This is a genomic window from Paractinoplanes rhizophilus (assembly GCF_042664765.1).
Classification (GTDB): domain Bacteria; phylum Actinomycetota; class Actinomycetes; order Mycobacteriales; family Micromonosporaceae; genus Actinoplanes; species Actinoplanes rhizophilus.
Genome location: NZ_JBHTBJ010000049.1, coordinates 1 through 50,479, shown reverse-complemented (window position 1 = coordinate 50,479; position 50,479 = coordinate 1). Strand labels below are relative to the sequence as shown.

46 protein-coding genes and 1 pseudogene are annotated in these 50,479 nt (G+C 73.1%); 20 read left to right on the top strand and 27 right to left on the bottom strand.

Translation table 11 applies throughout. The features are described 5' to 3' along the window. The coding region (locus ACFQS1_RS35945; RefSeq protein ID WP_378976661.1) for an HNH endonuclease signature motif containing protein at nucleotides 1-591 on the top strand (591 nt) is incomplete at its 5' end. 463 nt (nucleotides 592-1,054) lie between these two features. Here ACFQS1_RS35945 and ACFQS1_RS35940 read toward each other — a convergent pair. After that, a complete protein-coding gene (locus ACFQS1_RS35940; protein ID WP_378976659.1) occupies nucleotides 1,055-2,419 on the bottom strand; it encodes an FAD-binding oxidoreductase in 1,365 nt (454 codons plus the stop codon). Between the two features lie 87 nt (nucleotides 2,420-2,506). Next, nucleotides 2,507-5,596, bottom strand: a complete 3,090-nt coding sequence (locus ACFQS1_RS35935; RefSeq protein WP_378976657.1) for a BTAD domain-containing putative transcriptional regulator — start codon at nucleotides 5,594-5,596, stop codon at nucleotides 2,507-2,509. Nucleotides 5,597-5,716: 120 nt separating this feature from the next. Here ACFQS1_RS35935 and ACFQS1_RS35930 point away from each other — a divergent pair, with 120 nt between their 5' ends. Genes ACFQS1_RS35930 through ACFQS1_RS35920 form a run of 3 tightly spaced genes read left to right on the top strand, consistent with a single transcriptional unit; the run spans nucleotide 5,717 to nucleotide 7,978 of the window. Beyond that, nucleotides 5,717-6,319, top strand: a complete 603-nt coding sequence (locus tag ACFQS1_RS35930; protein WP_378976655.1) for a hypothetical protein — start codon at nucleotides 5,717-5,719, stop codon at nucleotides 6,317-6,319. Nucleotides 6,320-6,356: 37 nt separating this feature from the next. Further along, nucleotides 6,357-7,484, top strand: coding sequence for a hypothetical protein (locus ACFQS1_RS35925; RefSeq protein WP_378976653.1), 1,128 nt, complete (start codon nucleotides 6,357-6,359; stop codon nucleotides 7,482-7,484). Continuing rightward, the gene (locus ACFQS1_RS35920; RefSeq protein ID WP_378976651.1) at nucleotides 7,457-7,978 is read left to right on the top strand and encodes a DinB family protein; all 522 of its coding nucleotides are present in this window, start codon (nucleotides 7,457-7,459) and stop codon (nucleotides 7,976-7,978) included. Before ACFQS1_RS35925 ends, ACFQS1_RS35920 begins: the two co-directional genes overlap by 28 nt. 48 nt (nucleotides 7,979-8,026) lie before the next feature. Here ACFQS1_RS35920 and ACFQS1_RS35915 read toward each other — a convergent pair whose 3' ends face one another. The 3 genes from ACFQS1_RS35915 to ACFQS1_RS35905 all read right to left on the bottom strand — a co-directional run bounded on the left by ACFQS1_RS35915 (nucleotide 8,027) and on the right by ACFQS1_RS35905 (nucleotide 10,112). After that, nucleotides 8,027-8,407, bottom strand: a complete 381-nt coding sequence (locus ACFQS1_RS35915) for a PPOX class F420-dependent oxidoreductase (RefSeq protein ID WP_378976649.1) — start codon at nucleotides 8,405-8,407, stop codon at nucleotides 8,027-8,029. A 71-nt stretch (nucleotides 8,408-8,478) separates the two neighbouring features. Next, nucleotides 8,479-9,417 (bottom strand): phosphoglycerate dehydrogenase, encoded by a 939-nt coding sequence (locus ACFQS1_RS35910; protein ID WP_378976647.1) that lies wholly within the window; start codon nucleotides 9,415-9,417, stop codon nucleotides 8,479-8,481. Next, on the bottom strand, nucleotides 9,414-10,112 hold the full coding sequence (locus ACFQS1_RS35905; RefSeq protein WP_378976645.1) for an RraA family protein: 699 nt from the start codon (nucleotides 10,110-10,112) through the stop codon (nucleotides 9,414-9,416). The genes ACFQS1_RS35910 and ACFQS1_RS35905 overlap by 4 nt, the downstream gene beginning before the upstream one ends. A 92-nt stretch (nucleotides 10,113-10,204) precedes the next feature. On the opposite strand from ACFQS1_RS35905, the gene ACFQS1_RS35900 reads away from it, so the two are divergent. Both ACFQS1_RS35900 and ACFQS1_RS35895 read left to right on the top strand, forming a co-directional pair. After that, nucleotides 10,205-11,518: a diacylglycerol/lipid kinase family protein gene (locus ACFQS1_RS35900; RefSeq protein WP_378976643.1), complete on the top strand. Its 1,314-nt coding sequence runs from the start codon at nucleotides 10,205-10,207 to the stop codon at nucleotides 11,516-11,518. Further along, nucleotides 11,515-12,273: a metallophosphoesterase family protein gene (locus ACFQS1_RS35895; protein ID WP_378976641.1), complete on the top strand. Its 759-nt coding sequence runs from the start codon at nucleotides 11,515-11,517 to the stop codon at nucleotides 12,271-12,273. The genes ACFQS1_RS35900 and ACFQS1_RS35895 overlap by 4 nt, the downstream gene beginning before the upstream one ends. A gap of 107 nt (nucleotides 12,274-12,380) precedes the next feature. On the opposite strand, the gene ACFQS1_RS35890 is transcribed toward ACFQS1_RS35895, so the two are convergent. Together ACFQS1_RS35890 and ACFQS1_RS35885 are read right to left on the bottom strand one after the other, a co-directional pair. Continuing rightward, nucleotides 12,381-13,715, bottom strand: a complete 1,335-nt coding sequence (locus ACFQS1_RS35890) for a PASTA domain-containing protein (protein WP_378976639.1) — start codon at nucleotides 13,713-13,715, stop codon at nucleotides 12,381-12,383. Between the two features lie 82 nt (nucleotides 13,716-13,797). After that, nucleotides 13,798-14,184 carry a nuclear transport factor 2-like protein gene (locus tag ACFQS1_RS35885; RefSeq protein WP_378976637.1) on the bottom strand — a complete coding sequence of 129 codons (387 nt, stop codon included), beginning with the start codon at nucleotides 14,182-14,184 and terminating at the stop codon, nucleotides 13,798-13,800. A gap of 146 nt (nucleotides 14,185-14,330) precedes the next feature. Between ACFQS1_RS35885 and ACFQS1_RS35880 the strand changes: the two genes are divergently transcribed. Together ACFQS1_RS35880 and ACFQS1_RS35875 are read left to right on the top strand one after the other, a co-directional pair. Beyond that, entirely contained in the window at nucleotides 14,331-17,177 is a 2,847-nt protein-coding gene (locus tag ACFQS1_RS35880) for a BTAD domain-containing putative transcriptional regulator (protein ID WP_378976635.1), read from the top strand. 29 nt (nucleotides 17,178-17,206) lie between these two features. Continuing rightward, a complete protein-coding gene (locus tag ACFQS1_RS35875) occupies nucleotides 17,207-17,449 on the top strand; it encodes a hypothetical protein (RefSeq protein WP_378976633.1) in 243 nt (80 codons plus the stop codon). On the opposite strand, the gene ACFQS1_RS35870 is transcribed toward ACFQS1_RS35875, so the two are convergent. Genes ACFQS1_RS35870 through ACFQS1_RS35855 form a run of 4 tightly spaced genes read right to left on the bottom strand, consistent with a single transcriptional unit; the run spans nucleotide 17,444 to nucleotide 24,426 of the window. Beyond that, nucleotides 17,444-17,653, bottom strand: coding sequence for a DUF7489 domain-containing protein (locus ACFQS1_RS35870; protein WP_378976631.1), 210 nt, complete (start codon nucleotides 17,651-17,653; stop codon nucleotides 17,444-17,446). The two genes, ACFQS1_RS35875 and ACFQS1_RS35870, sit on opposite strands and share 6 nt — an antisense overlap. Next, entirely contained in the window at nucleotides 17,650-19,041 is a 1,392-nt protein-coding gene (locus ACFQS1_RS35865; protein WP_378976629.1) for an FAD-dependent oxidoreductase, read from the bottom strand. Before ACFQS1_RS35865 ends, ACFQS1_RS35870 begins: the two co-directional genes overlap by 4 nt. Nucleotides 19,042-19,079: 38 nt before the next feature. Beyond that, the gene (locus ACFQS1_RS35860) at nucleotides 19,080-21,005 is read right to left on the bottom strand and encodes an ATP-binding protein (protein ID WP_378976627.1); all 1,926 of its coding nucleotides are present in this window, start codon (nucleotides 21,003-21,005) and stop codon (nucleotides 19,080-19,082) included. A gap of 34 nt (nucleotides 21,006-21,039) precedes the next feature. Next, nucleotides 21,040-24,426, bottom strand: coding sequence for a bifunctional proline dehydrogenase/L-glutamate gamma-semialdehyde dehydrogenase (locus tag ACFQS1_RS35855; RefSeq protein WP_378976625.1), 3,387 nt, complete (start codon nucleotides 24,424-24,426; stop codon nucleotides 21,040-21,042). A 95-nt stretch (nucleotides 24,427-24,521) separates the two neighbouring features. Between ACFQS1_RS35855 and ACFQS1_RS35850 the strand changes: the two genes are divergently transcribed. Continuing rightward, on the top strand, nucleotides 24,522-25,421 hold the full coding sequence (locus tag ACFQS1_RS35850) for a LysR family transcriptional regulator (protein WP_378976623.1): 900 nt from the start codon (nucleotides 24,522-24,524) through the stop codon (nucleotides 25,419-25,421). Nucleotides 25,422-25,554: 133 nt separating this feature from the next. After that, nucleotides 25,555-26,319 (top strand): hypothetical protein, encoded by a 765-nt coding sequence (locus tag ACFQS1_RS35845; protein WP_378976621.1) that lies wholly within the window; start codon nucleotides 25,555-25,557, stop codon nucleotides 26,317-26,319. Here ACFQS1_RS35845 and ACFQS1_RS35840 read toward each other — a convergent pair. Next, on the bottom strand, nucleotides 26,309-26,659 hold the full coding sequence (locus ACFQS1_RS35840; RefSeq protein ID WP_378976619.1) for a helix-turn-helix domain-containing protein: 351 nt from the start codon (nucleotides 26,657-26,659) through the stop codon (nucleotides 26,309-26,311). The genes ACFQS1_RS35845 and ACFQS1_RS35840 overlap by 11 nt on opposite strands. A gap of 409 nt (nucleotides 26,660-27,068) precedes the next feature. Between ACFQS1_RS35840 and ACFQS1_RS35835 the strand changes: the two genes are divergently transcribed. From ACFQS1_RS35835 to ACFQS1_RS35820, 4 genes are read left to right on the top strand one after another with little or no spacing between them, the layout of a single operon-like run. Continuing rightward, the gene (locus ACFQS1_RS35835) at nucleotides 27,069-28,196 is read left to right on the top strand and encodes an ABC transporter substrate-binding protein (protein ID WP_378976617.1); all 1,128 of its coding nucleotides are present in this window, start codon (nucleotides 27,069-27,071) and stop codon (nucleotides 28,194-28,196) included. Nucleotides 28,197-28,198: 2 nt separating this feature from the next. Continuing rightward, complete coding sequence (locus ACFQS1_RS35830; RefSeq protein WP_378976615.1) at nucleotides 28,199-29,101, top strand: ABC transporter permease; 903 nt, start codon at nucleotides 28,199-28,201, stop codon at nucleotides 29,099-29,101. Then, nucleotides 29,089-29,919 (top strand): ABC transporter permease, encoded by an 831-nt coding sequence (locus ACFQS1_RS35825; protein WP_378976613.1) that lies wholly within the window; start codon nucleotides 29,089-29,091, stop codon nucleotides 29,917-29,919. Before ACFQS1_RS35830 ends, ACFQS1_RS35825 begins: the two co-directional genes overlap by 13 nt. After that, nucleotides 29,916-30,953 carry an ABC transporter ATP-binding protein gene (locus tag ACFQS1_RS35820; protein ID WP_378976611.1) on the top strand — a complete coding sequence of 346 codons (1,038 nt, stop codon included), beginning with the start codon at nucleotides 29,916-29,918 and terminating at the stop codon, nucleotides 30,951-30,953. The genes ACFQS1_RS35825 and ACFQS1_RS35820 overlap by 4 nt, the downstream gene beginning before the upstream one ends. Here ACFQS1_RS35820 and ACFQS1_RS35815 read toward each other — a convergent pair. Both ACFQS1_RS35815 and ACFQS1_RS35810 read right to left on the bottom strand, forming a co-directional pair. Then, a complete protein-coding gene (locus ACFQS1_RS35815) occupies nucleotides 30,950-31,690 on the bottom strand; it encodes a class I SAM-dependent methyltransferase (RefSeq protein WP_378976609.1) in 741 nt (246 codons plus the stop codon). The two genes, ACFQS1_RS35820 and ACFQS1_RS35815, sit on opposite strands and share 4 nt — an antisense overlap. Nucleotides 31,691-31,719: 29 nt before the next feature. After that, complete coding sequence (locus ACFQS1_RS35810; protein ID WP_378976607.1) at nucleotides 31,720-32,040, bottom strand: hypothetical protein; 321 nt, start codon at nucleotides 32,038-32,040, stop codon at nucleotides 31,720-31,722. Between the two features lie 182 nt (nucleotides 32,041-32,222). Between ACFQS1_RS35810 and betA the strand changes: the two are divergent. The 3 genes and pseudogenes from betA to ACFQS1_RS35795 form a co-directional block, all read left to right on the top strand. Further along, nucleotides 32,223-33,863, top strand: a pseudogene (gene betA / locus ACFQS1_RS35805) (choline dehydrogenase); the annotation flags it as partial. Between the two features lie 215 nt (nucleotides 33,864-34,078). Further along, complete coding sequence (locus ACFQS1_RS35800) at nucleotides 34,079-34,459, top strand: hypothetical protein (RefSeq protein WP_378976603.1); 381 nt, start codon at nucleotides 34,079-34,081, stop codon at nucleotides 34,457-34,459. Nucleotides 34,460-34,507: 48 nt separating this feature from the next. Beyond that, nucleotides 34,508-34,801 carry a YiaA/YiaB family inner membrane protein gene (locus tag ACFQS1_RS35795; RefSeq protein WP_378976601.1) on the top strand — a complete coding sequence of 98 codons (294 nt, stop codon included), beginning with the start codon at nucleotides 34,508-34,510 and terminating at the stop codon, nucleotides 34,799-34,801. A 70-nt stretch (nucleotides 34,802-34,871) separates the two neighbouring features. On the opposite strand, the gene ACFQS1_RS35790 is transcribed toward ACFQS1_RS35795, so the two are convergent. Beyond that, nucleotides 34,872-35,981 (bottom strand): citrate synthase 2, encoded by a 1,110-nt coding sequence (locus tag ACFQS1_RS35790; protein WP_378976599.1) that lies wholly within the window; start codon nucleotides 35,979-35,981, stop codon nucleotides 34,872-34,874. A gap of 51 nt (nucleotides 35,982-36,032) precedes the next feature. Between ACFQS1_RS35790 and ACFQS1_RS35785 the strand changes: the two genes are divergently transcribed. Both ACFQS1_RS35785 and ACFQS1_RS35780 read left to right on the top strand, forming a co-directional pair. After that, the gene (locus ACFQS1_RS35785; protein WP_378976597.1) at nucleotides 36,033-37,274 is read left to right on the top strand and encodes a citrate synthase; all 1,242 of its coding nucleotides are present in this window, start codon (nucleotides 36,033-36,035) and stop codon (nucleotides 37,272-37,274) included. A gap of 149 nt (nucleotides 37,275-37,423) precedes the next feature. After that, nucleotides 37,424-38,071, top strand: a complete 648-nt coding sequence (locus ACFQS1_RS35780) for a class I SAM-dependent methyltransferase (protein WP_378976595.1) — start codon at nucleotides 37,424-37,426, stop codon at nucleotides 38,069-38,071. Here ACFQS1_RS35780 and ACFQS1_RS35775 read toward each other — a convergent pair. The 11 genes from ACFQS1_RS35775 to ACFQS1_RS35725 all read right to left on the bottom strand — a co-directional run bounded on the left by ACFQS1_RS35775 (nucleotide 38,068) and on the right by ACFQS1_RS35725 (nucleotide 47,765). Then, entirely contained in the window at nucleotides 38,068-38,613 is a 546-nt protein-coding gene (locus ACFQS1_RS35775; RefSeq protein ID WP_378976593.1) for a MerR family transcriptional regulator, read from the bottom strand. The genes ACFQS1_RS35780 and ACFQS1_RS35775 overlap by 4 nt on opposite strands. A 116-nt stretch (nucleotides 38,614-38,729) precedes the next feature. Then, nucleotides 38,730-39,194, bottom strand: coding sequence for a bifunctional nuclease family protein (locus ACFQS1_RS35770; protein WP_378976591.1), 465 nt, complete (start codon nucleotides 39,192-39,194; stop codon nucleotides 38,730-38,732). A 97-nt stretch (nucleotides 39,195-39,291) separates the two neighbouring features. Beyond that, on the bottom strand, nucleotides 39,292-39,969 hold the full coding sequence (gene ftsR, locus ACFQS1_RS35765) for a transcriptional regulator FtsR (RefSeq protein WP_378976589.1): 678 nt from the start codon (nucleotides 39,967-39,969) through the stop codon (nucleotides 39,292-39,294). Nucleotides 39,970-40,040: 71 nt separating this feature from the next. Further along, nucleotides 40,041-40,484, bottom strand: coding sequence for an oxoglutarate dehydrogenase inhibitor Odhl (gene odhI / locus ACFQS1_RS35760; protein WP_378976587.1), 444 nt, complete (start codon nucleotides 40,482-40,484; stop codon nucleotides 40,041-40,043). A gap of 194 nt (nucleotides 40,485-40,678) precedes the next feature. Next, nucleotides 40,679-41,059, bottom strand: a complete 381-nt coding sequence (gene gcvH, locus ACFQS1_RS35755) for a glycine cleavage system protein GcvH (RefSeq protein WP_378976585.1) — start codon at nucleotides 41,057-41,059, stop codon at nucleotides 40,679-40,681. A 33-nt stretch (nucleotides 41,060-41,092) separates the two neighbouring features. Then, on the bottom strand, nucleotides 41,093-42,223 hold the full coding sequence (locus tag ACFQS1_RS35750; protein WP_378976583.1) for a DUF881 domain-containing protein: 1,131 nt from the start codon (nucleotides 42,221-42,223) through the stop codon (nucleotides 41,093-41,095). A 5-nt stretch (nucleotides 42,224-42,228) separates the two neighbouring features. After that, nucleotides 42,229-42,561 carry a small basic family protein gene (locus ACFQS1_RS35745; protein WP_020514446.1) on the bottom strand — a complete coding sequence of 111 codons (333 nt, stop codon included), beginning with the start codon at nucleotides 42,559-42,561 and terminating at the stop codon, nucleotides 42,229-42,231. Beyond that, complete coding sequence (locus ACFQS1_RS35740) at nucleotides 42,558-43,457, bottom strand: DUF881 domain-containing protein (protein WP_378976579.1); 900 nt, start codon at nucleotides 43,455-43,457, stop codon at nucleotides 42,558-42,560. Before ACFQS1_RS35740 ends, ACFQS1_RS35745 begins: the two co-directional genes overlap by 4 nt. After that, on the bottom strand, nucleotides 43,454-44,065 hold the full coding sequence (locus ACFQS1_RS35735; protein WP_378976577.1) for a CDP-alcohol phosphatidyltransferase family protein: 612 nt from the start codon (nucleotides 44,063-44,065) through the stop codon (nucleotides 43,454-43,456). Before ACFQS1_RS35735 ends, ACFQS1_RS35740 begins: the two co-directional genes overlap by 4 nt. A gap of 239 nt (nucleotides 44,066-44,304) precedes the next feature. After that, nucleotides 44,305-46,338 (bottom strand): vWA domain-containing protein, encoded by a 2,034-nt coding sequence (locus ACFQS1_RS35730; RefSeq protein WP_378976575.1) that lies wholly within the window; start codon nucleotides 46,336-46,338, stop codon nucleotides 44,305-44,307. Between the two features lie 2 nt (nucleotides 46,339-46,340). Beyond that, complete coding sequence (locus tag ACFQS1_RS35725) at nucleotides 46,341-47,765, bottom strand: sigma 54-interacting transcriptional regulator (protein ID WP_378976573.1); 1,425 nt, start codon at nucleotides 47,763-47,765, stop codon at nucleotides 46,341-46,343. 83 nt (nucleotides 47,766-47,848) lie between these two features. Between ACFQS1_RS35725 and ACFQS1_RS35720 the strand changes: the two genes are divergently transcribed. After that, entirely contained in the window at nucleotides 47,849-48,667 is an 819-nt protein-coding gene (locus tag ACFQS1_RS35720) for a PhzF family phenazine biosynthesis protein (RefSeq protein ID WP_378976571.1), read from the top strand. Here ACFQS1_RS35720 and ACFQS1_RS35715 read toward each other — a convergent pair whose 3' ends face one another. Continuing rightward, nucleotides 48,668-50,299, bottom strand: coding sequence for an ABC-F family ATP-binding cassette domain-containing protein (locus ACFQS1_RS35715; RefSeq protein ID WP_378976569.1), 1,632 nt, complete (start codon nucleotides 50,297-50,299; stop codon nucleotides 48,668-48,670). It abuts the gene before it with no gap. Nucleotides 50,300-50,479: the final 180 nt, after the last annotated feature.

Here is a 50,479-nt window from a genome sequence, read left to right as displayed (position 1 = left end):
CCCACCCCCACCGACGACCGCACCCCCGCCCAACGCCGCGCCGACGCCCTCATCGACATCTGCCGACTCGCCCTACGCACCCGACAACTACCCGACGACGGCGGCGAACCACCCCAACTCGCCATCACCATCGCCTACCAGCCCCTCACCCACGCCCTCAGCACCGCCACCACCGACACCGGACAACGACTCTCCGCCAGCACCGCCCGGCGACTCGCCTGCGACGCCCGCATCCTGCCCGCCGTGCTCGGCAGCGCCGGTCAAGTCCTCGACACCGGCCGCACCCAACGCCTCGCCACCGGATCGCTGCGCCGGGCTTTGCACATCCGCGACGGCGGCTGTGCCTTCCCCGACTGCGACTATCCGCCCCGCTGGACCGACGCCCACCACATCGTCCCGTGGACCCACGGCGGGCCCACCAACCTCGACAACCTCGTCCTGCTCTGCCGCCACCACCACCGACTCATCCACCAAACCGACACCGCCTGGCACATCCGCCTCGGCACCGACCAACGACCGGAGTTCATTCCGCCGGCCCACCTCGACCCCCAGCAACGACCCCGCCGCAACCTCTACCACCAACGCCAATAACCCAACCCCCACACCAGTCACCAACCGGCCAACCGGCCAACCCAGCCCATCGGACGATGAAGCCTGCGCCAGAGCGCGCGATGAAGCCTGCGCCAGAGCGGGCCATGAAGCCCGCGCCAGACCGCGCGACAGAGCCTGCGCCAGACCGCGCGACAGAGCCTGCGCCAGAGACCGGTAGGCGACATCTGCGCCAGACCCCCCGGAAGCCGCAGGCCGAGCCGCCGCGGTCGCCGACGTAGCGACGCTTCTTGACGTCCTGTTGCGGCGACCGGAGGACGACGCGAACGCTTCGCAGATCATGCGCAGCAGCGCGGCCCGGGCCATGCCCCACCGGTCCGCCACTGGCATCGAGACCACACGCACTCGAAGGCCGCGCCGGGTGCGCAGCCGACGGCGACGACCGGCACGTCCCACGACGACCGCAACCGGCACACCCCGACGACGACCCCGACCGGCGCGCCGGTCAGGCCGCGGCCCGCACCGGCACCTGGCCGGCCCGCAGCACGTTCGCCGGGTCGTAGCGCCCGGCCAGCGCGATCAGCCGGGCGAGCGTCTCCGGGTCGTAGGAGCGGGCGATCCGCGCCTCACCCACGCCGGCGGCCAGGTTGGGCAGCAAGCCGCCGGTGGTCCACGGGGCCATCGCCTCGGCGACCCGGGCGGCGTGCGACACGACCGCGGCGGCGATCGGCGGGGCGAGCACGCCGATGGTGCTGAGGCTGTACGCTGCGTCGCGGTGGCACAACGCGCTCGGGTGCCGGGGTGGCTCGGCCAGGGCGCCGCCGAGCTGACGGATCTCCACGATCACCTGCGGCGATCCGGCGCCGGGGCCGGCCACGTCGAGCAGCGCGCCGACGGCCTCGGCGGGGAGGTCGTGGAGCAGTTCCCCGCTCTCGTGCACGGGCATCGGGTCGGTGGGGTCGTTGTGGATCATGCCGATCGCTGCGTACGGGATCGTCTGCACGGCGTCGATGACCGGCTTGGCCACGTCGCGCATCGGGGCGAGCGCCGCCTCGCCGTCCGCCGCGGCGCCCGTCCAGCCGAAGCGGACCGCGACCGAGAACCTGCCCGCCAGAGGCTCGGGGATGCCGGGCAGGGCCGGCAGTTGCAGCAGCGCGATCGAAGTGGTGGCCTCGCGCGGGAGCTTGGCGCACCAGTCGCGCCAGGCGTGCGTGACCGTGGCCGCGTCGGCGCCGTCGAAGTAGAGCGCTCCGGCGTACAGGGTGGGCTGCCGGATCAGGTCGAACTCGAGCGCCGTGACGATGCCGAGGGCGCCCTTCCCGCCGCGGACGGCCCAGAACAGGTCCGGCTCGTCGTGGGCGGTCACCCGCCGGAGGACGCCGTCGCCGGTGACCAGCTCGATCGCCCGTACGCGATCGGATGCCCACCCGAAGGTGCGGCTCACCGGGCCCAAGCCACCACCGGTCGTGTAACCCACCACCCCGACGCCCGGCGCCGATCCGCTGAGCGGGGCCCATCCGTGCGGCGCGGCCGCGTCCAGCACCTGCTGCCAGCGCACCCCCGCACCGACCCGGGCCCAGCCCTCCTCCGGGTGAACCACGCACTCGTCGAGCCGGCCGGTGTGGACGAGCAGCGCGCCGTCCAGTGGGTCGGCGAGCCCGTGCCCGGTGGCCTGCACGGCCACCGGCAATCCCGCGGCCTCCGCGAAACGGACAGCCTCGGCGACGTCCTGCGCGTCCCGGGCCTCGACGATCACCGCCGGCGTCGCGGTGACGGCCACGTTGAAGGCGGCGGTCAGGCCGGCGTACGCGTCATCGCCCTTGATCGTGATCCGGCCACTCAGCCGGCGGCGCAGCGATTCGATCTCCATGATGTTTCCTTCCGCGTCTCGGTTGTCCACACCGTGCCCCGCGCCGGTTGCGACCGGCTGGAGACCCGCCTTGCGAAACGCTTGAGTTCACCCCGTCCGCGCTACAAGCTCCTCGAGCTCATCCGCCCTGGCCTGGTGTTTCGCGGCTTTCTCCGGCTTGCCCGCCGCCTCGGCGAGGTCCGCGAGCAGCCGGTCGTAGGGGCCCCACCAGGCCGTCGCGGTGCCCACCACGATCTGTCGACCTTCGAAGACCAGGAGATTTTCGTACGCCGTCGCGAGGTCCCCGCCGAGCGCGAGAGCCGCCCAGGCCAGCACCACCGGGTAGGTGTCGCCGGTCCAGTCGGACACGTGGCGCGACGGCAGCCGGCGCAGCATCCTCCGGCCCTCCGCGGGATCGCCGGCCTCGGCCGCCGCAACCGCCGCCAGCCCGTGCAGCATCGGCACGTTCAGCTCGTTTGCCGCGTCCGCGATGGTCGCCACCGCCTCGCCGATCCGGGCGTCGCGGCGGCGGAAGGTGAACGCGTGCAGCGCCCGGCACATCTGCGCGCCCCACAGGTTGGTGCCCCGGTAACGCTCGTCGGCCTGCGCCGCCAGCCGCTCGGCCTCTTCCCAGCGCCCGGCCAGCATGTGCGCCGCCGCCTGCTGGTAGAACACCTGCGGCTGCACATCCGGGCCGGTCAGCCGGGCCGCGAGCCGGGTCGCGGCGGCCAGGTCCGCGCGGAAGCCGGCCGGGTCGCCCAGGTGCAGCCGCAGCGGCCCGCGGTGCATCCGGGCGAAGAACTCGTGCCGCACCGGCAGCCCTCGCCCGGCGAGCGACAGCGACTCGGCCAGCGATGCCAGCCAGCGCTCCGCCTTGTCCGGCAGGCCCCAGGTGGCCGCCTGGTAGTTGTTGAGCGTGCGGCCCAGCAGCGCCGGGTCCCCGATCTCGCGGGCCAGCGCGACGGCCCGCTCGGCGTAGGCGACCCGGTCGGCGTGGCGGTCGCTGTAGGCCAGCTCGGCGCCGAGCGTGCCCAGCAGCTTCGCCTGCAGCGCCGGGTCGCCGCCCTCGGCCAGTTCCTCGAGCAGCGCCACCATCGCCTCGTCGACCTCGCCGTAGCTGCGCCAGTTCCACAGCGACACCCCGCCCCAGACGCTGGCCGCCTCGGCCAGCCTTTCCCGGTCGCCCAGCCGCCGGGCCACCGCGATCGCCTCGGCCACCACCTCGCGGGTCTCGTCGAGCCGGCCGGTGCGCAGCAGGTCGTCGCCGAGCGCGACCAGCAGCCGGTGCCGCTCCCCCGCGTCCGCCGCGCCGGTCAGCGCCAGCGCGCGGCGGGTGTGCGCGGCCGCCTCCGCGTGCGCGTGCTGCTCGCGGGCCGCCGCGGCGGCCTCTTTGGCGTAACGCACGGCCGGTTCGGCGCCGGTGATCGGCACCGCGTGGAAGTAGTGGTGGGCCAGGCGGTCGACGTCGTCATCGCTCAGCGCCTTCGCTATCCGCGCGTGCAGGCGGGCCGCGTCCAGCCGGCCCAGCCCGGCCAGCAGCGTCTCCTGCATAAGGGCGTGGCTGAACCGCCAGCTCCACGCGGTCTCGTCGAAGCGCAGGACCTTCGCGGCGACGGCGGGCTCGAGGTCGGTGATGATCTGCTCGGCCGTGTCCCCGGTCGCGGCCTGCAGCAGCGGAAGGCCCGTGTCCCGGCCGTTGACCGCGGCGGTGTCGAGGAGCGCTCGCGTCGCCGCCGGCAATCTCGCGAGCCGCCGGTCCAGGACGTCACGCACGCTCGGCGGCAGCGCGTCGTCGCCCGCCCGCATCAGCTCGATCAGCTCGCCCGCGAAGAACGGGTTGCCGTCGGTGCGCTCGTGCACCACCCGGGCCACCTCGTCGTCGCCGACCAGTTCCCGCAGGTCGGCCTCGGTGAGCCCGGCCAGGGTGAGGCGCTGGGCCCGGGGCTCGCGGGCCAGGGCGGCCAGGCAGTCGACGACCTCGGGCGCGAGCTGCTCGCCGCGCGTGCGGACGGTGATGACCAGCAGCAGGCGCAGGCCGTCGAGGTGGCGGGTCAGCAGCGTGAGCAGGCTCAACGAGGTGGCGTCGGCGGCCTGGACGTCGTCCAGGACGATCAGCAGCGGGACCGCGCTGGCGGACAGGCGGCGGCGCAGCTCCTGGAACAGGGCGAACGTGGTGAGCTCAGGGTCGTCGCCCTCGGCCGAGCGCAGGCCGCCGCCGTCGAGGCGCTCGAGCACCTGGAGCCAGGGCCAGAGCGGTGGGACGCCGGGGTCGTCGGCGCAGCGGCTCCACAGCGGACGCCAGCCTTGCGCTCCGGCCATCGTCGCGGCCGCCTCGGCCAGCGTGGTCTTGCCGATGCCGGCCTCACCCTCGAGGACGATCGCCGCTCCGTTCCCCCGCGTCACCTCCTTGAGGGCCGCCCTGATCCGGTCGACTTCGGGTTGCCGCCCGACCAGCGTCCGGTCCTCATTTTTCCGGCTATCCTGACGCAAAATGGCCGTTTCCAGCCGGCGCAGCTCCGGCCCGGGGTCGATGCCCAGCTCGTCCGCGAGGATCTCCCGGCATCGCCGGAACGCCGCCAGCGCGTCACCCTGCCGGCCGGCCGCAAAGAGGGCCTCGATCAGGGTGGCCCACAGCTCCTCGCGCAGCGGGTGCTCGGTGACCAGCCGTTCCAGCTCGGCCACCGCCTCGCCGGTGCGGCCCATCCGGGTCCAGGCGGTGGCGCGGCGCTGGCGGGCCAGCAGGTGCAGCTCGGTCAGGCGGATGCGCTCGGCCGTGACGCGGGCGTCGTCCTCGGGCAGGTCCGGCAGCGGGTCGCCGCGCCACAACTCCACCGCCTCGGTGAGCAGGCGAGCGGCGGCGGGCGGCTCGGCCTCCGCGGCCTCGTCCACGAGCGCGGGCAGGCGGGTCAGATCCACGTCGGCCGCGTCGGCCACGGCCAGATAGCCGGGCGAGCGGGTGACGATCAGTTCCGCGCCCAGCGCCCGGCGCAGCTGGGAGATGTACGACTGGATGGTCGCCGTGGCCGCCGGCGGCGGCGCGTCGCCCCAGAGGATGGCCGACACCCGGTCCACGCCGACCACGCGGCCGGGCTCGCTCAGCAGCAATGCGAGCAGTGCCCGCGGTTTGGCCCCGCCCACCTCGACCACGGCGCCGTCGGCGGACCGGCACTCGAGCGGCCCCAGCAGGCGAAATCGCATGCCGCCAAGGGTAGAGGGGCGCCGTCGGGGGCCGCTCGCACCCAGCGCGTCAAGATCGAGTCGGCGCGGTCGGCCGGTGGCGGTGAAGGTCGTGAATGGGTCCGCTACACTCCCCGGACCATGTCGACGTATGCGCTGGTGACGAAGGCCGCGGCGGGGCCGGTGACCGACGCCGTGCGGGCCGGGCGCACCGGCGGCTACGTCGTCACCGACCCGCTCGGGGTCATCGTGCTGTTCGACCCGCCGAGCCTCACTTACTCGTCGACGAGCCGGCTCGCCAAGCCCGCGCGCGCCCTCGTGCGGCACACGGAAACGCCGGCCTGGCTGCTGCTCTGCGACGAGGAGCTTGCCGAGGCGGTTCTCCTCGACGACGACGGGGAGTCGTCCCTGCAGTGGGCCGCCGGCTGGGAGCCGGCGTCGGAGCCGGCTCGCTACCTCGCGGACCGGCAGGAGTGGGACGCCTACTGCGCCGAGCTGGCCACCCGCTACTGGCGACCCGAGGCCGGGCCGGCGCTCGCGATGGTCCGCAACGACCCGGTGCCGGGCGAGCAGCGGATTCCCCTGCCCGACCTGCTGCGCCGCCTGTGCGCGGTCTTCGACCTGCCCGACATCGCGGTCGGGAGGTCGCTGCTCGACAACGACGAGCCCGGCCTGCACGACGCCCGCCGCGTCGAGCCCGCCCCGCACGTCAGGGCGTGGCACCGGCTGTTCGCCCGGGCGTGACCGTGACAGACCTCCAGCGCCTTGACCCGGGTCTGACGTGATCGAGCCGTTCTTCGCGGTGCGCGCCACCCCGCACCGGATCGCCCGGCTCTGCGGCCCGGCGGCGGCGTCGGCCGTCATCGCTTCCTACGACGGATGGTCGCGTCTCGACCGCGACCCCGGCGAGGTCGGCGGGCCGACCCGGGCGTTCGCGTGCGCCCTGAGCTTCGAGCCCGGTCTGCGCGTCGTCACCTACTCGCCGGACGGCTCCTCGGCCTCGGGGCTCGACGCGGCCGCGCTGCCGGGCGGCGCCGGGCTGTTGCGGCGGGCGCTCACGCACTCGGACCCCCGCTACACCGAGCGCAGGCGCCTGGCCGACGCCTGCCACGCGCTCGGCGTGCCGATCGGTCTGCTGGCTGCGCCCACGTCGCCCATCCCAGCCGCGTCGGCACCGCCCGCGCCCTCGCCGACCACGGGCGTCGTGCTGGCCGGGCCCTCCGCGCGTGCCGACGCCGGGCTGGCCGGCCAGTCCGCGTGGACGGTCCCCGTCTCTCCACAGTGGACGCTATACTTCTGGGACGGCGAGGGCCGCCAGACCCCTACCGCCAACGCGGCTCTCGCCCTGGCCGGCCGGCATCCGGCGGTGGCCTGCTGGTGGTCCGGCGAGGCGGCCGGGTTCGTGGTGGTGCACGGCGCCAAGCGGATCGCCGGGCACCAGTGGGGTGGCGGGCCGGCGCCGATCACGCCCGAGTCCACGGCCGCGGCGGGACGGGTGCTGGCGGCGGACTTCGGCGTACCGGATCAGGCTCTTGCCGTGATCGGCCTGCTGCGCCGCACGGACCTCGCGCCCCCGGACGCGCTCGCGTCCCTCTTCGCCCTGCTCGGGCTGCCCGGCGCCGGGCTCGGACGCGCCACCACCGCCTCGCTCGCCGCCTGGGCGGCGACCCTTCCCGCGGCGGTCCACACGGCCCGGATGACCACGATGGCGGCGATCCGGTCGGAGTTCGCCGGGGCCCGGGCGCTGTGGCAGCGCCTGCTCAACGGCGCGGTGGCGGTCGCGATGCTCCTGGCCACGGCGGCACTCACGCTGGTGTGGCACGGGGGCGGCATCAGCGGCTGGTGGGTGCTGCTCGGGGCGCTGACCACGCTCAGCTACGCGTGGGGCTTGCGCCCGCGCCGGTCGTAGCGGAGCGCTTGCACCAGCCCGGCCCGTTGACGGGCTGCTCGACCGCACCATCAAGAGCCCGCATCGCGAACGGCAAGGGCGGCTTCGCGTACGACGGTTACCAGCAGCAACCGACGCCGGCTCCGTTCACCACCGTCGCCTGGCGGATCGTGCACACCGCGACCGCTATGTCCACCCGCACCAGCACCTTCTTCCGCGACTCCGGCGACGGCCCCGACGTGTTCGACCTCGTGCACTGGCCCGCCGACATCCCGGGCACCGCCGCCGATGGCATCCGCTTCCTCGAGGAGTGCTATCGCGAGTGGCACGACAACATCGCCGCGCTCGATGACGAGGGCCTGGCCCGCCCGCTGGGCCGCAAGGGCGGATTCTTCGCGAAGGAGCCGATGGCCGCGCTGATCGTCCACATCAACCGCGAGGTCATGCACCACGGCGGCGAGATCGGCGTGCTGCGCGATCTCTACCGCGCGACCAGGGCGTCGCAGAGCGCCTGAGTCAGCCCCCAGCCGATCGGAGGGACAGCCGCACGGCGTGAGATCGGCCTAGAGAGCGACGACGATGGCGACGGCGTCCGGGCGCCGGATGGGGAACGTCCGCGCGAACCACCCGCCGATCCGCGCCGTGAGGTAACGGCTCTCCATCAGCCGCCGCGCGTTCTCGGTCTCGGAGGGTGGCAGCAGCACGGCGGTGCCCGTAACGGCCCGGGCGCCCGGCCGGACCCGGCCGCGGAGGTCGCAGGCCACCACCTCGACGTTGGGGTTGCGGCGGAGGCGCTTGACCTTCCCGGCGTCCGCCGCCGAGACCGTCGTCAGCTTGTCACCCTCGGCGACGTGCCAGACGGGCGTCGCCACCGGCGTGCCGTCCTTGCGATAGGTGGTCAGGCTGATCTGCTTGCTCGCAGCGATCTCCGGGGGCACGGTCATGCTGCGACCCTAGACGTTCCTGCCCTGGATGCCGCGGACACCGCGGCCTGGGTCAAGGCCACGGCCCAGGGTCATGGCCTCGCCACCAAGTTCCGCAACGGGCGGCCTTCGCGGAACGCGGCGAGGTTCGACCGGATCAGCTCCGGAGCGCCGAGCGGCCGCCCGCCCGCCGCGTGGGGCGAGATGATGATGTTCGGCTCGTCCCACAGCGGCGACGAGGGCGGAAGCGGCTCGACCTCGGTGACGTCGAGGGCCGCACCGGCCAGCCGGCCCGAGCGGATCGCCGCCAGCAGCGCGGCCTCGTCCACGGTGGCGCCGCGCCCGACGTTGACGAACCAGGCGTGCCGGGGCAGCAGCGCCGCCACCGAGGCGTTGAAGGCGTGCCGCGTCGCCGGGGTGGCCGGCAGGATGGAGATGAGGACGTCGGCGGTGGGCAGCAGCGCCGGGAACTCCGCCTCGGTCACCACCTCCACGCCGTGCCGGGCGCCGGGCGTGCGCGCGACCCCGGTCACCCGCGCGCCGAGGGCGATGAGCAGGGGCGATACGGCCGCCGCGATGCTGCCGAACCCCCAGATCACGATGTGCGCGTCCCGGACCGTACGGAAATTGCCGCGATCCCGCAGCGGTTGGTTCCCGCCCAGCTCGCCGGCCCACCGGTGCCCGATCTGCGCCCGCGCCATCAGGTTGAGGCGGCGCGCGGCCGCCAGCACCAGCGCGAGTGTGTGCTCGGCGACCGTGCGGTCGTGCAGTCCGCGCCCCGACGTCACCAGGACGCCGGGGGCGAACCCGGCGGCGAGCACCGCGTCGGGACCGGCGGCCAGCGTCTGCACCCACCGCAACCGCTTCATCCGGGCGGCCGCGTCGCGCAGCTGCGATTCCGGGTTGCCCCACACGACCAGCACCTCGGCGTCGGTGTGCTCCTCCGGGACAGGCTGGTCGACCGCGTAGCTCACGCCCTCGGGCAGGGTGAGATCCGAGAGGTCGACGTTGTCCGGCAGCAGCACTTTCATGCCCGCTCACCCGGCCCAACAGGCGAAGCCGGCCCAACAGGCGAAGCCGGCCCAACAGGCGAAGCCGGCCCAACAGGCGAAGCCAGCCCAACAGGCGAAGCCGGCCCCGCCCCGAGCAACCCGTCGATCTTGGCCCGGTGCGCCCGCTCCCACTCGTCGAGGCTGAGCGCGGCGTCCGCCCGCAGTTTCGCCTCGGCCGCCGCCAGCGTCTCGGGCGACGACGCCGAGGGCACCACGACCACCCCGTCCTCGTCGGCGACCACGAGGTCGCCGGCCGCCACCGCCACCCCGCCGCATCGGATCGCCACGTTGAGCGGCAGCACCGCCGCCTTCCCGCCCGGAATGGGAATCACGCCGCGCCCCCACACCGGGAAGCCCATCTCCCGGATCTCGCCGATGTCGCGGATCAGCCCGTCCAGCACGAAGCCCGCGACGCCGTTGCGCTGCGCCACCGCGCAGACGTTGCCGCCCGCGAGCGCGTAATCCGGGTCGCCCGACTCGACGACGATCACCGAGCCCGGCCCGGCCCGGTAGATCGCCGCGTGCAGCATCAGGTTGTCGCCCGGCGGGCAGCGCACCGTGAACGCGGGCCCGGCGATCCGCGGCGCCGGCGACCAGAGCGGCCGGATCGCCGCGTCCATCACCTGCCGCCGGTCCAGCACGTCGGCCAGCGTGGTCGTGGGTAGATCAGCCATGCCGCCAACCTACCGGTACGCCGCGGGCGTGCGAGGGGCGTCCATCCGCGGCGGATGATGCCGGTGCGGCGGCGCCGGGTCAGGCTGCGGTGATGGTTGACCTCGGCCCCGTGCCCGCCGGGCGACGCTGGCTCGCCCGCCTGACGTTCCTCGCCGCGCTGGCCGCCGTCCTGCTGGTCCTGGCCGGCGCCGGCATCCGGGCCAGCATCGGGTTGCTGCTCGTCTCGGTCATCGGCATGGCGGTGATGCTGGCGGCCGGCTGGTGGTTCCTCACCCACCGCGGGGTGGTGCGCTGGGCGAGCGCGGTGGTCGCGGTCGCTGCTCCGGTGACGGTGCTCATCGCGTACGCGAGAGCGTCCTTGATCTGGGTTGTCGTCCTGTTCGGTCTGCTCTGGGTCGGCACGGTCGCCGCCGGACGGGCGGCCCTGAGGCACACGCGCGACCATCGGCCCGACGAGTTCGACACACCACCCCCGGCGCGGCCCTTCCTGATCATGAACCCGCGCTCCGGCGGCGGCAAGGTCGGCCGGTTCGAGCTGGATTCGCGCGCCCGCAAGCTCGGCGCCACCGTTTACCTGCTGGGCGGCAGCGGCGGCCAGGAGGACGTCGCCGCGGTGGCCCGCCGGGCCGTGGCCGACGGCGCCGACCTGCTGGGCGTGGCGGGCGGCGACGGTACGCAGGCCCTGGTCGCCGCCGTGGCCGCCGAGTGCGGCGTGCCCTTCATGGTCGTCTCCGCCGGGACCCGCAACCATTTCGCCATGGACCTGGGCCTCGACCGCGCCGACCCGTCCGCCTGCCTCGACGCCCTCAACGACGGGGTGGAGCTGCGCATCGACCTGGGCCGCGTGGGCGACCGCGTCTTCGTCAACAACGCCTCTTTCGGCGCCTACGCCACCATCGTGCAGAGCCCCGCCTACCGCGACGACAAGACCGGCACCACCCTCGAGCTGCTGCCCGACCTCCTCACCGGACACCGGGGACCGGTGCTGCGGGTGACCGCCGGCTCGCTGACCCTGCTGGGCCCGCAGGCCGTGCTGGTCAGCAACAACCCCTACGGCCTGGACGACGTGGCCGGGCTGGGCCGCCGCTACCGATTGAACGGCGGCGAGCTGGGCATGCTCGCCGTACACGTGCGCGGCGCCGCCGACGCGGCGAGCCTGGTCTTCGGCGGCCGCCCCGGCACGATCACCCGGGCCGGCGCCACCACCATCGAGATCGACTCCGACACCGGCTCGCTTCCGGTGGGCGTCGACGGCGAGGCCCTGATCATGCCCACTCCCGTCCGCTGCACCATCTCCCCCGGCGCCCTGCGCGTCCGCGTCCCGCGCCGCCGCCCCGGCGTGCCCGCCCCGCCTCCCGAGCTCGACTGGACCCGCCTGCGCCACCTGGCCCTGGGCCGCGGATGAGCGCACCCCTGGTCCTCGCCCACCTCTCCGACCTGCACCTCGGCGCCCACGTCCCGGAGTCGGTCGCCGCCATCGCCGCCGAGGTCGCCGCCTTCCACCCCGACCTGACCGTGGTCACCGGCGACCACACCATGCGGGCGCGGCCGCGCGAGTTCCGCCAGGCCGCGGACCTGATCGACAAGCTGCCCCGGGCCCGCCTGATCGTGCCCGGCAACCACGACCTGCCCCTGGTCAGCCCGCTTCGCGTCATCGCGCCCTACGCCCGGTACCGCCACTGGATCGGCGACGACACCACGGTCGTCCGCCTGACGGGCCTGACGGCCCTGGGGATCGACAGCATGCCGTGGTGGCGCTGGAAGAGCGGCCGCGTGACGCGCGCGCAGACGGTCACGTTGCGGCACGTGATGGGTTCGGCTTCGCCAGATTGCGTACGGGTGCTCGCCCTGCACCACCCACCGTTCGCCGGCGGGCTGGCCCGTCTGGTGGGGCGCTCCCGCCTGGCGCGGGCGGTACGCGCGGCCCGCGTCGACCTCGTGCTGGCCGGCCACACCCACGCGCCGTCGGTGCACCGGTCCCGGCACGGCCCGCTGGTGGTGATCGCCGGGACCGCCACCAGTCACCGGGTGCGCGACATACCCCGCTCGTGGACGATGCTGCGCGTCACCGGGGACGCGATCGAGGTCCACGAACGCTTCGAGTCCGAGCCGGGCGCGTGGCACACGGGCCGGGTCGTGCGTCACGCGCGGCGGCCCTGACCCCGCTCGGCGGCCCTGACCCCGCTCGGCGGCCCTGACCCCGCTCGGCGGCGCTGACCCCGCGCCGTCGGCCGGCCCGTCCGGCGCGATGAGCATGCGCCGGGCGGCTACTTGGCCGGCTTCCCGGCGCGCACGACGATGGTGACCGACGACGCCCTCTCGCCCGCCGCGGGGCGCTGGTCCGTCACGATTCGGTCCCCGACCCCGAAGCCCAGCTCCTGCTTGACGGCGACGGCGATTCCCGCTTTTCGGAGCAGAGCTTTCGCCGCCTCCTCGGTCAGGCCCACCACGGGCGGGACGATCGGGCCGTCCGGGTCGTTCGGGTCGTTCGGGTCGTTCGGGTCGTTCGGGTCGAGGGCCGAGACCCGGACGGTCACCGGCGCTCCCCGGGTCGCCAGCGTGCCGCCGGCCGGCTGGGTGCCGATGACCAAGCCCTCGGCGAAGCTCGGGTCGACCGTGCGCTCGATCGTCGGGCGGAAGCCGGCCTTTTCCAGCGCGGTCCGTGCCTCGGCCTCGGTCTTGCCGTCGACGTGCGGGACCCGCACCTGCGTTTGCGGCCCGTCGCTCGGGATCCGGGCGGTGGCCGGGACCGGAATGACGTTCTCCTCGTCGATGGGATCGATACGCTTCTTCGCCCCGCACGGCACCGGCTGCTGGGCGCCCGGCGCGGCGCTCATCCCGAACGTACGGCCGTCGGTGAGCCGTACCGCCGCCTGCGCCGCCGCGAAGGCGCCGCCGAGCACCGCCAGATCGGCGAACTTCACGCTGCCCTTCAGCCGGTAGCAGAAGGAGGCGCCCCGGCCGCCCGCCTCGACGTCCGTCGGCGGCAGCGGCGCCGGTAGCGTGTACGAGGCCGCCTGGACCTTTCCCAGCGTGTCCGGATCGCCGGCCACCCAGAGGGTGAGATCGTAGGTGACCTTCTTCTGGCCGGCTTTTTTCGGCGGCCGCACCGATACGAAGTGGCCCAGCACCACGAGCGGCTCGACCTTGATGACGCCCAGGTCGGCCGCGGTCGCTCCGGCGGTCACCGCGAACTGGTACCCGTCGCCCGTGCGCGCACCGGCCGCCTCCACCAGCAGCTTGTGGTCGCCCCGCTCGACGTCGGACAGCTTGAAATGTCCGGCGTTGTCGGTGGTTGTCGACGCACCGCCCAGCTCGTTGAGGCGTACGCCGGCCTGCACGAGCGGAACGCCGTTCATCTCCACCACGCCGGAGATCGCGGCCCTGGTCCGGAAGAAGAGCTCGCGGGCGGCGGTGCCGACGGGCGTGACCACGACCGCCGCCAGCGCGCCGACCACGGCCACCACCAGCGGCAGCACCAGGTTGTTGATCAAATGCTTCCGGTGCGGGCCGTTGTCGTTCCGCTGATCCGGCGACGACCGGTCGCCGTGCGCCGGGCCGGTGCCGCTCGAATAGATCGTTCCTTCGCTCCGGTACGTCATGGGACTGTTGTCCGCAAGCTCGTTGTCCGCGCATGGGTTGTCTGCATGCATCCGACGATGGGCCGGCGTCCTTCCGGTGGTCTTATCGGCGAGCTACCGCGTGGTCGCTGTGCCCCGGACCGACACCGAGCAAGTCGATCGCCCGCAGCCGGCCGTCGGCCACGTCGCAGTACAACTGATGTTCGAGCTCCATCGTGGGTCCGGCCCGATCGCGCAGCACGAGTCGATATGCCACGGCCGACCGACCGGCGACCTGCCACATCTCCGACCGGAGAACCTCGGCGTCGTCCCATCCGCCCAGCCAGACGCCGAACCGGCCGGCCACGGCCGCCGGGCCCACCCGGACCACGGCGTCGTCCGGCAGCAGCGCGCGCAGCCGGACGAGAGGATGAAGGCAGGCGGCGAGCGCGGCGATGTCGCGAGCACACACCGCGGTCAGGAACGTGGCTGTCACGAGCGTTGCCTGCATCGAACCGCCCTCCTCCGCCGCCACTGTCGTGTACACGATGATCCAGGTGCCTTCCGGTCCGGTTACTCAAGCGCTACTTTCGGCGAAAGCGCTCCGGGCCGGTCCGGCTGCGGGGTCGCGATGTCCCCTCAGCTCGAGGGCGAATGATGAAGTTCGGAGTTCTGGGAGCCCTGGAAGTAACCGATGACGGTGTCGATCTGCGGGTCGGCGGGCCGCGGCACCGGGCGCTCCTTTCTACGCTGCTGGTTCATCCGGGCGAGGCCGTGGCCACCGACTGCCTCGTCGATGCTCTGTGGGGCGAGCGCCCGCCGCGCAGCGCGCCGGAGATGTTGCATGTTCGCGTCAGCGAGCTGCGGCGGGCGCTCAGCTCGGGGCCTTCGCGGCGCGCCGATGTCCTGATCACCCGGACGTCGGGATACCTTCTGGCGGCCCAGCCCGACGACATCGACGCGGTCCGCTTCGCCATGCTCATCGGCGCCGCGCGGCACGCCTCGGACGGCGCGGACTGGCCGGCGGCTTCCGCGGGGCTCGCCGAGGCGCTCGCCCTGTGGCGCGGGCCGCCGTTCCCGGACATCGCCGATCGGCCGTTCGCCCAGGCCGAGATCGCTCGTCTCGAAGACCTCCGCCTGCAGGCGGTGGAGAGCCGCCTCGACGCCGACCTGGCCCTGGGCCGGCACGCCGCGGCCGTGCCCGAGCTGCGGTCGCTCGTCATCGCGCATCCCCTGCACGAGCGGTTCTGGTACCAGTTGATGCTGGCGCTGCACCGATGCGGACGCACCAGCGAGTCCCTGAACGCGTACCAGGCGTTGCGCGAGCGGTTGCGCGACGAGCTCGGCACCGAGCCGGCCCCGGCCCTGTCCGAGCTGCACACCCGGATCCTGCGCCAGGAACCGTCCGTCATACCGCCCGGCCCGCCGCCGACCGCGCCGGCCGCCACACCGAACAACCTGCCGCCGACGCTGACCAGCTTCGTCGGCCGCCATGCCGAGCTCGACGAGATCGCCGACCTGCTGCGGCACAGCCGGTTGGTCACGCTCACCGGGGTCGGCGGGGTCGGCAAGAGCAGGCTCGCGGTCGAGGCCGCGGCCGCCCATCTTGACGACTACCCGGACGGCGTCTGGTTCATCGATCTGGCCGCGCTCACCGATCCGCGGCTCATCGCGGCGACGGTGGCGACCGTGGTCGGCGCGACCGAGCATCCGGATCGCTCCGCGCTGGACCAGGTCGTCGCGCACCTCGACGGCGCCCGGACCCTGCTGATCATGGATAACTGCGAGCACCTCGGCGACGCTCCGGCCGAATTCGTGCGGCGGCTGTTCGACGCCGGGCCGCACCTGCGACTGCTCTGCACGGGCCGGGAACGCTTGCGGATCACCGGCGAGATGCTGCGTCCCATCGACGGGCTGCCGATCACGTCGACGACCCCCGCGCACGGCAACGCGGACGCCGTGGAGCTCTTCGCCCACCGCGCCGCGGCAGTACGGGCCCGGTTCAAGATCACCGCCGACGTGGCCCCGGCCGTCGAACGAATCTGCCGGCGACTCGATGGCCTGCCGCTCGCGATCGAACTGGCGGCCGCCCGGGTGAGCAGCTTCAGCCCCGCCCAGATCGCGGCCGAGCTGAGCGACCGGCTCGTCCTGCTTACCGGGAGCGCGCAGGTGGCCGTCCCCCGGCACCGCACGCTCCGCACGGTCATCGACTGGAGCTACGGCCTCCTCAGCCCGGTCGAGCGGCGCGTCTTCGACCGGCTCGCGGTCTTCGTCGGCGGGTTCACCTTCGACGCGGCCGACCAGGTATGTCGCCACGGCGAGGAGTTCGATCTCGTGGCGGTGCTCGGGAATCTCGTCGACAAGTCGCTGGTGACGGCCGACCTCGTGGCCACCCCGGAATACCGGTACCGGCAGCTGGAGACGGTCCGGGCGTACGCCGCCGAGCGGCTCGACGCCGGCGCGGACGGCGAGACGATCCGCCGGCGGCACGCCGCCTACTTCGCCGCGATGGCCGCAGAGGCCCGGCAGGGACTTCGCAGTGCCGATCAACTGTCCTGGCTGGAACAGCTGACCTGGGAGCACGGCAACCTCCGTACCGCGATGCGGACCTGGCTGGACGGCAAGGACTTCGAAACGGCGGCCGAGGTGGCCGGCTCGATCTATCCGTTCTGGGATCTTCGCGGGCATTACGTAGAGGGCCGGCGATGGCTCGACCTCGTGCTCGCCGATGCCGGCCTGTCCGACCGGACCAGAGTCCGCGCTCTCATGGGCTCCGCCACGCTGGCCGTGATCCAGGGCGACGGGGAGGTCGCGATGGCCGCGTGCACCGAGGCGGCCGATCTCAGCAGACGCTGCGGGGACACGGTCGGGCTCGCCCACGCACTGCAATATCTGGCTCTCATCGCAACGTACGCGGAGGAACTCGACGAGGCGGAAGTCCTGCTCGCCGAGTCGCTGGCGGCGGCCGAACGCCCGGATGCCGGCTGGGAACGCAGCTGGGCCTACGTCTTCCTGGGCTCCCTCGCGCTGGCGCAGGGTGATACCGCCAGGGCCGTCGCAGCGACCCGGAGCGCGGACAGGGAACTGGCGGCGGTCGGCGACAGCGAGGCCTACGCCTGGTCCAGCGCCATTCGCGCGGGCGCATATTGGGCCGGCGGCCGGCATCGGAGCGCCAACGCCGAGGCACACGCGGCGATCCGCGCCTTCCACCGGCTGGGTGGACTTTTCGGGCTGAGCCTCAGCCTGCTCGTCGCCGGCTTGATCCTCGGGACCGACGGGAAACCGCTGCGCTCGGTGCGAGTCCTCGCCGCCGCCGAGGCGCTGCGGGCCTCGATCGGCGTCGGCATCCAGCCCTTCCTGACCCGGTGGCTGAGCGGCGCGATCGAATCCGCCACCGCCGAGGCCGGAGCGCCGGCCGTTCGCCTCGCGTGGGAAGCCGGCGCGCAGCTGTCGCCGGACGCCGCGGTCGCCGAGGCTCTCCGCGAACTCAAGCCTCCGATCTGAGCGCCGGCAGCCATGGTTGGATGTGGCTCGTGAGCAACCCATGGGATGAGGAGTTCGCCCCCTCGACCGGCACCCTGAACACGCTGCGCTGGGCGCACGAGATGGGCGCCGCCACGCTGGGCGAGGCGTACGACATGCTCGACCAGTTCGAGATGAGCAACGACGTACCCGAGGTGCTCGGCCACGACGACACCGTCGAGGGCGTGCGGGAAGAGCTCGAGCTCGGCCTCGAGACCGCCGGGCCGGACGCGACGCTCACCGGCCTGCTATGAGCGGCGCGGGTTCTCGCCCGGCGGCTTGACCAGGCGGTCGCCGACCTCGAGCTCCTTCCACAGATCACGGTCCACCCGCACGTCGCGCTCGGTGCCGTCGTCGAGGCGGACCTTGAGGCGGCGGTAGAGGTTGGAGCCGTCGAGCAGTGCCCTCGACTTCTTCACGACCGTGCCGGTCCAAGCGCCGTCATTCGTTGTCGTCATGCCTCGACGGTAGGAAACCGCGGCGCCGGAAACGTCGGAAACAAGGACGATCCCGCGCCTACGACTTTGGGAGGAGAGAGCGCGGCCAGCAGTGCGTTCCGATCCGGCCCGGCGAGCGGATAACGAGGGCCGGGCGGACCGGGGGCGGTCGGCGGCGGAGGCGACAGAGGCGGCGGGGGCGGCTGCAGCAGCAGGCCGGCCGCCAAGTTGACCCGGGCGGCCTCCGGGTCGTGCAGGGCGGCGCCGTACAGGGCCCGGGCCCCGAACCACGCCGGATCGGCCGGCCGGTAGGGCACCCCCGCGACATCGGCGTCGATCTCGGCGATGCGGTGGTGGTCGAACCAGTACGTGGCCCGGTAGAGCGGCTCGATCACCGCGGCCGTACGCGCGGCGAAGTCACCGTCCGGCGCCCGCAGGTAGTCGCGCAGCGTACGGGCGTGCAGCAACCCGATGCCCGCCCCGCGGCCCAGCGAGGGGTTGGTGCAGCAGGCCGAGTCGCCGACCGCGACCACGCCGGGAGTGGTCACCGTGCGCCACTGGTCGGCCAGGCCGGCCATCACGTCGACGCCGGTCAGCGGCTTGCCGTCGGCCCAGTGGGCGGCGGTGGGATAGCAGGCCAGGGCCGCCGCCCAGCACTCGGGATCGCGCAGGGCGCGCAGGGCGTGGTCGCGGGTGCTGGCCACGAAGCCCACCGACCAGGTGTCGTTGTCGGCGGGAAGGGTGAGGATCGAGACGGAGTCGTGGTGCTGGAGCAGGGGGGCGTTGACGGCCGGCATGGCGCCCTCGAAGTGCCGGCCGTAGTAGACGAAGCCGGCGTCGTCGCGCTCCTGCGCCGGGGCCGGGAAGCCGGCGGCCACCAGCCAGGCGCGCAGCGGCGACCGGCGGCCCATGCAGTCGACGACGAGATCCGCGGACATCGCGGCGCCGTCGGCCAGGCGGACGCCGGCCACCCGGCCGGCCCGGGCGATCAGCCCGGCCACGGCCGTCCCGCGCCGGACGTCGAGATGGGCGGCCTCGGCGGCGAAAGCGGCCTCGAGAACCGGCCGGCGAGCGGTCAGCGTGTCGAAACGGTCATCGCACGGCCGGCCGCCGTCGAAGACCGGGGGCGGCAGGAGCGCGGCGAAGCTGATCCGGCGGGCGCCGGCCGCCGCCAGCCGATCGAGGACCTCGGGCAGGTCGGCGCGCATCTGGGCGTGCCAGAACGGCAGCATGAAGTGCGCCTGGCGGAACTGGGTGACGCCGGGCCGCTGCCATTCGTCCCACTCGCGGCCGGGCGGCGGCGGGGGTGGATCGCGGTCGACAACGGTGACGCGGTGGCCGTCGCGGGACAGCAGCAGGGCGGTGGAGAGGCCGGTGAGCCCGGCGCCGAGGATGAGAATGTCGGTCATGGCGTGAGCATCGAGCGCCCGGCTGCTCGGTCACCAGGTCATTCACTGCTCGTTGAATTCCCCGTTTCCACCGCCCAGAGCAGCGCGATCAGGCTGTCGACCGCCTTGGCCAGGTGCCGCCGATAGGTGCTGAACGGCAGCCCCAGCATCGAGGCCGCGGCCTCCTGGCTCGGCGCGCCCTTCAGAAAGGTCCGGCCCAGGACGGCCTGCAGCGGCCCGCCCTTCGGCGCCTCGCCGAGGGCCGAGATGGCCGACAGGATCGCCGCGCGCGGGTCGGGGCCGAGCGCCGTTCCGGCGAGCGGTCCGGCGGCCGCCTTGGACAGGTCCGGCAGGGCCTGGCGCACCGCGGACGCGAAGGCGGCCTGGTCGAGCGGCGGCGGCCGGAGCAGCGATTCCGGCGCGGGTCCGGTTCCGCCCGAGTGCTCGCGCTCGTTCATCAGGTCGAGCCAGTCGTCGACCCGCAGGCGCCGCCAGTCCATCCCGTAGCCGACGTGCGGCACGCCGTCGACGGTCACCTCGAAGGCCGGGGTGAAGGCGAGGTAGTCGAACATCGGCCCCCAGAACTCCGGGTTGGCCAGGACCACGTAGGAGCACGCCTTGCCGGGAACGACCCACTCAAGGATCGACGACACCGACCCGGCCAGCACCGCGTACAGGTCGGTCTCGTTGCCGTCGCGGCCGGCCAGGAAGCGGGCGAGCCCGAAGCGCTCCCCGGGCCGCAGCGACACGTGCGCGAGCACGGCGCGGGTCACCGGATCCCGCTCGGCGAGGGTTCCGCCGTCCGGCAGGATCAGATGCATCACGTACGCGAGCAGCTCGCCCTCGCCGCGCACCACGCTCAGCCCGCCCGGCTGCGCGGCCAGCCACTCCGCCGCGAACGGCCCGGCGGACGCGACGACCGCGGCGTGATCAGCCGGGGTGCCGGGGGCCAGCGCCACCGGGACCTTCGACGAGCGCAGCTGGTGGTAGGCGGCCGTCATCGGGCTGTGCCGATGCAGGTAGAGCAGGTCTTGCGCGCGCAGCTGGCGGTCCGGCCCGGCCGCGGCCCGCACCCCGGCGACCGTGTGGTCATGGATGACCCGATGCAGCGCGCGGTAGCGGTCGGGCGAGCGCCGCTCGAACGACGCGTCGAGCACGTCGCGGACCAGGTCGTGCGGCCGCAGCCCGCGCGTCCCGCAGGTGATGAACGGCCGTCGGCACAGCCATTCCCACACCGCCGGCGCGTCCGGGCCGACCGTGTCGCGCAGCAGGTCCTCGGTGGTGAGCCACGCCTTGGCGCAGGTGGCCAGGCCGGTCGCGTGCGCGTCGCTGGGCGGCTCGCGCACCAGGCACTCGAGCAGCTCGGTGATCAGGTCGGGCACGTCGGCGAGCGTGCGTGGCACCGTGCCGGTCAGCGCGGCGTCGGCGAGCAGCGCCATCGCGAGCGGATGCCCACGGCCCAGCGCGACCAGGGCCTCCCGCTGCGGGACCGGCACTCCGGCGCGGGCCAGCAACTCGATGCTCTCGGCGGGCCCGAGCGGGTCGAGCCGCCGGATCGTGGCGAGGCTGCGCCAGCCGGGGTCGGTGCGCCAGGCCGCGGCGGGCGGCGTGCGTCCGGCGAGGACCACCACGTCGGTGCCGGGGCGCGACGGCAGGAAGTCGCGCCGCATCCAGTCGTCCAGCACCGCCAGGTGCTCGTATCCGTCGATCAGCAGGACCGAGGCCGGCCCGAGGGCCGAGCGGAATGCTTCCGGTGCGGGATCGATCTCGCGGCCGTCGAGGGCTTTCGTCGTACGGCCGCAGCGCCGCGCCTCCCGCTCGAACCGCAGCAGCGTGCTGGATTTGCCGATGCCGCCCGGCCCGTGCAGGTAGAGGACGCCACCCGTGCCGAGCAGCTCGCCGAACGTGGCCAGCTCGGAGTCTCGCCCGACGAAGGAGCGAGCGCGGGCGAGGTCGAGAAGGTCAGCGACCCGGGTCGGCGGCATGCATGGTCCCCGCCCGCGATTCTATGACGACCCGTCACAGCACCGAGGCGGCCAGCCGGTCGGGATTGCCGAAGCGGTGCGCGGTGATGCTGACCGCCTGCTCGTGCAGGAATGGCAGCAGCTCGACCCGGCCGGACTCGGTGACCGGGTGCGACCACACGGCGAGATCCGGGCGGGCCGGCATCTTCGTGGCGCTGCCGATGAGGCGTACGCGTGCCGAGGTCAGCCCGGACGCCCAGGTCTCGTCGCTCTCCACCCGGATCTCCGCGGGGATCGCGGCCGCGAGCGACTCGGGCAGCGCCGTGCCGGTCGAGACGCGCAGCGGCGCGCCGGCCAGGACGCCGGCGGCCAGGACCCGGACCAGCGCGGCCACCGGGGCGCCGGCCGCCAGCCGCACCTCGACGGGCTGCGGCAGGTAGCGCAGCACGTTCCGCTCGGCCCACAGCCCGGACACGTCGGACGCCTGGAAGTGGTCGCGCCACGCGGCCGCGTCGCTCGCGGCGGCCCGCTCCACGCCGGACATCTCGGCCTCGCTCAGGACCGACCGCGCGGCGGCCAGCAGCGAGCGCACGGCCGTCGAGCCGACCTCGGCGCCGGCCGTTGCCGGGGCGGTCTGCCAGCCGGTCAGGCCGACCAGGTAGTTGGGGCCGCCGGCCTTGGTGCCGGGGCCGACGGCCGAGCGCTTCCAGCCGCCGAACGGCTGGCGCCGGACGATCGCGCCGGTGATGCCGCGGTTGACGTACAGGTTGCCGGCCTCCACCCGGTCGAGCCAGCGCCGCACCTCGGCCGGGTCGAGCGAGTGCAGCCCCGAGGTGAGGCCGTAGTCCACCTCGTTGACCAGGTCGATCGCCTCGTCGAGGGTGCGCGCGGTCATCACGCCCAGGATCGGGCCGAAGTACTCGGTGCGGTGGTAGGCGGAGCCGCGCCGCACGCCGTCGCGGATGCCGGGGGTCCACAGCCGGCCCTCGTCGTCCAGCTTGCGCGGCTGGAGCAGCCACTTCTCGCCGGGGCCGAGCTCGGTGAGCCCGGTGCGCAGCTTGCCGGCGGCGGGCTCGATGACCGGGCCGACCTGGGTGCGCGGGTCGGCGGGGAGGCCGACGGTCAGCGACGACGCGGCGTCGAGCAGCTGGTTGCGGAAGCGCTCCGACTTGGCGACCGAGCCGACCAGCACGACCAGCGAGGCGGCCGAGCACTTCTGGCCGGCGTGGCCGAACGCCGAGGCGACGACGTCCTTGACGGCCAGGTCGAGGTCGGCGCTGGGGGTCACGATGATGGCGTTCTTGCCGCTGGTCTCGGCAAGCAGCGGCAGGTCGGGGCGGAACGAGCGGAACAGCTCGGCCGTCTCGTACGCGCCGGTGAGGATGACCCGCTCGACCAGCCGGTGGCTGATCAGCTCGCGGCCCAGCTTCTGCTCCTCGACCTGCACGAGGGTGAGCAGGCGCGGGTCGGGCAGCACCGGGCGGATGATGTCGGCGAGCAGCGCGCCGCACCGCTCGGCCGGCCCGGCCGGCTTGAGCACGACCGGCGAGCCGGCGGCGAGGGCCGCGAGCACCGAGCCGGCCGGGATGGCGACCGGGAAGTTCCACGGCGGGGTGACCAGGGTGAGCCGGGCGGGCACCGGCGTGGCGCCGTCGATCCGGTCGAGCCCGGCGGCCAGCTCGCCGTAGTAGTGCGCGAAGTCGGCGGCCTCGGAGACCTCGGGGTCGGCCTGGTCGGCGGTCTTGCCGGCCTCGGCCGCCATCACCTCGATGAGCTCGGCCCGGCGGGCCTCGATCGCCTCGCCGGCCCGGTGCAGGATCGCCCCGCGCTCGGCGCCGCTGAGCGCGTGCCAGGCGCCGGCCGCCTCGGCGGCGCCCGCCAGCAGGTCGTCGAGCCGGGCAGGGTCGGCGACCCGGGCGGCCTCGATCGTGGCCACGCCGATCGCCGAGCCGGGCGCGCGGGTGAGCACGTCGCGCATCCAGGCCCGGTTGGCGGCGACGGCCGGGTCGGTGTCGGGGGTGTTCTCGAAATGCCCGGGGCCGGGGGCCGGGACCGCGGCGAAGCGGTCGAGCACCCGGCGCGGCGCGGGCACCGAGGAGTCCAGGTCGCGCAGCGAGGCGAGGAACCGCTCCTGCTCCCGCGCGAAGAGGCCGGCGTCCGAGTCGAGCTCGAACACCGCGGACATGAAGTTGTCCTGGCTCGCGCCCTCCTCGAGCCGGCGGATCAGGTACGCGATCGCGACGTCGAACTGCTCCGGGCGTACCACCGGGGTGTAGAGCAACAACCCGCCCACCTCGCGCCGGACCACCTCGGCCTGGCCCTCGGCCATGCCGAGAAGCATCTCGAACTCGATGCCGTCGCGCACGCCGCGCCGGCCGGCCAGCAGCCAGGCGTACGCGATGTCGAACAGGTTGTGCCCGGCCACCCCGAGCCGCACGTTCGTGATCCGCGACGGCTGCAGCGCGTAGTCGAGCACCCGCTTGTAGTTGGTGTCGGTGGCCTGCTTGCTCTCCCAGGTGGCCAGCGGCCAGCCGTGCACGGTCGCCTCGACCCGCTCCATCGGCAGGTTGGCGCCCTTGACCAGGCGGACCTTGATGCCGGCGCCGCCGCGCTCACGCCGGCGCGCGGCCCACTCCTGCAGGCGGATCATCGCGTCCAGCGCGTCCGGCAGGTACGCCTGCAGCACGATGCCGGCCTCGAGATGCAGCAGCTCGGGCATGTCGAGCAGGCGGGTGAAGACCGCGATCGTGAGGTCGAGGTCCTTGTACTCCTCCATGTCGAGGTTGACGAACTTGCCGCCCTGCAGCGCCGCCTGCCGGAACAGCGGGGTCAGCCGGGTCACGATGTCGCCGACCGCCTCGTCGAAGGCCCACGGGTTGTGCGGCTCGACCGCCGCCGACACCTTGATCGACACGTAGTCGACGTCGTCGCGGGCGAGCAGCCGCTCGGTCTCGCGCAGCCGGCGGGTCGCCTCGCCCCGGCCGAGGACGGCTTCGCCGAGGAGATTCACATTCAGGCGTACGTCGCGGCGGCGGATCTTCGCGATCGCCTTTCCCAGCCGCGCGTCGGTGGCGTCGACGACCAGGTGACCGACCATGCGGCGCAGCACGCGGCGAGCGATCGGCACGACCACGCCCGGCATGACCGGGGCCATCGCGCCGCCGACGCGGACGGCCGCGCGCAGCGGCGCGGGCAGGAAGCGGGGCACGCCGGGCGCCAGGTCGTGCAGCGCGCGGGCGCTGACCCGGAGGTCCTCGGGCCGCACCACGCCGTCCACGAAGCCGACCGCGAACTCCAGGCCGTGCGGATCGCGCAGCAGGCCGGCGAGCTGCGCGGCCGAGCCGGTCACCCGCACGCCGGAGGCCTCGTGCAGCCAGCGGCGGACGAGAGCGACCGCCTCCTGGGCGAGGTCGGTGTCGGCGGGCATCGCGAGATCGGTCATGGCGCCAGTGTCCGTCCGTGTCCGGTTAAGGAAAAGCGATGGTTCCTGACGAGTACAGTTCAGTTCTTCTTAACGGTCGTCTCGGAGGTCGGGAAATGCTGGAAATCCGGCGCTTGGTGCTGTTGCGCGAGCTGGCGATCCGCGGCACGATCGCCGCCGTCGCCGAGGCGCTCAACTTCTCCCCCTCGGCCGTGTCGCAACAGCTCAGCCTGCTGGAGAAGGAGACCGGCATGACGCTGCTGCGCAAGGCCGGTCGCCGGGTGCAGCTCACCCCACAGGCCGAGGTGCTGGTCCAGTCGGCCGGCGAGGTGCTCGACACCGTCGAGCGGGCCGAGGCGCGCCTGCAGGCCTCGCTCAGCGTGGTGAGCGGCCGGGTGCGGGTCGCCGTCTTCCAGTCGGCGGCCCTCGCGCTGATGCCGGCCACGCTGCGCGCCATGGCGGCGCGCTATCCGGACGTCCGGGTCGAGATGGTCCAGCGGGAGCCGGAGGAGGCGCTCCGCGAGACCTGGGCCCGCGACTTCGACATGGTCATTGCCGAGCAGTACCCGGCACACGCCGCGCCACACCACCCCGGCCTCGACCGGCGGCCCCTCACCGAGGACGCGATCCGGCTGGCCCTGCCCGCGGTCGAGGCCGCGCTGCACCCGGTGGCCTCGCTGCCGGAGGCGCGCACCATGCCGTGGGTGATGGAGCCGCGCGGCGCCGCGTCCCGGCACTTCGCCGAGCAGCTGTGCCGCCGCACCGGCTTCGAGCCCGACGTCCGCTACGAGACCGCCGACCTGCAGGCGCACATCCGGCTGGTCGAGTCGGGCAACGCGGTGGCGCTCATCCCCGACCTGGTGTGGGCCGGGCGCGACACGTCGTGCCGGCTGCTCGACCTGCCCGGGCTCCCCCGCCGCACGATCTTCACCGCCCAGCGGCTGGCCGGCGCGGCCTCGCCGGCCGCCCGGGCATTCCGGGACACATTGGAGGAAGCGGCCGCGACCCGGGCTTAGCGCCCGGCGGCCCGGGGTACACGTCATATGCCCCGAACGACGGAGGGTTTCCTGCCCATCCGGACGGTGGGTGGCGTACGTAGATGCCGGTGACGATCGGTCCGGCCCTGACGGCCCCGACAGGAGGCAACCGATGGCGGACTGGGTGCTCATTCCCTGCCTGAAGGCGCTATTCGCCGAGTTCGACCGGATCGCGCCGGGACGCGACCGGGCCTCGGACGGCTCGATCGGCGACGCCGCGCACCGCCGTACCGTGTCCGACCACAACCCGGACGAGACCGGCTCGGTGCCGATCCACGACGCCGACCGGGTGAACGAGGTGCACGCGATCGACGTGGACAACAACCTGCGCGAGAGCGACCTGACCATGGAGAAGGTCGTGCAGTTCCTGCTCGGACGGTGCCGGTCCGGCGCCGAGCGGCGGCTGCGCTACATCATCTACAACCGGCGCATCTGGTCGGCGAGCTCGGGCTGGGTGCAGAAGAGGTACACCGGGGCGTCGGCACACACCGAGCACGCGCACTTCTCCGCTTCGTACACATCATCGCTCGAGGCCTCGACGGCCTCCTGGCACCTGGAGGACATCCCCGTGGCGCTCACCGCGGCCGACAAGGCCTGGATCACCAGCACGATCGCGGCGCAGACCAGGGCCGCCATCGACGCGAGGCTCGGCGAGATCGCGAAGGAGGTCCTGATCGATTACCGGGTGCCGGGGACGCAGACCCCGGACGCGCCGAGTTACCAGCGCAACCTCGCCGACGTCACCGCGGACGTGTGGGCGATGACCATGCGCGGGAACACCCGGGGCGGCGACCCGGTGCCGGCGAACGGAGTCTTCGGCCAGATCCTCGAGGACCTGGCCGAGCTCCAGGCCAAGGTGGACGCGCTCAAGCAGTGAGCCGGCGCTCCGGCGTCCGTCGTGGCGCGATGCCGCGGCGGGCGTCGGGGTAGACCTCGTCCAGCTTGGTCAGCCAGCGGATCTGTTCGCGCGGCGGCACGCCGCAGCCGCGCAGGAACCCGAGCAGAGTCTCCCGGCGCGGAACACCGCCGCCGGTGATCAAATTGTGCACCGTCGCGCGGGAAATCGGCGTTCCCGCGTCCTTGCTGCGCCGTGCCACACTGTCCAAGGAGCGACGGCGAGCGAGCATCAGGGCCCGCAACCGTCGTGCGAATTCGGTAGGCGTTGCGGCGCCGGCGGGATCAGGCGGAACCGCCACCAACGTCGTAGCTACGCTCATCACTCTCACCCTCGTTTTGCGATCAACCCATGTCGATCTTTCTGCTCAGCTCCTCGTGGAACAAGTACGCAGGTGCGCGGAAGTTCACCCACGAGTGACGGTCAAAGCTGACATTCCGGCTACGGCCATGAGATCGATCCCGCTCGCGGTTCCCGCCGGACGCGGTGAATTCCGTACCGGGCGCCATCCCCCGACGGGTGCCGCCGACCCGCGCGCTGGACGGATCAATATCGGTCGTCACGGCCCCGCCGGGCAGCGGCCGGGAACCCGGAGAGTCCGCCCGGACGCTGGGCGGATTCGCCGTCTCGTGATCTGATCGATGCCTCGGCGTCGCCTGCTCTCCACGCGGCGCATCCATGATCCACCTCGGGACGGCCGGTCGTGCGCCGGTCGTCTGGAAGGAGGAACTGTGCAGATCCTCGGGCGTGCGGCGGTCGCGCTGCTGGCGGCCACCACCTTTGCCTCGCTCTCGGCGTGCTCGCCGCCGGAGAAGAAGAGCGAGTCGAATTCCTCCGGCGCGGCCACCGCCACCAGCGCCGCCGGCTTCGGCGGCATGGACGCGCTGGTCGCGGCGGCCAAGAAGGAGGGTCAGCTCAACGTCATCGCGCTGCCGCCGGACTGGGCGAACTACGGCGAGATCATCAAGGCGTTCGGCGACAAGTACGGCATCAAGGTCAACTCGGCGCAGCCGGACGGGTCGAGCCAGGACGAGATCAACGCCGCCAACCAGCTCAAGGGCCAGGCCGGCGCGCCGGACGTCTTCGACCTCGGTGGCGCGGTCGCCTCCGCCAACACCGCGATGTTCGCGCCGTACCAGGTCGCGACGTTCGCCGACATCCCCGCCAACCTCAAGGACGCGAACGGCGCCTGGGTCAACGACTACGGCGGCTACATGTCGATCGGGTACGACAGCGCCAAGGTGCCCGCCCCGGCCGCCATGGCCGACCTGCTCAAGCCCGAGTACAAGGGCAAGGTCGCGCTCAACGGCGACCCGACCCAGGCCGGCGCGGCGTTCAGCGGCGTCATGATGGCCTCGCTGGGCACCGGCGGCTCCGCCGACGACATCGCGCCCGGCGTCGACTTCTTCGGCAAGCTCAAGAAGGCCGGCAACTTCCTGCCGGTCGATCCCACGTCGGCCACCGTCGAGTCGGGCCAGACGCCGGTCGTCATCGACTGGGACTACCTGAACGTGGCCCAGGGCGCCAAGCTCAAGGGCAAGCTCGACTGGAAGACGGTCGTCCCGGCGAACGCGGTGCTCGGCTCGTACTACGTGCAGGCGATCAACAAGGACGCGCCGCACCCGGCGGCCGCCCGGCTGTGGGAGGAGTTCCTCTATTCCGACGAGGGCCAGAACCTCTGGCTCTCCGGCGGCGCGCGGCCGGTCCGCGCGGACGCCATGCAGAAGGCCGGCACGATCGACGCGACCGCGTTCGCGGCCCTGCCCAAGGCCGAGGGCACGCCGGTGTTCCTGACCGACGAGCAGACCACGAAGGCCAAGGACTACCTGGCGGCCAACTGGCAGAAGGCCATCGGCTGACCATGGCCGACGTCGTCGAGGCCCCGGAACCGGCGGCGCGCGCGCCCCGGCTCCGGGGCCTGGCTCGCGCCCGCGGCCTGCTGGGCACCGTCCCGTTCTTCGCCTACGTCGCGATCTTCCTGGTCGTGCCCACGCTGGTCGTCGTGATCGGCGCGTTCGCCGGCGACGGCGGGTTCACCATGGCCAACGTGACCGCGCTCGGCGACCAGTACATCCTGGCCGCGTTCGGCCGCAGCATCCTGCTGTCCGCGGTCACCGCCGCGATCGGCGCGGTCCTCGGGGCGCTGCTGGCGTACGCCCTGGTGACGGCCCGGCCGGGCGGGCTGCTGCGGCGGGTGGTCACCGCCGCGTCCGGGGTGCTCGCCCAGTTCGGCGGGGTCACCCTCGCGTTCGCGTTCCTCGCCACCATCGGCCTGTCCGGGTTCGTGACGGTGTTCCTGCGCGACCACCTGAGCATCGACATCTACTCGGGCGGCGTCTGGCTGTTCGAGCTGCCGGGCCTGGCGCTGGTCTACACGTACTTCCAGATTCCGCTGATGGTGATCGTGTTCCTGCCCGCGCTCGACGGCATCCGCCCGCAGTGGCGCGAGGCGACCGAGAGCCTGGGCGGCACCACCTGGCAGTACTGGACCCGGGTCGCTGGTCCGCTGCTGGCGCCCGCGTTCCTCGGGTCCACGCTGCTGCTCTTCGCCAATTCCTTTTCCGCGTACGCGACCGCGGCCGCACTCGTGAGCCAGGGCAACCCGATCATCCCGTTGCAGATCCGCACGGCCCTCACCAGCGAGGTCGTGCTCGGCCAGCAGAACCTCGGCAAGGCGATGGCGCTCGGCATGGTGGTCGTGGTCGCCGTGGTGATGTCGCTGTACGCGCTGCTGCAGCGGAGGACCGCACGATGGCTGGGCTGAGGGCGCGCCGGGCCCGCCGGCAGCGGGCGTTCCGCTGGGCGGTGCTGCTCGTGCTGGGCGTGTTCTTCCTGCTGCCGCTGGTCGCGATGGTCGAGTTCACCACCCGCGACGGCGGCGGCACGTGGCGGCTGCTGGCCGACTGGCCCCGGCTCAGCGAGACCTACCCGGACCTGTCGGCCGGCGTCGTCGCCTCGCTCGGGCAGGCGGCGCTGACCTCGCTGCTGATGCTGGTGCTGCTGGTGCCCACCGCGATCTGGGTCCGGATCCGGCTGCCCTGGCTGCGGCGGTTCGTCGAGTTCATCTGCCTGCTGCCGCTGACCATCCCGGCGATCGTGCTGGTGGTCGGGCTCGCGCCGGTGTACGCGTGGGTCACGTACTTCCTGGGTGGCTCCTCGCTGACGCTGACGTTCGCGTACACGATCCTGGTTCTGCCCTATGCCTATCGGGCGATCGACGCCGGCCTGTCCGCGATCGACGTGCGCACGCTGGCCGAGGCTGCCCGCAGCCTGGGCGCCGGGTGGGCGACGGTGATGTGGCGGGTCGTGCTGCCGAACATCCGCTCCGCGGTGCTGTCCGCGGCGTTCCTGACCGTGGCGCTGGTGCTCGGCGAGTTCACCATCGCCTCGCTGCTCAACCGCACGAACGTGCAGGTCGCCATCAACTTCCTCGGCAAGAGCAGCGCCACCATGTCGGTGGCCGTGTCGCTGGCCGCCCTGTTGCTGGCGTTCGTCCTGCTTCTGCTGCTGTCTCTGCTCGGCGGCCGGCGCCGCGACGGGTCCGAGGTGGCGCCCCTGTCGACCGCCAAGGAGTCCGCGTGAACGAGTCCGGTGTCGCCGTCCGCCTGAAGGACCTGCACAAGACGTTCGGCAGCACGCACGCGCTCGACGGGCTCGACCTGACGCTCGAACCGGGCGAGCTGATCGCGCTGCTCGGGCCGTCCGGCTGCGGCAAGACCACCGCGCTGCGGGTGCTGGCCGGGCTCGAGGACGCCGACGCCGGGCAGGTGCTGGTCGACGGCAAGGACGTCACCGCGCTGCCGGCCAACCGGCGCGACATGGGCATGGTGTTCCAGGCGTACAGCCTGTTCCCGCACCTCACCGCCCTGGCCAACGTGGAGTTCGGGCTCCGGTTGCGCGGCCGCCCGCGACCCGTCGGGCGCGCCGCCGAGATGCTGGAGCTGGTCGGGCTGGCCGAGTTCGCCGGCCGCTACCCGCACCAGCTCTCCGGCGGCCAGCAGCAGCGGGTGGCGCTGGCCCGCGCCCTGGCCATCCGGCCGCAGGTGCTGCTGCTCGACGAGCCGCTCTCGGCGCTGGACGCGAAGGTGCGGGTGCAGCTGCGCGACGAGATCAAGCGGATCCAGACCGAGGTCGGCACCACCACGCTGTTCGTGACGCACGACCAGGAGGAGGCCCTGGCCATGGCCGACCGGGTCGGCGTGATGCGGGCCGGCCGGATCGAACAGCTGGCCTCGCCGGCCGACGTCTACCAGAAGCCGGCGACCGCGTTCGTGGCCGACTTCGTCGGCCTGAGCAACCGCCTGCCGGGACGCCTGGAGGGCGACGGCGTCACCGTTCTCGGCACGCGGCTGCCGCTGGTGTCGCCGGCCGGCGCCGGTCCGGACGTGACGGCCCTGGTACGCCCGGAGTCGGTCGACGTGCGGCCGGACAGCGACGGCCCCGGCCGGGTGCTCGCGGCCAGCTTCCTCGGCCCGACCAGCCGGGTCACGGTCGAGGTCGGCGACCAGCTGGTGGTGGCCCAGGTGACCGGCGGCCGGCTCGCCGAGCTGCCGGTGGGCGCCCCGGTCCGGGTCGAGATCCGCCCGGTGCCGGTGGCGCTCGACACCGGGGCCTAGCCCGCCCGGAACACCACGAGATCCAGCCGGTTGACGACCGGTACCGCGATGGTCCCGTCCGAGGCGTCGCGGCGCAGCGCCGAGAGCCCCTCCTCGAAGGCCTGGTCGGGCAGGCCGGCGAGCGGACTCAGCGACCGGGTCGCCACCTTCTCGACCAGCTCGCCGGCGCTCTCCGCGAAGGTCTGGGCGACCTGGACGTGTTCCACCAGGCCGAAGCCCGCGCCGGCCAGCACGCCCGCGATCTGTTCCAGGGCGAGAGGCGCCGCGCTGCCCGCCGGCCACGCGAGCGGAAAGTACCGGTACAGCGGCAGCTCCCGCACCGGGCCGAAGCCGCCACGGAGCAGCAGATGTCCCCGCGGCCGCAGCACCCGGCGCGCCTCGGCCGCGAACATCGGCAGGTCCCCGACGTGATGAACCACCTGGGAGGCCCACACGGCGTCGAACTCACCGGCGCGGAACGGCATCGCCTCGGCGGCGCCGCCGACCACCAGGGCACCGGGAAGGTTCGACCGAAGTACCGCGCGCATGGCCGCCGACGGCTCGCAGGCGACGACGCTCGCTCCGCGGAACCGCGCGAGGGCGTCGCTGAACCGCCCGGTTCCGGCGCCGAGGTCGAGAACCCGGCCGCCGGCCGAGGGCAGGTACGGGCCCGCCTCGGTCATCCACTTCGCCACGTCCCGGGGCCGAAGACCGCGCCCACGGTCGTAGCCGGCGGCCATTCTCGATCCGTACGTCATCGGCTCGCTCCGCTCCCCTCCCGGCGGAATCAACCCGCCGGCCCATCGTGAAGGTGGCCGGTGGTGGGGTCGATGTCGGCGAGGAAGCGGCGGATGTTCGCCCGGTGCTCGTCGAGCGACGGCTCCGCAGCCGGGCTCACGCCGAATCCGTAGCCGGGGTCGGGCCCGTTGAGCCAGGTGTAGTCCGTGCCGCCGAACTCGTTCGGACGCAGGACGAAGATCTCGCCGTCGACCTCGAGCGTGCGCGACGGGACGTCGGCCGCGCCTTCGGTCCCGGGGCGCAAGCCGGGCACGGCCGCTGGGCGGTTGGCCGGGTCGCCGGCACCGTCGTCGGGATAGATCGCCTTCATGCAGCCATCCTCGTCGGTCTGCCGGCCGGCCCGCAGCCCGGCGACGCGGGCCGGCCGCGGGGTCGCTGCATCGGCTGCAGCGGATGGATGATGTCGGATATACCTCGATGATGTTCCGCCGGCGGCGCCGCGCCCTGACCCCGACCCCTGGAGCCCCGATGTCGCGACCTGTCCACCCGCGCATGAGGTACGACTTCGTCATCGTCGGCGGCGGCTCGGCGGGCTGCGCGCTGGCCAACCGGCTCTCGGCCGATCCCGCCAACCGGGTTCTGGTGCTGGAGGCGGGACGTCCGGACTACCCCTGGGACGTGTTCATCCACATGCCGGCCGCGCTGACGTTCCCGATCGGCAACCGGCTCTACGACTGGAAGTACGAGTCCGAGCCCGAGCCGAACCTGCGCCGGCGGCGGATCTACCACGCCCGGGGCAAGGTGCTGGGCGGCTCCAGCAGCATCAACGGGATGATCTTCCAGCGCGGCAACCCGCTGGACTACCAGCGGTGGGCCGCCGATTCCGGGATGCAGACCTGGGACTACGCGCACTGCCTGCCGTACTTCAAGCGGATGGAGTCGTGCCTCGCCGCCGGCCCGGACGACCGGTTCCGCGGCCACGACGGCCCGCTCGTGCTGGAGCGCGGCCCCGGCACCAACCCGATCTTCCGGGCCATGCTCGAGGCGGCCCGGCAGGCCGGCTATCCGGCCACCGGCGACGTCAACGGCGAGCGGCAGGAGGGCTTCGGCCTGTTCGACCGGACCATCCGGCGCGGGCGCCGGCTGTCGGCGGCGCGGGCCTATCTGCACCCAGTGATGCGGCGGCCCAACCTCACCGTACGGACCCGGGCCTTCGTCACCCGGGTCCTCTTCGACGGCACGCGGGCGGTCGGCGTCGAGTACACGCACGGCCGGGGTGCGCCGCGGCGGGTGGACGCGGGCGAGGTGATCCTCTGCGGCGGCGCGATCAACTCCCCCCAGTTGCTGCAGCTCTCCGGCGTCGGCAACGCCGCCGAGCTGACCGCCCTCGGCATCGCCCCCGTGCACCACCTGCCCGGCGTAGGTGAGAACCTCCAGGACCACCTCGAGGTCTACGTCCAGTACGCCTGCACCCAACCGGTGTCGGTGCAGCCCTATCTGAAGTGGCGGCATCGGCCGTGGATCGGCGCCCAGTGGCTGTTCCGGCGCGGCGGCCCGGGGGCGACCAACCACTTCGAGGCGGGCGGGTTCGTCCGGAGCAACGACGCGGTCGCGTACCCGAACCTGATGTTCCATTTCCTGCCGATCTCGGTGCGCTACGACGGCTCCGCGCCGGCCGGCGGCCACGGGTACCAGGTGCACGTCGGTCCGATGTACTCCGACGCGCGCGGCTCGGTGAAGATCGTCAGCCGGGACCCACGGGTCCATCCGGCCCTGCGGTTCAACTACCTCTCCACCGAGCAGGACCGCCGGGAATGGGTCGAGGCGGTCCGGGTCGCCCGCGGCATCCTCAACCAGCCGGCCCTGGAGCCCTTCAACGGCGGCGAGACCTCGCCGGGGCCGGCAGTACAAACCGACGAGGAGATCCTCGACTGGGTGGCGCGGGAGGCCGAGACCGCCCTGCATCCCTCCTGCACGGCGCGGATGGGCGTCGACGACATGGCGGTGGTCGACCCCGGGAGCATGCGGGTGCACGGCCTGAGCGGCCTGCGCGTGGTCGACGCCTCGGTCATGCCGTACGTCACCAACGGCAACATCTACGCCCCCGTGATGATGGTCGCCGAGAAGGCGGCGGACCTGATTCTCGGCAACACGCCGCCGGAGCCGGAGCCGGTCGCGTTCTACCGGCACGACCCGGAAAGCCGGCACGACCCGGAAAGCCGGACCGGCACGGACCGCCGGCCCAGCACGGACCGTCGGCCCAGCACGGACCGCGGGCGCGGCTGAACGTTCCCGAGTCACGGCCGGCGAGTGGGGCCGTGTGGGCGAGCCGGGTCTGACCGGTCAGGACTGGAAATCGGCGGCATTTTATGGTATATTGTGGACATTCCGTCGCTATCGTGGCCCGCATGACTGCTGTCGAATCCCGGGTGCGCGATTTCTTCGAGGTCTTCGCCGGCGCGAGCGACGACCTCGACGTTCTCGGCCGTTGCTTCGCCGATCCGTTTCTGTCCGCCGATCCGGCCGGCACGCGCGCGGTGCCGAAGGACGTCTTCCTCCAGGCTCTCCCCCGCCGGACGAAGATGTTCGCCGACGCCGGTGTCGGGCCCGCCGCGCTGACGTCGCTGGACGCCGAGCGCCTCGACGCGCATTACCTCATGGTCCGCACCGGGTGGGACGCCCCGCGCGTGGCCGGCGGGGAACCCGTACACCTGGAATCGTCTTTTCTGCTGCACGACGACGGCGACCATCTGCGCATCGTGCTGTACCTGAATCATCAGGGTCTTTGAGTATCGGCACTCATCCGCCGCGGCGCGCGGGCCGAAAGGATGGCGGCCATGGACGTCAACGCACAGCCGAAGGTCACCAACGCCTTCTACGCCCAGGCGGCCGCCTCCTTCGCCATTTCCCTGGTGTCGGTCGCGGTCGGTATCTATTACCTGCCGGTCGGCGGGTGGGTCCGCGCTTTCCTGGCGATCGGTCTCCTCTACGTGGTGACCTCCGCCTTCACTCTCGCCAAGTGTGTCCGCGATGCCCAGGAGGTCGGCACCGTCGTGCGCCGCGTCGACCAGGCCCGCATCGACAAGCTCCTCAACGAGCACGATCCCTTCAAGCAGCCCACCGGCGTGTAGGCCCGCGGCGATGATGATTTGCCGTTCGCGGGGAACGGCAAGTCATCGTCGGCCCGCGAACCGGCACCGCCTATGCGTACCGCTTCGCCGCCGCCTCCCAGCCCGGCAGATCGGCCGCCGCCCGCCGCCCCGGTCCCACGTAGTCGGCCGACGGCCGGATGATTTTGCCGAGCCGCTTCTGCTCGAGAATGTGCGCGCTCCACCCCGCCGTGCGGGCACAGGTGAACATCGCGGCGAGCATTTCCGGCGGCACCCGCGCGAAATCGAGCACCACCGCCGCCCAGTACTCGACATTGGTCTCCAGCACCCGATCCGGCTTGCGCTCCCGCAATTCCGCGAGCGCCGCTTTCTCCAGCTCCAGCGCCACCTCGTAGCGGGGCGCACCGAGTTCCCGCGCCGCCTCCCGCAGAATCGTCGCGCGCGGGTCCTCGGCCCGATAGACGGCATGGCCGAAACCCATCAGGCGCTTTCCCGAATCCAAGACCTTTTTCACGTACGCGCGGGGCTCGGCGCCACGCTCGACGTCCTCGATCATGCCGAGCGCCCGGGCCGGCGCGCCGCCGTGCAGCGGCCCGGACAGTGCCGCCACCGCCGCGGACAGGCACGCCGGCACGTCCGCACCCGTGCTGGCGACCACCCGCGCGGTGAACGTCGACGCGTTCATCCCGTGCTCGGCGGCGCAGACCCAGTAGCGGTCGATGGCGGCCACGTGCCGCGGGTCGGGCTCGCCCTGCCAGCGGATCATGAAGCGCTCGGTCGTGCCGGCGCCCGCGTCGACGAGCCGCTGCGGCACGGCCGGCAAGCGGGCGCCGCGGGCCGCCTGCGCGACGCAGGACAGCATCGTCACCGACACCCGCGCGAGATCGTCGCGCGCCTGCCGGTCGTCGATGTCGATCAGCGGCCGCAGTCCCCAGTGCGGCGCGAGCATCGACACCGCCGCCTGCACGTCGACGCGGATGTCGCCGGAGTGCACCGGCACCGGGTACGGTTCCGCGGCCGGCAGCCCCTGCGCGAAGTCGCCGTCGGCGAGCAGGCCCCACACGTCGGCGAACCCGGCCCGGCCCGCCAGCTCACGAATGTCCACGCCGCGGTAGCGCAGCGACCCGCCGTCCCGATCGGGTTCGGCGATCTCGGTGTCGAACGCGACGACACCGGCCAGTCCTGGGTTGACAGTCAACATGACATCAACATGTAGGCTGTCAACATTGACGTCAACATTGATCCAGTCAACATGAGAGCCCCTTCACACATGCCGCCCATTCAAAATCCACAAGAGCCGCACCTGCTCACCACGAACGAGGTGGCCGAGCGCCTCGGCGTGAAGCCCGCGACCGTCTACGCGTACGTCAGTCGCGGGATGCTGGCCAGCCGCCGCAACGCCGACGGCAAGGGCAGCCTCTTCGCCAAGCCCGACGTCGACGCGTTCGTCGCCTCCCGCAAGCGCACCACCACCCCCGGCATCGCCACCGGCATCACCCTGATCCGGGACAACCGGCTGTATTACCGCGGTCAGGACGCGGCCGGCCTGGCCCGGAGCACGACGTTCGAGGCGGTGGCGACCCTGCTGTGGACCGGCGCGGCCGAGCACGCCGACCTCACGCCCGACCCGGAGCTGCGGTCCCTGGCCGCCGCGACCATCCGCCCGTTGCCCGCCGGCGCCCGCATCACCGACCGCCTCCGCGTGATCGTCGCCGCGGCCGCCGCGGCCGATCCGCTTCGCTTCGACACCAGCCCCGCGGCCGTCGTCGGCACCGCACGGACCCTGCTGGCCACGATGGTCGCGGCGCTGCCGTACGCCCGGGGAGTCACCACCTCGGCGGTTCTCCGCCGGGAGCAGACCGCCGTCCCGCTGGCCGAGCTCCTCTGGCCGCGCCTGACCGTGCGCGCCGCCACGGCCGGCGCCCACAACCTGCTGAACGCGGCCCTGATCCTCCTGGCCGACCACGACATCGCCGCGTCCACCCTGGCGGCCCGCGTCGCCGCGTCCACCCGGGCCCACCCCTACGCGGTCGTCGGCGCCGGCCTCGCCGCCCTCGACGGCCCGCTGCACGGCGCCGCCAGCGGCCTCGCGTACGCGCTGCTCCGGGACGCCATGGTGGCCGGCCCGGTCGCCACGATCGCCGCCCGGCTGCGCGCCGACGGCCTGATCCCCGGCTTCGGCCACCCGCTCTATCCCGGCGGCGACCCGCGGGCCGCCACGCTGATGGAGATGCTCGAGGACGGCCCGGTCCGCGACACGGCCACCCGCGTGGCCGACGCCGTGCGGGAGCGCTCCGGCACCCACCCCAACGTCGACTTCGCCCTCGCGGCCCTGACCCTGCAGAACGAGATGCCCGCCGACGCCGGCGAGGCCATCTTCGCCGTCGCCCGCACCGCCGGGTGGCTGGCGCACGCCCTCGAGGAGTACGCCGACCGCCCGAGCCGCTTCCGCCCGGTGGGCCAGTATTCGGGCCGCTACCCCGGCGCGAGCTGAGCCCGGCTACCCGGGCCGGTGCCCGGTGCCCACCACCCGGAACGGGACGGTCTGCTCGAGCAGGCGCGGCGCCCCTACGCCGCACGGCCATTTTGCCTTTCCGGCAACGAGGCTCGGCTATCTGCCCCCGGTGCCGGATCCTGGAGGGCATGACCGACGAGAACGCCTGGGACGCCCGGTACCGGGAGAGCACCCGCATCTGGAGCGGCAACCCCAACGTGGTTCTGGTGGCCGAGGTCGCCGGCCTCCCGCCCGGCCGCGCCCTCGACCTCGGCTGCGGCGAGGGCGCCGACGCCGTCTGGCTGGCCAAGCGGGGCTGGCGGGTGACCGCGGCCGACATCTCGACCGTGGCCCTCGCCCGGGCCGCCGAGCACGCCGCCGAGGCCGGGGTGACGATCGACTGGCAGCACCACAATCTGGAGAAGACCTTCCCCGAGGGCGAGTTCGACCTGGTCTCGGTGCAGTTCCTGCACAACTGGGAGGAGTTCGCCCGCGAGCAGATCCTCCGCCGGGCGGCGCGGGCCGTCGCGCCGGGCGGCATCCTGCTGATCGAGGGCCACATGGACCACGGCCCGTTCACCCACGAGGGGCACGAGGGGCACGAGATCCGCTTCCCCACGCCCGGCGAGGTGATCGAGGCGCTGGAGCTGGGCGACGGCTGGCAGGTGCTCAAGTCCGAGATCCACCCGCGGCGCCAGACCGGCCCCGACGGCAACCCGGCCATCCGGACGGACAGCACGGTCAAGATACGGCGGAACGAGAAGATACGGCGGAATGAGAAGATGCGGCGGAACTAGCCGGCCCGGCGCCGGGCCCGGCGCGCCGCCAGCTCGTCCCCGGCCACCGGCGACGAGGCCTCCGCCACCGGCTGCGGCGCGGCGGGCTCGGCCGGCAGGTGCGACAACGATCCCTGGATCTCCTTGAACGCGCCGCCGATCGCGATCCCGAAGACGCCCTGCCCGCCCTGCAGCAGATCGACGACCTCCTCGGCGGACCGGCACTCGTACACGGTCGTCCCGTCCGAGATCAGGGTGATCTCGGCCAGGTCCTCGACCCCGCGCGAGCGCAGCGTCTCGATGGCCCGCCGGATGTTCTGCAGCGACACCCCGGCGTCCAGCAGCCGCTTGACCACCTTCAGCACCACCAGGTCGCGGAACGAGTACAGCCGCTGGGTCCCGGAGCCGGACGCGTCCCGGATGCTCGGCACCACCAGCGACGTGCGAGCCCAGTAGTCGAGCTGGCGGTAGCTGATGCCGACCGCCTGGCAGGCCGTCACCCCGCGGTAACCGACCGAACCGTCCTCGCCGACGAGTGGGCCCTCTAACGGCTGCTCGTGCACGCGACTACCTCCCCGCTGCGCGGTGCCGCTTCACCTGGACTTCACGAGCGTATATCTCAGCGCGCCGGGAAACAGCGAGGTAACCGGGCGACACGCCGCGTAGGGGGGAAGTCGATCTATCCCGCGAAATCCTCGGGGCGGACCTGGTCGAGGAACTCGCGGAACTTCTCGACCTCGTCCTCCTGCTCGTCCGGGATGACGATGCCGGCCTCGGTCAGCACCTGGTCGGCACAGCGGATCGGCGCGCCGACCCGCAGGGCCAGGGCGATCGAGTCGCTGGGCCGCGCCGAGACCCGGATGTTCTCGCCGATCAGCAGATCGGCGTAGAAGACGTTGTCCTTGAGCTCCGTGATCTCCACGGCGTGCAGCGGCGCCTGCAGGGCCGCCAGGATGTCCCGCAACAGGTCGTGGGTCAGCGGACGGGCCGGTTTCACACCCTGCTGCTCGTACGCGATGGCCGTCGCCTCCACGGCGCCGATCCAGATCGGCAGATACCGATCACCGTCGACCTCCCGCAGCAGGACGATCGGCTGGTTGCTCGGCAGCTCCACCCGAACCCCGACCACGCTCAGCTCGCGCACCGCCCGCCTCCGTGTCGTTGTCCATGCCGCTTCGCACGGCCCCCCTTAACCTGCACGGTACACGCCTCTCGTCCGGATCCCACGGGTGCCGAACCGCTCAGCGACCGAGCTCCCCGCGCAATCCGGCACGCACCAGCGCGGCGTGCAGCTTCTGCGAAAGCGCCTGCAGTTCCCTCGCCGTCTCGTTGGCCCGGGCGCGTGCGGCCGGGTCACTCTGCCGCACCAGCGGCGCCAAAAGCTGCGTGAACAGGCCGACTTCCCGGTCCGCAGCGGCACGAAACGCCCGAAGATGACGAACTTCCAGTCCGTACCGGGTGAGACCCACCACGGCCTCGACGATGAGCACGGCGTCGCCGTCGTACCAGCCCGGCGGCTTCGCGATCACCAGGCCGATCTGCTCGAGCTCGTCGAGCAGATCACCGGGCACGCCCGTGCGCTCGATCACATCCTCGCGCGGGATGCGGGCGTCGGAGGGATCGACCGATTTGTCGGCATTGCTGCCCACGGCGACCAGCGCCGGCCGCGACGGCGGTGGCGCCGGGTCGGAATCCATCCGGTCGAGCTGCTCGCGGATCACCCGCAGCGGGAGGTACTGATCGCGCTGGGCGGTCAGCACGAAACGCAGCCGCGCCACGTCGTTCCACGAGTACTTGCGGTACCCGGAGGCGGTGCGCTGGGGATCGACCAGCCCTTCCGCCTCCAGGAACCGCAGCTTGGAGATCGTGGTGTCGGGGAACTCGGTGCGCAGATGGGCCAGCACCTCCCCGATGCTCATCAGCGCGGCCTCACGGCCGGCCGCGGGGCGGTGCCCCGGGTCGCGTGCGGCAGCCCCCGACGGATTCACGGTCAGGCCTCGCCCTCCGGCCGGGGGCCGGCGATGAACACGAGGCGGAACTTGCCGATCTGCACCTCGTCCCCGTTGCTCAGGGTCGCCGCCTCGACGCGCTCACGATTCACATACGTGCCGTTGAGCGAGCCGACGTCGCGCACGGTGAACGTGCCGGCGTCGCGATGGAACTCGGCGTGCCGGCGGGACACCGTCACGTCGTCGAGGAAGATGTCGCTGTCGGGGTGCCGCCCGCTGGTGGTGACGTCGTGGTCGAGCAGGAACCGGGCGCCCGCGTTCGGGCCCCGCCGCACGACCAGCAGCGCCATGCCCGGCGGGAGCGAGCCGGACATCCGGCTCGGCACCACGTCGGTGTCGGGACCCTCCAGCACCTCATCGAGCGCACCGAGGTTCAGCGTGGACGTGACGTCGAGCGGGGGGAACTCGTCGTCTGGGCGCGTCATCGGACCACCTCACGGATCAGTTGGTCGTCGCCAGGCGGCCCGGACGTACGACTATCGGTTTTCAGTTTCGCCAATTGCATTTTCGAAGTTGCCCCGCGAGCCTAGTCAGCGCCAATATCGCGGGGCAACCGGACGCGCGGATTAAGGACAAGCCTTTGCTCCGCCGCACGCGCGGCGGCCGGCGGCGGGACGGGTCAGCTCTCCGTCAATGCCTGATATGCGGCGGCATCGAGAAGGCCGGCCACCGCCGACGGATCATCCGGCACGATCTCGACGAGCCAACCGGCCGCATACGGCTCCGCGTTGATGAGCTCGGGCTCGTCGACGAGCGACGCATTCTTCGACACGACCGTGCCGGAGATCGGCGCGTAGATCTCCGAGACGCTCTTGGTCGACTCGATCTCACCGAGCGAGTCGCCCGCGGCGACCTTGGCGCCCTCGTCGGGCAGCTGCACGAAGACGATGTCGCCGAGCGCGTCCTGCGCGAAGTGGGTGATGCCCACGCGCACGGGCCCGCTGCCGTCACCGGACACCCACTCGTGTTCCGCCGTGTACCGCAGGTCCTCAGGAATCACTCGTTCTCTCCCGTTGTCACGTAACCGCTTCGATCAGGAAGCCGGCCGGGCGTACTGCAATGTCGTCGCCTTGCGCACCGCGGTCACCTCGACCGTGCCGCGCTGTTCCATCGTCACGCTACCGCCGCCGCTGTTCACCGACGCGACCACCCCGCCGGGGATCTGCAGAGCGGTTTGCATGGTCTGCGGCTGGCCGATCACCGACAGCTGATAAGGGCCGGTGAGACGGGAGCCGTCGGCGATGATTCCGCCGCCCTCGGCGTCGACGAAATAGCTCGACGCGACCACCCGTACGGTCTGCCCGTTCGCCCCGGCGATCTGCATCACCTCGCCGCCGGCGCCGCGCAGCTCCTGCACCGCGTTCAGGATCGCCGACGCCTTCACCTTCGCCATCGTGATCACCAGGCCCGGCCCGACGCCCGGCTTCGTCCCGGCCAGCAGCCCGAGCTCGTCGGCCCGCTTCTCGGCCTCGGCGAGCGCCGCCTGCCGGCCCGCCACCCCCGAGGTGAGCTGCCGCTGGCTGGTCTCCAGGGCGCTGATCTCGCTCTGCAGCCGGCTGTCGCGGGCCTCCAGGTCGGACAGGATCCGCACCAGGTCCTCCTGCCGCGCGGTGGCCAGGCCCTGATCACCGTCGTTGCTGCGCAGCTGCACCACCAGGGTGAAGCCGAACAGCGCCAGCAGAACACCGATCAGGGCGCCGGCCGACGAGATCCGCTGCCGGGGTGGCGGCTTGGTGGGTGGTCCGGCTTGCTTTTCCCGTACGTCGGAAGCACCGGTATTCTCGATCACCCGATCGAGCGCGTCCCCGCCGCCGGCCGGCTCCCTCGCCGGCCGGTCGAGTTCCCTCGTCGGCCCGTCGAGGTCGTCCTCGGCGGGCGTGGGACGGTTCAGCCTGGTCGTCTCCTCGTCCCCCGGCCCTGGTGGCTCGGCGTCTGCCGGATCGGCCTGGGCGGACTCCGGCGGCCCGGCCGGTTCGGCGTCCCCCGGAGCGGACGGCTCGCCCTGTTCGAGCCGGACCTGCTCGGCGGGCGCGAGGGCGGCGCCGGGGGCCGGCCGCACGTACTCCACAGAGTCCGGTGTGATCGTCTTCTCCGGATCCGGCGTCGCGTCCGGGGACCGGCCCGCGGTGGGCAGGTCCTGGCCGGTGGTGTCGTGCTCGCTCATCCGCGTCACGCCCGGAAGAGGTGCCGCCGGATCGCCGCGACGTTGCCGAAGATCCGCACGCCGAGGACGACCACCACGCCGGTGGACAGCTGACCGCCCACGCCGAGCTGGTCGCCCAGGTAGACGATCAGCGCGGCCACCAGGACGTTGGAGATGAACGAGACGACGAACTGCTTGTCGTCGAAGATCCCGTCGAGCTTGGCGCGCACCCCGCCGAACACCGCGTCGAGCGCCGCGACCACGGCGATCGGCAGGTACGGCTGCAGCGCGGCCGGCACGGTCGGGTGGAACACGATGCCCAGGGCGACACCGGCGACGAGGGCGAGTACGGCGATCATCGGCCGCCTTCCGAGGGAGAGCTGCTTACCGAGCCACTGATCGATGCGGACGAGGAGGGGGACGGCGCGGTGGACGGCGCGGCCACCCGGAGCTTGAGCTCCGTCGCGGCCGGCAGGGTCACGTCGTGCGCGGCGGAGGCGTCGAACGACATCGCGTACTTGGCGGCCAGCTCCTTGAAGAACCGGCCGGCATACCCGTCGCGGAAGTCGTCGGCGAGGTCGTCCGGCCCGATCGCGATCACCTCGTACGGGGTGGTCACCGGCTGGAAGTCGACCAGGATCGCCTCGCCGGCCTGCCGGATCGTCGACGTCGCGGTGAGCCGCTGCCCGTTGATCGTGATCGCCTCGGCGCCGAGCGACCAGAGCGCGTTGGTGGCCAGCTGCAGGTCGGTGTCCTTGACCCGGGCGGCCGTGTTGCGCTCGCCGGTGACCGCGTTGATCGGGGTGGGCCCGTCGGCCAGCCGGATCCGAGCGCCCGAGCCGCGCACCGGCGCCAGCCCGGTCGCCGCCTCCAGGTCGCGCAGCCGGGCCGCGGTCGCCCCGCCCAGCTCCCGGTCGCGCAGGCCGGCCACCTCGTCGCCGAGCTGGTCGGCGCGGGCCTGCAGCTGCACGGTCTCGTCCCGGCGGTTCTGCACCTGCTCGACCAGCGCGGCCCGGGCCTTGGTGCGGGCCGGCTCGTCGGCGACCGTCTGCCGGTAGGCGACCACGAAGAGGAAGCCCAGCGCCACCAGGGTGACCATGGCGGCCCCGCTGGACAGCCACTTGCGCGGGCCGGTCGGCTCGCCCTCGACCGCCTTGCGCGCGGCGGCGTCGGCGTATCCGGGGTCGAGCGGGTTGCGGAACAGCTCGGTGAGGAAGTCCGGGGCGAAGACCCTTCGGGGCTGCTCGTCCGTCATCCCGCTGCCTTCACCGCGGCTCTGTCCGCGCGCAGCAGCTGCGACGTCTGGGCCAGGTAGAGCGCCGCCGCGGCCCAGTACAGCCCGAGCGCCCACCAGGCCAGCCCCCAGCCGATCGGCGCCAGCCACGAGGACGCCGAGTCGACCGCCTGCGCGAGCAGGATCACCGGGAACGCCGCGAGCAGCACGAAGGTGCCGGTCTTGCCGACGTAGTGCACCGGCGGCGGCCCGTACCCGTGGCGGCGCAGCACCAGCAGCGCGACGCCGAGCACCGCCTCGCGCAGCAGCAGCGCCCCGGTCAGCCACCACGGCACCACGCCGCGGATGGTGAAGCCGATCAGCGTGGCCAGGATGTAGAGCCGGTCGGCGAACGGGTCGAGCAGCTCGCCGAGCCGGCTCACCGAGTTCATCCGGCGGGCCACGAAGCCGTCCACCCAGTCGGTCGTGCCGCCGATGGCCAGCACGATCACCGCGGCCACGTCGTTCTCGGGGCCGAGCAGCAGGTAGAGGAAGAGCGGAACGCCGAGCAGCCGGATGAAGCTGATCACGTTGGGGATCGTCCAGATCCGGTTGGAGGCGGCGATGGACGGCGCAGGCTGCTGCGACATCGCGACTTCCTCTCCCCCTCCGGCACCCGCCGAGCTATCCGGACGTGGCCCGGCCAAGAGCCCGGGCGTCAACCCGGGCGACGAACGCCCGGCATCACCCGGACAGCGGTCCCCCGACAGGCCGAAACCCGTCACTCGCCGAGCAACTATAACCAGCCTCGAGGTTCGATCCCGCCACCCGTCGCACGACGCACACCGTGTCCGCCATCCTAGGACAGCCCCGCGGGCGCCTCCACCGGTCAGCGGCGGCCGCGGCGGGCGCGCACGTAGTCGTCGACGACGTAGCGGCCCAGCTCGTCGGCGTCCGGGCTGAAGACCCGGCCGCCGTTGCGCTCGGCCACCTTGGCCACGAAGCGCTGCAGACCCGGGTCCTCGCCGAGCATGAAGAAGTTCAGCGTGGCGCCGAACCTGGTCAGGTGGTCGACCTCCTGCACCGTCGCCCGCACGGTCTCGGGCAGCGGCGGCCACCAGAAGACGCCCTCGCCGTCCTCGAGGTGCGCGGTCGGCTCGCCGTCGGTCACGATCATCACGACCGGCTCGGAGCCCGGGTGCCGCCGCAGGTGCCGGCCGGCCAGGTTGAGGGCGTGCTGCAGGTTGGTGCCCTTCTCCATGGTGGGGTCGATCGCGGCGAGCTGCCCCTGCGACAGCACCGACGCGTGCAGCCCGAAGCCGATGATCTGCAGCGAGTCCTGCGGGAACTGGGTGGCGACCAGGTGCGACAGCGCGAGCGCGGTCTGCTTCATCGGCCCCCAGCGGCCGTCGGCGAACATCGAGTACGACAGGTCGACGCAGAGCGCCACCGCCGCCGACGCCCGCCGCTCGGTCTCGGCCACCTCGAAGTCCTCCGGCTCCAGCCGCACCGGAACCGCCGACGACCCGACGCCGCGGGCCGCCCCACCGGGCCGGGCCGGCTCACCGGGCCGGGCCGGCTCACCGGGCCGGGGCCGCGCGACGGTGCGGCCCGTGCCCGCGCGGCGGCGGACCGCGTTGCCGATCGTGCGGACCACGTCGAGGGGCTGCTCGTCGCCGTACTCCCAGCGCCGCGACGAACCGATCAGGTCGCCGGCCGCGCCCGCGTCGCGCAGGTCGTGCTGGCCCTGCCGCTTGCTCTTGAGCTCGTCGAAGACCTGGGCCAGCGCGGTGCGGCCGAGCCGGCGCAGCGCCTTGGGCGAGAGCGTCAAGCCCTCCTCGTCGCGCTCCACCCAGCCCTGCCGGGTCAGCTCGCGCTCGAGCTCGCGCAACCGCCGCACGTCGTCGGCCGCCGAGCGGCCCAGCTGCCGCTCGACCAGCTCGACGTCGATGTCGTCGAGGGTCGCGCCCGGATGCTCCTGGCCCAGCTGGTCGAGCAGCTCGTCGAGGTCGCCGATCTCGCCGAGGGCGCCCGCCGCCTCGCCGTACCCGAGGTCGCCGGGGCCGCGCACCCGCTCGCCGCGGCCCCAGTTGAGCTGGGGGCGCAGCGCCCGCAGGTTGTCGGTGAGCTCGGCCAGCTGCCCGCGCAGCGGGCCCTCGCCGAGCGCCTGATCCATCAGGCGGGACAGCTCCTCCTGCTGCTGCGGGCTGAGCGAGCGCATGAGCCGCTCGGCCGCCGCGGCCCGCCGGGCGAGCGAGTCGATCAGCTCCTCGATGTTCTCCGGGTTTTCCGGGAAGAACTGGCCGTGCTTCTCCATGAACTGCCGGAACGCGTCGTCGGTGTGCTCGCCGCGGGCGTGCCGGGCGAGCAGGTCGTTGAGGTCGGCGACCATCTCGGACACGCCCGCGAAGTCGCCGTTCTCCAGGGCCTGTTTCATCCCGGCGAACCGCTGCTCGACCACCTCGCGGCGCAGCCCGTCGAGAATCTGCTGGTACAGCCCGCGCGCCTCGTCGGACGCCCAGTCGTACTCGGCCAGCTCCTCGACCGCCCGCGACGTCGAGCGGGGCAGGTTGTCCAGCACCGCCTCGTTGAACCGGGCGTCCATGTCGTCGCGGCCGCGCAGCTCGTCGCGCTCGGCCGCGATCGCCTGGTCGAGCAGCTGCTGGGCCCGGGTCACCGCGCCGTCGAGATTGCCCCGGCGCAGCGCGTCGCGTCGCATGCGCCGGGCCCGGGCGCGCAGCTCGTCGAGGCCGCGCCCCTGCCGCGGGCCCTGCCGCAGCAGGTCGCGGAGCACGTCGCGCAGCGAGTCGCCGGCCAGCACCCGCTCGCCCACCTCGTCGACGGCGGCCCGCACGTCGTACGGCGGGGCGAGCGGATCGGGCCCGTCCCGCCAGGCGCCGTACCGGAATCTGTTGCCCGCCATGGTCAGCTCCCGTACAGCGTGCGTCCGTCGTCGGTCAGCTCCTTGGCCAGCCGGCGGGTGAGGTGCAGCCCCTCGAGCACGAACTCGATGCCCGAGGCCGCCTGCCCGGGCGAGGGCGCGTCGCCCAGGCCGAGCCGGTCGAGCACCTTGGCCAGCCCGGGCACCGGGCCGATCTGGGCGAGCAGCTCCTCGGCCGAGACCAGGTCGCCGGTCTCGACGATCGCGCCCTCGGCCACCAGGTCGGTGAAGCCGGACAGGTCGAGCCCGCCCAGCCGGTCGCGGAACGTCTCGGCCGTGGCCACCCGGAGCAGGTGCGCGAGCACCTCGGTCTCCCGGCCCTCCTCGCCGCTCTCGAACTCGACCTTGCCGCGCAGCGTCGAGGTCACCGAGGTGGCGTCGCCGATGCGGGCCACCGCCTCGCGCTCGCCGCGCAGGCCGGCCCGGCGCAGCGCGGACGCCGCCAGGGTCTCGGCCGCCGCGATCGCGAACCGGGCCGAGATGCCGGAGCGCGCGTCCACCGCCGGCGACTCGCGCACCGCCCGCGTGTACCGGGCGATCACGTCGATCAGGTGGTCGGGCACCGCCGCGACCAGCGCCGCCTCCTGGCGCACCAGCGCCGTCTCGAGGGCGAGGTCGACCGGGTAGTGGGTGCGGATCTCGGCGCCGAAGCGGTCCTTGAGCGGGGTGATGATGCGGCCGCGGTTGGTGTAGTCCTCGGGGTTGGCCGACGCCACCAGCAGCAGGTCGAGCGGCAGCCGCAGCTGGTAGCCGCGGACCTGGATGTCGCGCTCCTCGAGCACGTTGAGCAGCGACACCTGGATGCGCTCGGCCAGGTCGGGCAGCTCGTTGACCGCGAAGATGCCGCGGTTGGTGCGCGGCACCAGCCCGAAGTGGATGGTCTCCGGGTCGCCCAGCGCCCGCCCCTCGGCCACCTTGATCGGGTCGACGTCGCCGATCAGGTCGCCGACGCTGGTGTCCGGGGTCGCCAGCTTCTCGCCGTACCTCTCGGATCGGTGCAGCCAGGAGATCGGCAGCAGGTCGCCGGTCTCGGCCGCAAGCCGCCGCGACGCCGGCGTGAGCGGCTGATAGGGGTGCTCGTGCAGCTCGGAGCCGCTGATGAACGGGGTCCACTCGTCGAGCAGCCCGACGAGCCCGCGGATCAGCCGGGTCTTGCCCTGCCCGCGCTCGCCCAGCAGCACCATGTCGTGGCCGGCCAGCAGCGCCCGCTCGACCTCGGGCAGCACGGTGTCGTCATAGCCCACGATCCCCGGGAACCGGGGCGCCCCGCCGCGCAGCCGATCGAGCAGGTTGTCGCGAAGCTCCTCTTTCACGGTGCGGAACTCATGGCCCGATGCCCGCAGCTCGCCGAGGGTGCGGGGAAGATGCGCCGGCGGCGTGGGCGTGATGGCGGTCGCTGCGTCTGTCACCGTGCGAACGCTACTCCGCGGGTGTGACGAAAACCCTGTGAGCGAGATGGCACCGATCCGGGGAATAGCGAGAGACTGACGGCATGACGGAGATCCTGCGGTTCGCGGCGTTCAGCGACGACCCCAAGGGCGGCAATCCGGCCGGCGTCGTCCTCGACGCGGCGGGCCTCGACGACGAGCGGATGCTGGCGATCGCCGCCGAGGTGGGCTATTCCGAGACGGCGTTCATCACCTCCCGCGCGGGCGGGCGCTACCGGGTGCGGTATTTCTCGCCCTTGGCCGAGGTGCCGTTCTGCGGGCACGCCACCGTCGCCACGGCGGTCGCGCTGGGCCCTGGCGACCACGTCTTCGAGACCAACTCCGGCGAGGTGCCGGTCTCCGTCGACGCCGCCGGCGTCGCCACCCTCACCAGCGTCGACCCCGAGGTGGACGACCTGGCCGAGGGCGACCTGGCGGCGCTGCTGGCCGCGCTGCGGTGGAACGACTTCGACCTCGACGAGTCGCTGCCGGCCAAGGTCGGGTACGCGGGCGCCCACCACCCGATCCTCGCGGTGGGCAGCCGTCGCCGGCTGGCCGAGCTCGACTACGACGTGCCGGCGCTCAAGGCGCTCATGGAGTCCCGCGGCTGGACCACCGTCCAGCTGGTCCACCGGGCCACCGACGACACGTTCGACGTGCGCGATCCGTTCCCGGTGGGCGGCGTCTACGAGGATCCGGCCACCGGCGCCGCGGCCGCGGCCCTCGGCGGATACCTGCGCGAGCTGTGGATCGTCCCGGACGACGCCGTCCTGCACCTGCGCCAGGGCGACGACCTCGGCCGGCCCAGCCGCATCACCGTCCGGCTGGTCCCCGGCGAGGCCGGCGTCCGGGTGAGCGGGGCCGCGGTGCCGATCCCGGCCTGATCAGATGACCTTGCCGTCCGCGACCTCGAGTTGGCGGGTGGTGTGCACCGCGTCCAGCATCCGGCGGTCGTGGGTGACCAGCAGCAGCGTGCCCGAGTAGCTCGCCAGCGCCGACTCCAGCTGCTCGATCGCCGGCAGGTCGAGGTGGTTGGTCGGCTCGTCCAGGACCAGCAGGTTGACCCCGCGCGCCTGCAGCAGGGCCAGCGCCGCGCGGGTTCGCTCCCCCGGCGACAGGGTCGCGGCCGGCCGCAGCACGTGCGCCGCCCGGAGCCCGAACTTCGCCAGCAGCGTCCGGACGTCAGCGTCGGACCAGTCCGGGACCGCGTCGCCGAAGGCCCGCATCAGCGGCTCGTCGCCGAGGAACAGCCCCCGCGCCTGGTCGACCTCGCCGACCAGCACGCCGGGGCCGAGGCGCGCGCTGCCCGACTCCAGCGGGATCCGGCCCAGCATGGCGCCGAGGAGCGTCGACTTGCCCGACCCGTTGGCGCCGGTGATCGCCACCCGGTCGGCCCAGTCGACCTGCAGGGTGACCGGGCCCAGCGTGAAGGTGCCGCGCCGCACCACCGCATCGCGCAGGGTGGCCACCACCGTGCCGCTGCGCGGGGCCGCCGCGATCTCCATCCGCAGCTCCCACTCCTTGCGGGGCTCCTCGACCACCTCGAGCCGCTCGATCAGGCGCTCGGTCTGCCGCGCCTTGGCCGCCTGCTTCTCCGTCGACTCCGTACGGAAAGCCTTGCCGATCTTGTCGTTGTCCGGCGCTTTGCGCCGGGCGTTTTTGATCCCCTTCTCCATCCAGGCGCGCTGCATGCGGGCCCGGTCCAGGAGGTCCTCCTTCTTCCCGGCGTACTCCTCGTACTGTTCGCGCGCGTGCCGCCGGCCTCGCTCGCGCTCCTCGAGGTAGGCCGTGTAGCCGCCGCCGTACAGGTTGACCTGCTGCTGGGCCAGATCGAGCTCGAGCACCTTGGTCACCGTGCGGGTCAGGAACTCCCGGTCATGGCTGACCAGCACGGTGCCCGCGCGAAGGCCGGTGACGAACTCCTCGAGCCGGCCCAGGCCGTCCAGGTCGAGGTCGTTGGTCGGCTCGTCGAGCAGGAAGATGTCGTAGCGGCTGAGCAACAGCGACGCCATCCCCGCGCGCGCCGCCTGTCCGCCGGAGAGCGCGGTCATCGGGTGGTCGAGCGTCACGCCCAGCCCGAGCTCGCCGGCGATCTGGGCGGCCCGTTCGTCGAGGTCGGCGCCGCCCAGGTCCAGCCATCTCTCCAGCGCGGTGGCGTACTCGTCGTCGGCGCCCGGCTTGCCGTTCGCCAGATCGTCCGCGGCGGCGTCCATCTTTCGCTGGGCCGGGCCGACGCCCGTGCGGCGGGCGAGAAAGTCGCGCACGGTCTCGCCGGCCCGTCGCTCCCGCTCCTGCGGGAGATATCCGACATTCGCGGTGGGCGGGCTGAGCGTGACGGTTCCGCTTTCCATGGGTACGAGACCGGCGAGCGTCCGCAGCAGCGTGGTCTTTCCCGCGCCGTTCACGCCGACCAGCCCGATCACGTCGCCGGGCGCGACCACGAGATCTAGCTCCGAGAACAGCACGTGGTCACCGTGGCCGGCGGCAAGGCCCCGGCCGATCATCGTGGCGCTCATATCGGTTCCATCGTAGTGAGCCACGCTCTTTCATCCGCACGGCGCGGGCCAGCCCGGCTTTGCGCGCCGGTCCCGCACCCCGGCAGCGTCAGCTTCCCGGCGCCGCCCGGCGGCGCCCACCCGCCCGGCGCCGCCCACCCGCCAGGCACCGTCCGCCCGCCCGGCGCCGCCCGCCCGCCC

Bases quoted from the DNA above. Each gene is read 5' to 3' on its own strand.
- ACFQS1_RS35735 (WP_378976577.1), bottom strand. From the start codon at position 44,065: ATGTCGCAGCAGCCTGCGCCGTCCATCGCCGCCTCCAACCGGATCTGG.
- ACFQS1_RS35855 (WP_378976625.1), bottom strand. From the start codon at position 24,426: ATGACCGATCTCGCGATGCCCGCCGACACCGACCTCGCCCAGGAGGCG.
- ACFQS1_RS35895 (WP_378976641.1), top strand. From the start codon at position 11,515: ATGAGCGCACCCCTGGTCCTCGCCCACCTCTCCGACCTGCACCTCGGC.
- ACFQS1_RS35715 (WP_378976569.1), bottom strand. From the start codon at position 50,299: ATGAGCGCCACGATGATCGGCCGGGGCCTTGCCGCCGGCCACGGTGAC.
- ACFQS1_RS35810 (WP_378976607.1), bottom strand. From the start codon at position 32,040: ATGAAGGCGATCTATCCCGACGACGGTGCCGGCGACCCGGCCAACCGC.
- ACFQS1_RS35720 (WP_378976571.1), top strand. From the start codon at position 47,849: ATGACGGAGATCCTGCGGTTCGCGGCGTTCAGCGACGACCCCAAGGGC.
- ACFQS1_RS35860 (WP_378976627.1), bottom strand. From the start codon at position 21,005: ATGCCGCCGACCCGGGTCGCTGACCTTCTCGACCTCGCCCGCGCTCGC.
- ftsR (WP_378976589.1), bottom strand. From the start codon at position 39,969: ATGAGCATCGGGGAGGTGCTGGCCCATCTGCGCACCGAGTTCCCCGAC.
- ACFQS1_RS35935 (WP_378976657.1), bottom strand. From the start codon at position 5,596: ATGCGATTTCGCCTGCTGGGGCCGCTCGAGTGCCGGTCCGCCGACGGC.
- ACFQS1_RS35870 (WP_378976631.1), bottom strand. From the start codon at position 17,653: ATGACGACAACGAATGACGGCGCTTGGACCGGCACGGTCGTGAAGAAG.
- ACFQS1_RS35785 (WP_378976597.1), top strand. From the start codon at position 36,033: ATGAGAGCCCCTTCACACATGCCGCCCATTCAAAATCCACAAGAGCCG.
- ACFQS1_RS35730 (WP_378976575.1), bottom strand. From the start codon at position 46,338: ATGGCGGGCAACAGATTCCGGTACGGCGCCTGGCGGGACGGGCCCGAT.
- ACFQS1_RS35790 (WP_378976599.1), bottom strand. From the start codon at position 35,981: ATGTTGACTGTCAACCCAGGACTGGCCGGTGTCGTCGCGTTCGACACC.
- ACFQS1_RS35880 (WP_378976635.1), top strand. From the start codon at position 14,331: ATGAAGTTCGGAGTTCTGGGAGCCCTGGAAGTAACCGATGACGGTGTC.
- ACFQS1_RS35890 (WP_378976639.1), bottom strand. From the start codon at position 13,715: ATGACGTACCGGAGCGAAGGAACGATCTATTCGAGCGGCACCGGCCCG.
- ACFQS1_RS35830 (WP_378976615.1), top strand. From the start codon at position 28,199: ATGGCCGACGTCGTCGAGGCCCCGGAACCGGCGGCGCGCGCGCCCCGG.
- ACFQS1_RS35865 (WP_378976629.1), bottom strand. From the start codon at position 19,041: ATGACCGACATTCTCATCCTCGGCGCCGGGCTCACCGGCCTCTCCACC.
- ACFQS1_RS35750 (WP_378976583.1), bottom strand. From the start codon at position 42,223: ATGAGCGAGCACGACACCACCGGCCAGGACCTGCCCACCGCGGGCCGG.
- ACFQS1_RS35845 (WP_378976621.1), top strand. From the start codon at position 25,555: ATGGCGGACTGGGTGCTCATTCCCTGCCTGAAGGCGCTATTCGCCGAG.
- ACFQS1_RS35815 (WP_378976609.1), bottom strand. From the start codon at position 31,690: ATGACGTACGGATCGAGAATGGCCGCCGGCTACGACCGTGGGCGCGGT.
- ACFQS1_RS35910 (WP_378976647.1), bottom strand. From the start codon at position 9,417: ATGAAAGTGCTGCTGCCGGACAACGTCGACCTCTCGGATCTCACCCTG.
- ACFQS1_RS35915 (WP_378976649.1), bottom strand. From the start codon at position 8,407: ATGACCGTGCCCCCGGAGATCGCTGCGAGCAAGCAGATCAGCCTGACC.
- ACFQS1_RS35850 (WP_378976623.1), top strand. From the start codon at position 24,522: ATGCTGGAAATCCGGCGCTTGGTGCTGTTGCGCGAGCTGGCGATCCGC.
- ACFQS1_RS35930 (WP_378976655.1), top strand. From the start codon at position 5,717: ATGTCGACGTATGCGCTGGTGACGAAGGCCGCGGCGGGGCCGGTGACC.
- ACFQS1_RS35905 (WP_378976645.1), bottom strand. From the start codon at position 10,112: ATGGCTGATCTACCCACGACCACGCTGGCCGACGTGCTGGACCGGCGG.
- ACFQS1_RS35740 (WP_378976579.1), bottom strand. From the start codon at position 43,457: ATGACGGACGAGCAGCCCCGAAGGGTCTTCGCCCCGGACTTCCTCACC.
- ACFQS1_RS35745 (WP_020514446.1), bottom strand. From the start codon at position 42,561: ATGATCGCCGTACTCGCCCTCGTCGCCGGTGTCGCCCTGGGCATCGTG.
- ACFQS1_RS35800 (WP_378976603.1), top strand. From the start codon at position 34,079: ATGACTGCTGTCGAATCCCGGGTGCGCGATTTCTTCGAGGTCTTCGCC.
- ACFQS1_RS35795 (WP_378976601.1), top strand. From the start codon at position 34,508: ATGGACGTCAACGCACAGCCGAAGGTCACCAACGCCTTCTACGCCCAG.
- ACFQS1_RS35825 (WP_378976613.1), top strand. From the start codon at position 29,089: ATGGCTGGGCTGAGGGCGCGCCGGGCCCGCCGGCAGCGGGCGTTCCGC.
- ACFQS1_RS35780 (WP_378976595.1), top strand. From the start codon at position 37,424: ATGACCGACGAGAACGCCTGGGACGCCCGGTACCGGGAGAGCACCCGC.
- ACFQS1_RS35940 (WP_378976659.1), bottom strand. From the start codon at position 2,419: ATGGAGATCGAATCGCTGCGCCGCCGGCTGAGTGGCCGGATCACGATC.
- odhI (WP_378976587.1), bottom strand. From the start codon at position 40,484: ATGACGCGCCCAGACGACGAGTTCCCCCCGCTCGACGTCACGTCCACG.
- ACFQS1_RS35885 (WP_378976637.1), bottom strand. From the start codon at position 14,184: ATGCAGGCAACGCTCGTGACAGCCACGTTCCTGACCGCGGTGTGTGCT.
- ACFQS1_RS35900 (WP_378976643.1), top strand. From the start codon at position 10,205: ATGGTTGACCTCGGCCCCGTGCCCGCCGGGCGACGCTGGCTCGCCCGC.
- ACFQS1_RS35840 (WP_378976619.1), bottom strand. From the start codon at position 26,659: ATGAGCGTAGCTACGACGTTGGTGGCGGTTCCGCCTGATCCCGCCGGC.